We start from the raw sequence: 57,671 nt of genomic DNA on the forward strand, positions 1-57,671 counted from the left end.
GTTTGTGACTCTTTTAAAATATCTGCATCTGAAATTTTACTAGCTCTAGAAATTGTTTCTTTAAAATTCTCTAAAACTAAAATTCCTTCTCCAGCTTCTTCTTTTAAAATGTTTTCTAAAATTACCTCTTCTGCTTGAGGCTTAAATTTTTGTACAAACTCTACATCTTCTTTTGGATAATATCCAATTGATGGTAAAACTTGAGTTAATAAAATAATTACTCCAATTGCAGTCATAAAACCAGAAACAACGGGGTAAGGTATATATCGAATGTACTTACCAAGACCTATTAATCCCAAGCCTATTTGAAATAAACCGGCTAAAAGAAATACTGTTAAAATGGCTGGCAATGCTTTAGAAAGATCACCATCATTTGCAGCAACTATACCAGCAATTACAACCATACTAACAGCTGTCATTGGTGCAGTTGGACCCGAAATCTGTGTACTTGTACCACCAAAAAGAGCAGCGAAAAAACTAATAAAGATAGCACCATATAAACCAGCACTTGGTCCCATACCAGAAGAAACACCAAAGGCAAGAGCTAGTGGTAAAGCTACAATACCTGCTGTAATACCACCAAAGGCATCACCTTTTATATTTGAAAAAAATTTTTCATAAATAAATATTTTTACCTCATTTACTTTAAAAAATAAGGCTTAATGTTAAAATTAAATTTTGTTAATAATAGAAGTAATAATTAAACTATTTCTGGTGGAGGAGAACAGTTTTCTTTAGAAATACTTTTGTATTTTTTTGAATAATATTCAAACCTTATTGTCGATTCCAAAGAATTAAAAAAAGACAAGTTATTTTTAGGTTCAGAAATTTTTAAATCAAAAGTTTTAGAAATTTCTTTTTGATTATTTTCTTCTTCACTCATATTGAACAAAACAGAAACGTCAAAATTCTTTTCTACAACAGAAATTATTGTGGGACTCACAATAAAAAGTGTAAAAATAAATATTAAAACTATTCCTATTTTAGCGTGCATTACTATTATAATTCTTTAATTTCTTCGGCAATAATCCAACCTAGCTTTCCGTCTGCTAATTTAATCTTTTTCCAATTATCTACAGTATCTAAAACTAAAACTTTTGCACCTTCATGTAAGGTAAAAACTTCTTCTGAGTTTAAAGTTGGTGCGTTTCTTATTTCTGTTTTTTCTGCAAATACAACTGCCTCTTTATTTTTTTTAGAAAAAGAATACTGATTGTATGTAACAACAAAGGAAACTATTAAAAATATAAAACTTAAAGAACTAGCTGCAAAATAAAATCGTTTTTTCGAAGAACTAGCTGCAAAATAAAATAACAAAAACAAAAAACTTCCTAAAAAAGAAAAGATTACAACCAGAATTGCCCACTGATTATATGAAAGTTTTTGTAAATAATTTTTATTAAATTTTTGAAAAACGGTTTTAGGTAATTCTTCAATATTATCCAATGCTAATCGTTTTGCAAAAACTAAATTATTTATTACATCTTCATTTAAAGGATCTAACTTTAAAGATTTTTCGTAATAATAAATAGAAGGACCAACCTTATTTAGTTTGTAATAAGAATTCCCTAAATTATAATACAATTCTGATGATTCTAACCCTTGAGACTCAATTTTATGATAAACATTTATTGCTTCTTCAAACTTATTGTTTTTATATAAATCATTAGCAATAGTAAAATTTTCATTTACTGTTTGTGCAGTTATTGAATTGGCTATTATCAGTAATAAAAATACAATTTTCTTCATTTTACAACTGTTTATCTAATTGAACAATTATTTCTTTTGCTTTTTCAAATTCTTGTTTCATCTCTGTATTTGTAACAGGTGTATAACGTGCAAAATCTGAAGCTTTCAATACTTCTATAAATTGATTTATTGTAGCTGAATCTACATTTTTTATTTGTAATGTTTTTGTTATTTTTTCTTTACTAATATCAGCTATTTCAATACCCAATTTTGCTTTTAAATAGTTGTGTAATGCACGTTCTAAAGCCTCGTAAAAAGCTTCTTTTTTACCCAACTGCTTTTGTGCTTCAGATAAATACTTCTTTGCTAGTTTTTCTGCCTTTCTTTGTTTTCTACCTACAATATCACTATTCCTTTTTTCGTTATTCTTGGCAATTGCAATTCCTACTGGAATTGCAACTAGAGGTAATAGCAACAATAAATAGAATAGATTAGAATTGTAAAAATCTGAATTACCTTTAGCTTCTAATTCGCTTTTTGTTTGTATGTATCTAAAGTTTTTTCCTGTTAATACTACAATTTTCTTTTGTGGATTATTTATGTTATTGTCTGTTTTTACAAGTTCTTTACCTTCTAAAACTTCTACAAACAAATCATCTGTAGTTATAGTTTCATATTTTTTAGCATTGGGATTAAAATATGAGAAACCAACATTAGGAATTTTATATTTTCCTTTATACTGTGGCACAATAGTATAAACATCTGTTACAGAACCAATAATACCATCACTTGCAACTCTAACTCTTTCTTTTCTTTCTGGTTGATACTTCTCTAACTCTGCAGGTGTTTCTACGGTTGGTAATTCAAATAACTTCAAGTTTCCTTTACCAGAAACCACTACTTTTATTTGTGACGATTCATTTGCTTTTAAGGCATTTTTACTCAAAGAAACATCAAATTTAAACTTACCTACAGCTCCATTAAAATTATCTGGTTTTCCTTCTAACGGAAGACTTTTAGGGTTAATTACTTTTTTAGCTGAAGAAAATTCTTTTTTAATGTTTTTTGTTATCACATTTCCGAAAAAATCAGCTTTACCTGTAGGCACCCCAATAACTATATCCATCTTCATAGGATCAATAGTTAATTTACCTGTTTTAGTAGGCACCAACAAAGCTTTCTGAAGTACTATATATCTATAATTTTCTCCGTTATATTTCCCCATTTTAACAGGGAATCCGTTTATTTTAATTTCTTGATTCCAGAACCCATTATATTGTGGAGCTTCTGTAACAGAAGTATCATAAACACTTACATTTTCACTAACATACAACCTATATTCTACATAAATACCCTCGCCAACATAAGGTTTGGTCTTAGAAATTTCTGCTACTAAATGAATGTTTTGTTGTGCAATGTAATTAGGATCGTTTGGGTTTTTAGCGACATCTACAGGTTTTAAAACAATAATTTTCATCATTTTAGAATTAAGTGTAGCTCCTTTATATTTAATACTTGCAGGACTAATAATTAATTCACCTCTTCTTCTTGGTTTTATAATGTATGTATAAGATTGAGAAAAACTAACCTTACCGTTTATCCAAGATTGACTAACAGATTGACTTGGTCCTTGAATTACTAAAAAATCTTTAAAATCTGGAGGCGTAAAATTATCCGCACCTTGTTTATTCATAGAAAATTCTATGCGTAAACGCTGATTTAAACCAAGTTTATTTTTACTCACTTTAACCGTTAACTCTGCTTCTTGAGCAAGAATTGAAAGCGATAATAAACTAATAAATACTGTTATGTAAAATTTCAACTTCATCATCTTCATAAAAGTGCAAATTTACCAATCTTTTTCTTGTTTTACTTTTTTACCTTTCGCTTTTTTAGCGTTCATTTTCTTTTGAGTCTTTTTTTCCTCATTATTTAAGCTTTCTAACAGTTGCTTAATTTGTTGAGGAGACATCTTTCCTTGTTGTGGCTTAGGTTTTTGCTTTTGATCTTTCTTATCATCTTTTTTAGGATCTTGTTTTTTATCCTGTTCTTTATCTCCTTTACCATCTTTATCCTTATCTTTTTCGTCTTTCTTTTCTTTGTCATCATCACCTTCTTTCTTCTTCTTGTCATCATCACCTTCCTTCTTATCTTTTTCCTTGTCTTTATTTTTATTGTCTTTGTCTTTTTTATCTTTATTATCCTTGTTCTTGTCGTCTTTATTTTTTTGCTTTTCTTTCTTTAATTTATCTTTTGCAACAGCTAAATTGTATCTAGTCTCATCATCATTAGGATTGTTTCTTAAAGAATTTTTAAATGCATCTACCGCACCTTGATAGTTTTTAGTTTCCATCAAAGAATTTCCTAAATTATGATAAGCTTCTGCTTTTGTAGATTTATCTGTTGCTGTTTTAGCTGATAATTCAAATTGTGGTGCTGCTTCTTTAAAGTTTTTACTCTCGTACAAAGCATTTCCTAAATTATAACTAGCTTTATCATAATAAGAACTTTTATCTAATGCTTTTCTGTAAGATACAGAGGCATCTGCATATTTTTTTTGCTGATATAACTCATTACCTTGTCTCACCATTTTTCTTGCCTTACGTTGCAAAGCGATAGAGTCTTTTTGCGCAAGAGCTGTTGATGATGAAAGTAACATCAAGCATATAATTAATAGGTTTTGTAAAAGTTTCATTTTTTATTTTTTTGCTTTTTCTTCATTAAACAAATCAACTTTTCTTAGCCATTTTGTTTTCTTTTCGAATAAGAAAACATCTAATAATAAAAATAGAATTGCAATTGCCAAAAACCACTGAAATTGATCTTTGTAATCTGAAAATTGCTTAGTTTCAAACTCAGTTTTCTGAGCGTTAGAAATAATTTCAGAAATTTGTTTTACTGGTTTTTTGGTAACATTACCATCAATATATACACCATCTGCTGCATCTGCTATTCCTGCTAAAACTTTAGGTTTAAGCTTTGTTATTACAGTTTCTCCTTTATTATCTTTTTTATAGCCAATCATAGAACCGCTTACACGCATTGGAATAGGCCCACCTTTTTCTGTACCTACACCAATTGTATAAATTTTCACTCCTTCGTTAGCTAAATTTTGAGCTACTTGTTTTGTTTCTTCTTGATGATCTTCTCCATCGGAAATTATTACTAAAAAACGATTTGTTTGCTCATCATTATTGTAATATGTTTTAGCTAACTCTAAAGCTTCATTTATTGCTGTTCCTTGACTAGAAACCATATCTGGATTTGCATTCTGCAAAAACATATTAGCAGCTGCATGATCTGTTGTTATTGGTAAAAGCGGATATGCATTTCCTGCATATATAATTACCCCAACTCTATCGCTGCCTAATTTATCTATAATTTTAGAGATAATTTGCTTTGCTTTTTCTAATCGGTTGGGAGCAATATCTTCTGCAAGCATACTTTTAGAAACATCTAAAGCAAAAACAACATCTACACCTTCTCTTTTTACCGTTTTTAATTTAGAACCCATTTTTGGGTTTACTAAAGAAATTACCAAAAAAGAAACTCCCAACAACAACATAATCAATTTTAAAGTTGATTTAAATGTTGATGAGTTTGGTGCTAATCTTTTTAATAAATCTAGATTAGAAAATTTACGTTGTGCTCTTTTTTTCCACCATAAAACCAATAGAAAAATAACAATCATTGCCGGAACAATGGCAAGTAAATAAAAATAAATTGGTTCTTCTAATTTGTACATTTATATAAAACTCTTAAATAAAGTATTTCTTAATAAAAATTCTAGTAATAATAAACCAAGTGCAAGAAAGACTAAAGGTCTATACATTTCTTGATAATTATAATATTTGAATTCTTCTATTTTTGTTTTTTCTAACTTATCAATTTCATCATAAATTTCTTTTAATGATGTGTTATCTGTGGCTCTAAAATATTTTCCGTTAGTTTCAGATGCTATTTCTTCTAACAGTTTTTCGTCTATTTCTACTTGTTGTTTTCTAAAGTTTAATTGACCCGTTCTTGGATTTTTACTCCACGGAAAATCTGCCATCCCGTTTGTACCAATACCAATTGTATACACTTTTATACCCAATTCTTTAGCCAACTCAGTTGCTGTTCTAGGGTCTATATTACCAGAATTATTTACACCGTCGGTAAGTAAAATAATAACTTTACTTTTTGCTTTACTTTCTTTTAGTCTGTTTACACCAGAACCTAAACCCATACCAATTGCAGTTCCACCTTCTAATTGTCCCCATTTTAATTCAGAAATGGTACGTTTTACAATAGATTTATCACTAGTTATTGGTGTTTGTGTAAAACTTTCTCCTGCATAAACTACAATTCCTATTCTATCATTTGGTCTTCTATCAACAAAATCTACAGCTACTTTTTTTAGTGCTTCTAATCTATTTGGCTTTAAATCTCTAGCCAACATACTTGCAGAAACATCTATAGCCATAACAATATCTATACCTTTATTTGTTTTAGTTCTTTTACTAACAGAAACATTTCTAGGTCTTGCTAAGGCAACTATTATTGCAGCTAAAGCAAGTAATCTTAAAAGATATAATATTGGTTTTATTTTTGATAAAATTGATGCATTTACTTTAAAACCTTTTACACTTGGTATGGTTAAAGCAGCAACATCTTTTTTACGCATAAAAAAATGCCAAATTGCTAATAATGGTATTAAAATTAGCAGCCATAAAAACTCTGGATTTAGAAATTCGAAATTACTCCAATTCATCATCTGCTATTACTTGTTTAGGTTTTAGATTATGAATTACTAATTCAGCATCTTTTCTGTCTTCTTCTATTTCTAAAGCTAATGGTTTAGATTTTGCAAACTTTACTAAATCTGCTTCTTGTAATAGCTTTTTTAATTTTTTAAGGGTTTCTTTAGAAGTATCTATAGATTCTGCATCATTAAAATCATTTAACGTTTCTAGAATTTCGTCTGTAGTTTTTTCTAATGCAGGTACTTTTAACTCACGTTCTATATAACCACGTATAATTTCTGTTAACTCACTATAGTATTCTTTTACTTTATTATTTTGCCATAATAGTTTTTCATCTAACTCATTTAACTTATAAATAGCTTCATCATAAGGTTTTAAAGCAATATACGTTGGTTCTTCTTCTTCAATTTTTCGTTTTCTAATAACAAACCAATAAATCCAGAAACCTATAATTGCCAAAGCAGCGATAAGAATATAAATGTAAATGATAAAATCATCTATAGTGTAAGGTTCTGCTTTAATAGTTTTAATAGGAAACTTCTTTACTTTTGTAGTATCTATAGCTATTGTAGCAACATTTACCAGTAATGAATCTGTTAAATAAGCTTGATTTTTTACAAAAACTTGCTGTCTTGGTATGTAGAATGCTCCACTATCAAAACCTGTTAAAACATACTTTTGAATTAGCATATTATTAACTGTATCTATTCTAGCAGAATCTATCGCTTCTAACCCTTTTAATTCTAACTTAGGCAGAATTACATCGTTAGTTTCATTTACTGAAATTCTTAAACTAAATTGTTCTCCAATTCTAATTTGCGAAGTTTCAATTTGTGCCTTTACCATTGGATTTTGACCAAAAGAAAAAGCTGTTACTAATAAAAAAATATGTAAAATGTATTTTCTCATTTCTAATTATCTCCCTTTATGTTTAAAATATCCTAATAATTTTTTTACGTAGCTTTCATCTACTCTTGTATTTATGGTACCAGCGCCTCCTCTTTTAAACGTATTAAGGTAATAATCTGTTAACCTTAAAGCATTTGCTTTATAATTTCTTCTAATATTTTTTGATGATGTATTTACCAACTGAACCGTTCCTGTTTCTGAGTCTACCATTTGTACCATTCCTAAATTAGGAATTTCCTCATCATGCTTATCATAAATTCTAACACCTGTTAAATCGTGCTTTTTAGCAGCAATTTTTAAGGTTTTTTCATAATCGTCGTCCATAAAATCTGACAACATAAATACAATTGCTCTTTTTTTCATCACACTAGATAAAAATTTTAGAGCCATAGAAATATCTGTTTTTTTACTTTTTGGCTTAAACTCTATTAATTCTCTAATGATTCTTAAAACATGACTTTTTCCTTTTTTAGGAGGAATAAATAACTCTACATCATCAGAAAATAAAATTAAACCAACTTTATCGTTGTTTTGAGTAGCAGAAAAAGCTAAAGTAGCCGCAACTTCTGTAACTGTATCTTTTTTAAATTGTGTAGATGTACCAAATGATTCTGAACCAGAAACATCTACCATTAACATCATGGTAAGCTCACGTTCTTCTTCAAAAACTTTAATATATGGTTCGTTATAACGAGCAGTAACATTCCAATCAATTGCTCTTACATCATCTCCAAACTGGTATTGTCTTACTTCAGAAAAAATCATACCACGTCCTTTAAAGGATGAATGGTATTCACCTCCAAAAATATCATTAGACAACCGTTTTGTCTTAATTTCTATTTTACGAACTTTTTTAAGTATTTCTTTAGTTTCCATCTTTTTAGTAAACAGTATTCAGTCGCAGTTTTCAGTTATAAGCAGACTGTTAATTTTTTAAATTAGTATTCAGTATGAGTAAGCAACTGCCTACTGCTACTGTTTTTACTGCGAACTCATTTAAGGTACTTCAATCTCGTTAATAATAGAATTAATAATATCTACAGATGTTACGTTTTCTGCTTCAGCTTCATAAGTTATACCAATTCTGTGGCGTAAAATATCAAAAACAACTGCTCTAACATCTTCTGGAATTACATAACCTCTACGTTTAATAAAAGCATAACATTTTGCTGCTTTTGCAAGATTTATACTTCCACGTGGCGAAGCTCCAAAACTTATTAAATCTTTTAATTGTGGTAAATTGTATTTTTCTGGGTAACGAGTGGCAAAAATGATATCAAGAATATATTTCTCAATTTTTTCATCCATATAAACCTCGTTTGCAACTTCTCTTGCCTTTATAATTTGATCTACAGAAACAACAGGATTTACTTTTCCGAATCCGCCAGATAAATTCTGACGCATAATAATTTGTTCGTCTTGTAATTTTGGGTAATCAATAACTACCTTTAACATAAATCTATCTACCTGCGCTTCAGGTAAAGGATAGGTTCCTTCTTGCTCTACTGGGTTTTGAGTTGCCATAACTAAAAAAGGCTCATCTAACTTAAAAGTAGTATCACCAATAGTAATTTGGCGTTCTTGCATTGCTTCTAATAAAGCCGATTGAACTTTTGCAGGTGCTCTATTAATCTCATCTGCTAAAACAAAATTTGCAAAAATAGGCCCTTTTTTAATTTCGAAATTGTTTTCTTTCATGTTGTAAATCATGGTTCCAACAACATCTGCAGGTAATAAATCGGGTGTAAACTGAACTCTACTAAAACTTGCTTGCACAGCTTTAGATAACGTGTTAATTGCTAGTGTTTTTGCTAAACCAGGAACACCTTCTAAAAGAATATGACCATTTCCTATTAAGCCAATTAACAAACTTTCTATCATTTGTTTTTGACCAACAATTACTTTATTCATTTCTAAAGTAAGAATATCTATAAAAGCACTCTCCCTTTCAATTTTCTCGTTAATAGCTCTAACATCTACATCCATTATCTGTAATAATTTATTATTAATTTTTCTGAAAACAAAGCTACAATATTAACAAAATTATTGTTGTTAAAAGAAGGTTAAAGATGATTCCTTATTTTTTATTACTTTTAGAGATTATTTTACACCTAATATTTTATATGGAAAAATTAACTGATAGATTTATATGGAAATCTTTAAAGGAGGGTGACCTAAAAGCATTTTCTGTACTTTTTGAAAGTTACTACCCAAAATTACATAGTTATGGTTTAAAAATATCAAAAAACAATGCTGTAACAGAAGATAGTTTACAAGACTTTTTCCTGTATGTTTATGAACATAGAGAGAATTTAAGTGACCTAGACTCCATTGCTCCTTATTTATTTACATCTTACAAACGTTTTTTATTAAGAGTAATGAAAAAAATGAAAAATTGAAACAAACAGATTTTTCAACAGAAAATTTCGTAGACATTCAGTTTTCGGCAGAAGAATTAATGACATATCAAGAAACCGAAAGATTTAAAAATAAAAACCTTTCTAAATTATTAAACAAATTACCCAAAAGACAAAAAGAAGCAATTTATTTAAAATATTACAGCGGATTAAAAGCTAAAGAGATTTCAGAAATAATGGATATTAACTATCAAAGTGTAGTAAACACGTTACACAAGGCCATAAATAATTTAAAAGAAGAAATTTCAATTATAAAATTATTTAACAATTAAGCTTTAACATAATATTAAGAGTATAAAAAACACAAAAAACTCTTATATAAATATATACGAGATATTTATTTAGAATGATTAAGAAAGAATACAACACCATTAACGATTTTTTAGAAGATTCTTCTTTTAAAAATTGGACGCAACAAAATAATGGTACAGACATAAATTTTTGGGAATTTTGGATTGCTAATAATCCCGAAAAAGAAGAATTAGTGTATAAAGCTAAAGATCTTGTTTTAGGTATTTCTTTTAATAAAGAATTTGTTGGTAAAGAAAAAGTTGCCTTCGAATGGAATAAATTAGAAACAAAAATTAAAGCAAAAAAACACTCCAAAAAGAAAGCTTCGACACTTAAAACAAATAAGCGCAGCAGCATCTGTTCTTTTATTGATAACATTAAGCTTTTATTTTATAAATTCCAATACTTTAGTTACTCATAAAACTAGTTATGGAGAAATTTTAAATATAAAGCTACAAGATGGTAGTGATGTTACTTTAAACTCAAACTCTAGTGTATCTTATTATAAAAATGAAAGCAGAAAATTATGGCTAACTGGTGAAGCTTTTTTTGACGTTGATAAAAAAATTGCAACAAATGCAAAGTTTTGGGTAATAACTGATGATTTATCAGTTGAAGTTTATGGTACTTCTTTTAATGTAAACTCAAAAAAGAAAAAAACAGATGTATTCTTAGAAGAAGGAAATATTTGGCTAAAGCTTAAAAATGGAACAGACAAAAAAATGATACCTGGCAACTATATTTCATACTCTGCTGAAAAAAATAAAATCTTAGAAGACATTAATGTTTATAACGCAACTCTTAAAACTTCTTGGAAAAACGGTTCGTTAATATTTGAAAAATTGTCTTTAGAAAAAGCAATGGAAAAAATAGAAGAGTCTTATGGTTATTCTATAATTTTTAATGACGATATTAGTAAAAATACTTTAATTACAGGAGCTGTTCCTACCACTAACATTGATATTTGTATAAAAGCTATTGAGAAATCTGTGGATGTAACTATTACAAAAGAAGAAAATAGTTTAATTATCAGTAAAAAGTAAGTTTAACTTTAAAACAGTAAATGTTTCAAAAATTAGGGTTCATAAAATTTATACTATTACTTGTTTTTGTAACCTATACTTTTCAAACAACTGTAGCTCAAAATCAGATAAAAAAAGAGTTCCTCTTACTACGCTTTTAGATCAAATTAGTAACGAACATAAAATATTTTTCACCTATAGTGCTAATTTACTTTCAAATAAAATAATTGAAAAAGAAGGGTTTATTAATTTAACCCTAAAAGAATCTATCTCTTTATTACAAAAGCTTACTCCATTTAATTTTGATGATTTAGGCAATAACTATTATGTAATTTACTCCAAAAAAAACATTCATAGAAAATCTATTTTAGAAAAAGAACAAAATAGTAAAAAGTACTTAACATATAACGATAGCACTTTTAATAGCAAAAAGATTACTGTAAAAGGAATTGTTTTAAGTTCTGAAAACATTCCATTAAGCAATGCTACTTTACAAGACACCAAATCCTTACTAGGTACAACTACCAATTCTGATGGCACCTTTAACTTCGAAATTGGTTCAGATAATAATATAACATTTAGTTTTATTGGTCATAATTCTAAAATACTGCAACTTTCTCCTAATACTTTTCACACAATTACTCTAACTTCTGGTCAAGAACTAGAAGAAGTACTGGTTTTAGGATCTAGAAATAAAAATAGAGTTGCTAATGATACTCCTGTAGCCATAGATTTTATAGATATTGAAAAAACAGCTTCAAAAAGTAGTCAAGTAGAAATCAATCAATTTTTGCAATACGTAATTCCTTCTTTTAACGCTACTAAACAATCTGGAGCAGATGGAGCAGATCACATAGATCCTGCAACGATTAGAGGCTTAGGTCCAGATCAAACTCTAGTTCTTATCAACGGAAAAAGAAGACATCAGGCCTCCTTAATAAATTTATATGGAACGAGAGGAAGAGGCAACTCTGGTACAGATTTAAATGCCATTCCTATTTCCGCCATAAAAAGAATAGAACTGTTAAGAGATGGTGCCTCTGCACAATATGGGTCTGACGCTATTGCAGGTGTTATAAATATAGTTTTAAAAGATGCAGACGATGAATTAAATGTGAATTCTACCATAGGATTTAACAATGCAAGTCCTAATCGTTTTTTACCAAATAAAATTGATGGTTTTACTTATAAACTAGCATTAAATTATGGTGCAAAAATTGCTAAAAATGGATTTATTAATTTTACGACAGAAGCAATGTCTTCTAATAACACTACTAGACCAGGTACGGTTCATCGAGAAAAATTTGGACAAGCAGCAATAAAGAATGTGAGTTTTTTCTTTAACTCAGAAATTCCAATACACGACAATACAAAAATATATGCTAATGGTGGTTTTAATTACAAAAATACAGAAGCTTATGCTTTTACTAGAGATCCTTTTAGCGAAAGAAATGTATTAGAAATATATGCCAACGGCTTTAACCCACTTATAACATCAAACATTTTAGACAATTCTCTCTCAATAGGTATGATAGCCGAATTTAAAGAATGGAATATTGACATAAATAACACTCTTGGAAGAAACAATTTTCATTATTTTATTAAAAACACGTTAAATGCTACTTTAGAAGAAAAATCCCCAACAGACTTTGATGCAGGCGGACATCAATTAATACAAAATACTACAAGTATCGATTTTTCAAAATACTTTAAAACTAAATCTTATGGCTTTAATATAGCCTTAGGTTTAGAATATCGTTTAGATAAATATAAGATTTTTGCAGGAGAAGAGGCTTCTTATGCAGCTTACGATATAAACGGAAATATAATAACTTCCCAAACACCAATTTCTGATTATAAGACTTATAACGGACAAATAAGACCAGGAGGATCACAAGGTTTTCCTGGGTATTCAAAAGAAAATGAAGTAAATAGAAATAGATCTAATTTAGGAATATATGCAGACACTGAAATAGATTTTACAAAAAAATTTATGATTGGAGCTGCACTACGTTATGAATATTATAGCGATTTTGGAAGTACACTTAATTACAAGTTAGCTTCAAGATACAAAATAAGTCCAAAATTTAACCTTCGTAGTTCTTTTAGTACTGGGTTTAGAGCCCCTTCTTTAGCGCAAATCTATTACAATTTAACTTTTACTAATTTTATAGGCAATACACCTACAGAATCTTTATTAATTGCCAATAATAATCCTATTGCTAGATCTTTTGATATTGACCAATTAAAAGAAGAAAAAGCCAGGAATTTTAGTTTAGGATTTACAGCAAAACTTAGTTCTAACTTTAATGCCACTATAGATACTTATTTTGTATCTGTTATAGATCGTATTATTTTAAGTGGTAATTTCGATGCTTCATCTCTTGGTTTTGGAGTAGATAATGTTCAATTTTTTGCAAATGGTGTAGATACTAAAACAACAGGAATTGATGTGGTTTTAAATTGGAAAAAAGAATTTGAAAACAGTTATCTCTCTTTTGACCTTTCAGGAAATATAAATCACATGAAGATTACAGAAATTAAAAATAAAATGCTAGATAAAGAAACTTTTTTTGGCACTAGAGATCAGCAATTTTTATTAGCTTCTGCTCCTAATAGTAAATTTAATTTTAGTATTAATCATAAAATAAATAAATTAAAATCCTCATTAAGTTTTACTCATTTTAGTAAAATAAAATTAATTGATTGGCAAATTCATAAAGACTTAAACAATTTTAATAATTCTGAATCAGAAAGATTAGAAGCCTCCATAGATAATTATAAACCAAAAATTACTACAGACTTACATTTTAGCTATCAATTTAATAAATCTTTAAATTTTCAAATAGGAGCAAACAACTTATTTAACATTTACCCTACAAAGCAAAATAGTTTTACAGATAGTGGTGGTTTATGGGATGCTACACAAATGGGAACAAATGGCTCATTTTACTACACAAAACTAAACTTAAGCTTGTAATATTTAAAGACTTAATATTATTTTAATTGTTTTATTAAAAATAAATGATTTATTTAGGGTATACTTTTTCTTTTCTTGTCTTATATAATAAATCGGCTTTTGCAAATAGGCAAAAATTAATTTTACGTGTTTTATTTAAAACAAATATTTGAATTGAAAAATGCTACTTTTTCTAGTAGCATTTTTAAACAAAAAAACGAAACTAGTATTACTAATTATTAATAATAAAAACCTTACATAGTTATCATAATCGTATTTTAAAAAGTAAATATTTATGATTTTGATTGATTAATTTGTGTTTTAAGATTAAAACAGTAATATTTGTTTTATTAATAACTAAAACTTGAATCAATATGAAACAAAAAAACATTTTAAAATCATTGATGTTTTCTTTTCTATTTATGCTACCTCTAACAATGGTTGCACAAACTATTAAGGGAAAAGTAAAAGATGCTTCTGGAGAAGCTTTACCTTACATTAACATTTTAGTAAAAGGAACTGCTAATGGAACAACTTCTGATGATAATGGGGAGTTTAACATTACTGTTAAAAGTTTACCTGCAACATTAGTTGTATCTTCTATAGGATACAAAACAAAGCGAGTAAATGTAAAAGACAGTTCTTACTTAAACATTACTTTACAAGAAGGTAGTGAAGCTTTAGACGAGATTGTGGTTACAGGTAACAGAACAAAACCTAGAACTATTCTAGACTCTCCAGTGCCAATTGATAATATTAATGTAGCTGAATTACAAAAAAGTGGAAAACCTACTTTAGATAGAATGTTAACTTTTAAGGTTCCTTCTTTTAACTCACAAAATCAAGCAATTTCTGATGCAACTGCACATTACGATCCAGCAGATTTAAGAGGTTTAGGACCAAGTAGAACGTTAGTATTAATTAACGGTAAACGTAAAAACCAAAGTGCTCAAGTTTATTTAAATAGAACTCCTGGTAAAGGTGAAGTTGGTGTAGATTTAAAAAGTATACCAACAGCAGCAATTGAAAGAGTTGAAGTTTTAAGAGACGGAGCATCTGCAATATATGGTTCTGATGCCATTGCTGGGGTAATGAACATTATCTTAAAAAAGAATGTTGAGTATTCTACTTTTACATCAAAAGCTGGTATAACTTCTGAACATGATGGATTTAACCTTTCTTCTGATTTTAATACTGCTTTTAACTTTGGAGAAGGTGGTTTTGTAAATATTACTTTAGGTTACTACAAACAAGCCACAACTAACAGAGCTGGTTTAGTTCCTGTTTCAGACATAGGAAGCAACCCTTCTACTAGAGATCTTAATTGGTTAGCAGCCAACCCTAGAGCTGGTATGACTGTTGGACAACCAGAAATGGAAAAGAAAGACTTTTTTGTTAACATGGAGCATCCTCTTGGTGAAAATGCAACTATTTACTCTTTTCATGGTTATACAACTAGAAATGGGCAAAGTTTTGCCTATTATAGAGCACCATATTGGAGAGGTGATGTAGCTGGTTCTAACTTTATTACAAGAGATCCAGAAGATTTTATTGGCTACCAACCAACTTTTGAAACTAAAATTAACGACCATATAAATGCTGCAGGAATTAAGTTTCAATTAGCAGATGGATGGAATGCAGATGCAAGTGTTACATACGGTTCTAATGATGTAGATGTAAACGTAAACAACTCTGTAAATAGAGATTATTTAGCAGATCATGGAACTTCTCCTAGATCTTTTAATCCTGGAGGATATAGATTTACTAACGTTGTGTATAATTTTGATGTAAATACACAATTATCTGATCAAGTTGGTTTGGCTTTTGGAACTGAGTTTAAACAAGAGAGTTTTAAAGCAATTGAAGGAAATCCATTATCTTACTATGGTGCAGGTTCAGATTCTTTTGCAGGTATTAAACCAGAAGAAGCTGGAAAATGGAGTAGAAATAACTTTGCATTATTTTCTCAATTAGAATATGATGTAAATGATGCATTATTATTAGGATTAGCTGGTAGATATGAAAACTTTACTGATGCAGGATCTAACTTTTCTTGGAAAGCAAATGGACGTTATAAATTAGGTGAAAATGGAGCTATTAGAGCCTCTTACAGTACTGGTTTTAGAGCACCAACATTACACCAAACTCACATTACATTAAGTCAGTATATTATCGTTGCAGGTTCAAATGAGCCATTGCTACAAGGTACTTTAGCAAACGACAATCCTGCTGTACAAGCTTTAGGAGTTCCTAGCTTAACACATGAAATCTCTAAAAACCTGTCTGCAGGTTTAACATATAAATTTGATAGAAATTTTTCTGCTTCTATAGATTTTTACCAAATTAATGTAGATGATAGAGTATTATTTTCTTCTCAAATTGGTTCTGATTCTGATCCAAATACAACAAATCCTGTAGAGCAGATTTTAGAAGACAATGGAGTTGTTGCAGTACAAGTATTTATTAATGCTGGTGATACTAAAACAACAGGAGCTGATGTAGTTTTAAACTATAGGAATATAGAAATGGGAGAAAGTGGAAAACTACATGCTAGTTTTGCTGCCAACTTTAATAAAACTACTATTGATGCAATTAATACACCTAAGATTATAGCTGATGCAGGTTATGATATTTTTGACAGACAAGAACAAGGTTTAATCACTAACTCTAGACCAAAATCTAAAATGATTTTAGGGTTAAACTATGTAACTGATAAATGGGATGTTTCATTTAACAACACTCGTTTTGGTGAAGTAACTGTTACAGCACCTGAAGGAAGTACAGATCAAGTTTTATCTGCTAAGGTATCTACAGATTTAGGTTTTGGATACAAGTTAACAGATATGATTACATTTAACGCTAACATTAACAATCTATTTGATGTATATCCAGATGTAACTAAAGCTTCTACAGGTACTGCTCAAGCAGGATCTAGATTTTTATACTCTTCAGAAGTACAACAATTAGGACAATTAGGAACTAATTATAGTATTGGAATAAACGTTCAATTCTAATTAAATATTAAAAGTTCGCAAACATTTAAGAGCAGCTATATAGCTGCTCTTTTATATTTCAATTAAATCATGATTACTTATTTACAAGCTACTTCAAATAAAGAATTAGAACAAATAATAGCGCTTCAAAAAAATAATTTACCAGAAAACCTTTCGGATAAAGAAAAAACTGAACAAGGTTTTCTTACCGTAAAACATTCTTTAGTAATGCTTAAAGATATGAATAATGAGTGTCCGCATACAATTGCAATACACAACAACAAAGTCGTTGGTTATGCTTTGTCTATGACTAAAAATTTTGCCTCAGAAATAGAAGTCTTAAAGCCAATGTTTATTGAAATTTCTAAAAGCGTTTCTGAAAAAAAATATATTGTTATGGGGCAAATTTGTATTGATAAAAAATTTAGAAAAAAGGGCATATTTAAAGGACTTTATCAATTTATGAAAACCAATGTATGTAAAGATCATTTTAATATGATAATTACAGAAATTGATGTAAATAATATTCGCTCTTTAGAGGCTCATAAAGCCGTAGGGTTTAAAAAATTACAAGACTATTGTGTAAAAGAAAAAAACTGGCGAATTATAACTTTAAAAACTTAATATTTTTTTAATGAAAATGATTGTTCATTAAATTCTCCAAAAGTAAAATATTGAATCCAATCTCCAAGATTTATGTATATACTATTCTTTTGCAATACAATTTCTAATGGTAAATGTCTATGACCAAATACAAAATAATCATAATGCTTTTCTATAAGTTTCTTTTTACAATATTGAACTAACCATTCATTTTCATCACCTAAATACTTAGCATCTTCATCTCCCGATATCATTTTATTTTTTACAGACATATATTGCCCCAACTTTACTCCTAAATCTGGGTGAAACCATCTAAACATCCATTTAAACAAAGGAAATGTAAACACTTTCTTCATTCGTTTATAACCTTTATCTCCTGGTCCCAAGCCGTCTCCATGGCCAATTAAAAACTTTTTATTATTGATAATAAATTCTTGCGGTTCATGATAAACTGGTATGTTTAATTCTTTTTCAAAATAATCATCCATCCAAAGATCATGATTTCCAACAAAGAAATAAATTGGGATTCCTGAATCTTTAATTTCAGCTAATTTTCCTAAAACCCTAACAAATCCTTTAGGCACAACTGTTTTGTATTCAAACCAAAAATCAAACAGATCTCCCAATAAAAAAATTGCTTCTGCATCTTTTTTTATTTCATCTAACCAAGCAACAAATTTTTTTCTCTTGGAAAACTAGTTTCTTGGGTTGGCGCTCCTAGGTGCTGATCTGAAGCAAAATAAACTTTCTTATTTTGAGTAGTAGTTATCTTAATCATTCTTACAAAGAAAAGCTATTCTTGATTAGTTTCCAATTCTAACACTTTTTGTAGCATTTTATCATCTTTATGAATTATACGATAAAACCCAACATCTCCAAAAAGCACATTAGCTATAGAAGCATATAAATATTTCTTGATACTTTCTTTAGTTTTAAATGATGGTGTAATTCTATCTTTAATCTTAGATAAATAGGAGTCTAAAACAATTTCATCTGTATCAAAATCATTAACAAAATCATTAATATTCCAATTAGATAATTCTTTTCTTTTTCCGTCTACATAATCAAAAGCAAAATTATTTACAGAATTAAAATAAAAACTCGACATATAAGATGTAGTATCTATTGCTACAAAAAAATCAGGAATAATACCACCTCCACCATAAACAATTTTTCCTTTTGGAGTTTTAAATTTTAAAGAATCGATTACTTTAATGCTATCTCTATTTAATAATTCACCATTATTTACTCTATTCTCGTAATCTTTTCTATAATTCTTGTTTCCGTTTTTAGAATAAGGTTTCTGAATAGAACGTCCTGTTGGAGTATAATAACGAGCAGTAGTTAAACGAACGGCAGACCCATCTCCTAAATCCATTTCTATTTGCACTAAACCCTTACCAAATGAACGTCTACCAACTATAATTCCTTTATCGTTATCCTGTAATGCACCTGCTACAATTTCTGAAGCAGAAGCAGAATTTTCGTCTATTAAAACGTATAAGCCTCCTTTTTCAAAAGAACCTATTGAAGTAGCAAAAAACTCATCTACTTGTTCTTTATTATTTTTAGTAAAAACCATTAGTTTTTTATCCTCTAAAAATTCATCGATAATTCTATTTGCAATATCTATAAATCCACCACCGTTTCCACGTAAATCAAGTACTAAATCTGTCATTCCGTCTTCAATTAAATCATTTAGAGATAATTTAAACTCAGAATAGGTATTACGTGCAAAACGATCTAATTTAATATAACCAATAGAATCATTTAACATATATGCTAAATCAACACTTTTAATATTTACTTTTCCACGAGTAATATTTACAGTAAATAAAGAGTCATTACTTTTTCTATAAATTTGTAGTGCAACATTAGTATTTGGCTTACCCTTTAAATACTTAGGTACTGAGCGACTTCTATAATCTTTACCATACAAAGTATCTTTATTTGCCATTAAAATTCTATCTCCAGCTAAAATACCTGCTTTTATACTCGGCCCTCCTTTTATTGGCTGAACTACAGTTATAGAATCTTTTATCATTCTAAATTGTACACCAATACCAACAAAGTTACCTTGCATATTCTCTGTAACTGCTTGTAAGTTTTCTTTTGGTATATATACAGAGTGTGGATCTAGTTTACCAAGCATTTGAGTAATTGCTCCGTCTAGTAAATTATCTGTATTTACATCATCAACATAATCTTTTTCAATAAAATTAATGAGTTTTTTTATTTTTTGTTCTTTTGATCCACCAGTATTAAAAAAGGAAAATAAATTATTAGAATTACCACTAAAGAAAACACCCATGATAATACCTAAAACAACGGCAAAAGAAAAATAAATAGGTAAGTTATTTTTATTCATATGGTAAATGTTTTAATTCTACACCTGCTTTTTCTAAAAAATCGATCCCAGATGTATCTCTATAATTTTTAGCGTAAACTACACGTTTAATACCTGCTTGATGAATTAACTTACTGCATTGAGTACAGGGTGATAAAGTTATGTATAATGTAGCATTTTTTGCAGATTGTGTAGATGATGCTACCTTTAATATTGCATTAGCTTCAGCATGTAAAACCTCCCACTTAGTTACTCCTTCATCATCTTCACAACAATTATCAAAACCTGTTGGTGTTCCGTTAAACCCATCAGAAATTATCATTCTATCCTTTACAATTAAAGCACCAACCTGCTTTCTCTTACAATGTGATAATTTCCCCCATTCTAAAGCCATTTTTAAATAAGCTTTATCATATTTTAACTGTTTTTTCTCTGTCATAAAAACGAATTTAAAAAAGAATTATAAGTTTAACGTCCAATTCATAAGCGAATTTTTATTTATTACCAAAAGATGCGCTCAAACATCATTTTCATAGAAATCAATATAACAATAGATGAGCAAAAAATAATCCAATGTTTTCTAGTAATACTTTTAATATTTAAGAAAATTCTTCCAAGAATTAAAATAGCTAAAACAATAATAACTTGAGCCATTTCTATACCTAAAGCGAACTCCACCAAAGGGTAAAGTTTTTCTTCTTCTTGGCCAATCATCATTTTAAAATAGTTTGAAAAACCTAAGCCATGAATTAAACCAAAAAACAAAGCAAAAATTAAGTTAATATTCTCAGTCTCTTTCGCTTTTTTATTAGAAGTAATAATATTAATTACTCCTGTTATAAAAATAGTTAACGGTATTAAAAATTCGATCAAATCCATTCTTATACTTAAAACGCTATAAGCAGATAAAGCCAAAGTAACAGAATGCCCTATTGTAAATAAGGTTACCAACCATAATACTTTTCTCCATTGTTTAAAATTGAAAACTACCGCAAGAACAATCAAAAATAAAATATGATCATAAGCAGAAAAATCCAAAACATGGTTTAACCCCATTTTAAAATACAATACAAAATCACTCATATTAATCTAATTTAATAACTTTCTAAAAAACAATAAAACGTCAAATTCATGACAAATTTGACGTTTTATTTTAATTTATAAAAAACTTAATTCTTATTTTAACTTCTTTTTAACGGCTACCTCTTTATAAGCCTCAATTACATCACCTTCAGCAATATCATTGTAATTTTTTAACTGAAGACCACAATCATAACCTTTAGCTACTTCTCTTACATCGTCTTTAAAACGTTTTAATGAAGAAAGAACACCATCATGCACAACAATACCTTCTCTAATAATTCTCACTTGAGAATCTCTAAAGATTTTACCAGACATAACCATACAACCTGCAATGTTACCAACTTTAGAAATTTTATAAACTTCTCTAATTTCTACATTACCTGTAACCTCTTCTTTCATTTCTGGAGATAACATACCTTCCATTGCATCTTTAAGGTCATTAATAGCGTCATAAATAATAGAATATGTTCTAATATCTACTTCTTCTCTATCTGCAACTAATCTTGCATTTCCTTGCGGACGTACATTAAACCCTACAATAATAGCATCTGAGGCTGTTGCTAATAACACATCACTTTCTGTAATGGCTCCAACTCCTTTATGTAAAATATTAACTTGAATTTCTTCTGTTGATAATTTTTGGAATGAATCTGTTAATGCTTCTACAGAACCATCTACATCTCCTTTTAAGATAATATTTAATTCTTTAAAGTCTCCTAACGCAATTCTACGTCCAATTTCATCTAACGTTAATGTTTTTTGTGTTCTAACAGATTGCTCACGTTGTAATTGAGAACGTTTAGAAGCAATTTGTTTAGCTTCTCTTTCATCATCAAATACATTAAACTTATCTCCTGCTTGTGGAGCTCCATCTAATCCTAAGATTGATACTGGTGTTGATGGTCCTGCTTTTTTAAGTTTATTTCCTTTATCATCAAACATGGCTTTTACTTTACCACTGTTTTTACCTGCTAGGATATAATCTCCAATTTTTAAAGTTCCTGCTTGTACTAAAATAGTAGTAACATAACCTCTACCTTTATCTAATTGCGCTTCTACAACTGTACCAACTGCATTTTTATTAGGATTTGCTTTTAACTCTAAAATTTCTGCTTCTAATAAAACTTTTTCTAATAATTCTTCAATACCTGTACCGGTTTTTGCAGATATGTCTTGAGATTGAATATTTCCACCCCATTCTTCAATCAATAAATTCATTGAAGATAATTGAGTTTTTACATTATCAGGATTCGCGTTTGGCTTATCAATTTTATTAATTGCAAATATAATTGGAACTCCTGCTGCTTGAGCGTGAGAAATTGCCTCTTTAGTTTGTGGCATTACATCATCATCTGCTGCCGCTACAATAATAACTAAATCTGTTACTTGCGCACCACGTGCACGCATTGCTGTAAAGGCTTCGTGACCTGGTGTATCTAAAAATGCTATTTTTTGTTCACCTACGTTTACAGAATATGCACCAATATGCTGCGTAATTCCTCCACTTTCTCCATCTACAATATTTGCTTTTCTAATATAATCTAGTAAAGATGTTTTACCATGATCTACGTGACCCATTACCGTAATAATTGGCGCACGTAATACTAAATCTTCTGGATTATCTACAACCTCTACAATAGATTCCTCTACCTCAGCACCAATAAACTCTACTTTATAATTAAACTCTTCTGCAACAATAACTAATGTTTCTGCATCTAAACGCTGATTCATTGTTACCATCATACCAAGCATCATACAAGAAGAAATAATATTTGTTACAGGAACATCCATCATTGTTGCAACTTCACTTACTGTAACAAACTCTGTTACTTTTAAGATTTTATTGTCTAATGTTTGTGCTTCTAATTCTGCCTCTGTATGTTCTCTACGAGCATCTCTTTTATTTCTACGATATTTTGCTCCTTTTCCTTTCGAAGATTTCCCTTGTAATTTCTCTAGAGTTTCTCTTACTTGTTTTTGGATATCTGCTTCTGTAGGTTCTTCTTTTTTAACAGCTGCTGGTCTTTGATTACCTCTTCCTCTGTTAAAAGGCGGTCTATTTCCTTGACCTCCTCTATTGTTTCCCGTTCTACTAGAATTATTCCCAGTACTATTACCTGGTTTACTTATACGTTTACGTTTCTTTCTTGGATCTGTACTCGCAGCTTTTTTAACCTCAGGTTTTTTCTTCTTAGGTCTTTCAAACTTTTTTAAATCGATAGTTTTACCTGTAATTTTAGGCCCATCTAATTTCTTATATTGAGTTTTTATTGCCTCTGCATTTTCTGGAGTAACTTCTTCTGATTTTGCATCAGTTTTAGTACTCTCTTTTTTAGAATCTGCTTTTACTTCAACTTTAGAAGCCACTTTTTCTATTTCAGAAATTTTCTTTTTTACTTTAGGCTCTTCAACAACTGGTGTTTTTACCACAGGAGCTTTTACAACTGGTTCTGCAACAACTTCCTTTTCAACAACAGGTTTTTCTACTACTGGTTCTACAACAGAAGGTTTTTCAACAACCGGCTCTACTACCTCTTCTTTAGGAGTTTCTTCTTTTTCATCTGAAGAATTCTTTCCTAAATTATCGATATCAATTTTACCAACAGTTTTAAACTCTAACTTATCTGCTTTGGCTTTTAAAACTTCCTCTTTCTTAAGCTCTTCTGCTCTTTTCTTCTCTAACTTAGCTTCTAGTTCTAAACGAATAGCCTCTTTTTCCTTACGCTTTTCTGCACCAACTTCTTTCGAAGCTGCTTTTTTATTAGCATCAGTTTCAAAGCCATCTAGTAGCACTTGATAGACATTACCAGAAATTTTAGTAGTTGGTCTTGCATCAATTTCATGACCATTCTTTGCTAAATATTCTACTGCTCTATCAAGAGAAATGTTTAATTCTCTTAGAACTTTATTAAGCCTCATTGTTTTGCCTTCAGACATATATTATTTTTTAGCCTTTAATTCTGTAAAAATATGCTTTTTACTTTAATTCTTAATCCTGATTACTCTTCAAATTCTTCTTTAAGAATTCTTTGAACATCTATAATAGTTTCTTCTTCTAAATCAGTTCTTTTTACCAATTCTGCAACACTAGCATCTAACACACCTCTTGCTGTATCTAAACCAATTTTTTTGAATTCTGTAATTACCCAATCTTCAATTTCGTCTATAAACTCTGTTAACTCAACATCTTCTTCTTCTAAGCCTTCTCTCTTAACATCTATTTCATAACCTGTTAATTCACTTGCTAGACGTATGTTAACCCCACCTCTACCAATTGCTTTAGAAACTTCTTCTGGTTTTAAAAGTACACTTACACGACCTTTTTTACCATTTTTCTCTTCTTCATACATTTCAATTTCCATTGAACTAACCTTTGCAGGGCTTAATGCTCTTGAAATAAATAGTTGCTCGTTTTTAGTATAGTTAATAACATCAATATTCTCATTACCTAACTCACGAACAATACCGTGTATTCTAGATCCTTTTACACCAACACAAGCTCCTACAGGATCAATTCTATCATCATAAGAGTCTACAGCTACTTTTGCTTTTTCTCCAGGAATTCTTGCCACACCTTCAACAGTAATTAAACCATCAAAAACTTCAGGAATTTCTTGTTCAAACAATTTATTTAAAAATGCAGGAGACGTTCTAGACAATATAATTGCGGGTTTGTTCCCTCTTAATTCTACAGTTTTAATAACACCTCTTACAGAATCTCCTTTTCTAAAAAAGTCTGATCTAATTTGTTCGCTTTTTGGCAATACTATTTCATTTCCTTCATCATCTAACAAAATAATTGCATTATGACGAATGTGATGAACCTCTGCACTGTAAAGATCACCTTCTAACTCTTTAAACTGTTTAAAGATATTAGTACTATCATGCTCAAAAATTTTAGATATTAAGTTTTGACGTAATGCTAAAATGGCTCTTCTTCCTAAATCTATTAATTTAACTTCTTCAGATACATCTTCGCCTATTTCAAAATCTGGCTCAATTAATCTTGCTTCTGCTAATTCTATTTCTTCGTTATCATCTTCAGAGAAACCATCTGCAACTACCACTCTATTTCTCCAAATTTCTAAATCTCCCTTATCTGGGTTAATGATTATATCAAAATTATCATCAGACCCAAACTTTCGTTTTAAGGCAGCTCTAAAAACCTCTTCTAAAATAGACATTAATGTTACTCTGTCTATACTTTTATTATCTTTAAATTCTGAAAACGAATCAATTAATGCTATATTTTCCATTACATCTTTGCTTAAAATACAATCTTCACTTTTGCTTCTTTAATATCTTTATACGCTAAAGTTGCTGTTTTTTGTACAGTAACTTTTCCTTTACCTATTGGTTTTGGCTCTCTTGCTTTCCATGTTAAAACAATTTTGTCCTCATCCGCCTCTTGTAAAGTACCTTCTAATTCTTCTTCAGAAGTTTTAACTTTTAAAATTCTGTTAATATTTTTTATATACTGTCTTTTCAATTTTAATGGATGAGAAATATCTGGAGTAGATACTTCTAAAGAAAAATCCTCTTCCTCTCTATCAAAATTATTGTCTACACTTCTGCTAATTCTAATACATTCGCTTAATGGAACACCATTATCACCATCTACTACTACCTGAATTTTATTGTTTTCTGAAATAGATAAATCTATTAAATACAATGATTCATTTAGTGCTAAAGCCTCGTCTATTAAATCTTTTACCTTTCTTTGGTCCATTATAAATCTTAAAATAAAGTATAAAAATAGGGGACTTTTAGTCCCCTTCATTCTCTCATTTACTATGATTTCGGTGCAAATATACTAAATGTTTATGATTTACCAAACTGAGTTTCATCCAATTATTTTTTGTAACTTTAAAAACATCAATTTTTTAATTTAAACTTTTTATAGATGAAAAAAATTTTAGTCCCAATCGATTTCTCAAAAAAATCTGAATACGCTTCAAAAATGGCTACAAAAATTGCAAAAAAATCTAACAGTTCTATTTACCTTCTACACTTAATAGAAGTACCTACAGGAGCTGTAGACATGGGTAATGGTAGTAACTTTAGCATTCCAGAAGTTATGCTATATTTAAGAAAAGTGAAAGAAAGGGTCTTAAAATTTAAAGAAACTTTTTTTGATGATACTATTGATGTTCATCATTCTATATGGTTTCAAAAACCATTTGAAGGTATTTTAAAATATGCAGACAAAATTAATGCTAATCTTATAGTAATGGGATCTAAAGGACACTCGGAGTTTGATGAAATTTTAATTGGTTCTAATACCGAAAAAGTAGTTAGACGCTCTAAAAGACCTGTAATTGTTGTAAAAAAAGATGATAAAAAGTTTAAATTGAAAGATATTGTATTTGCCTCTAGTTTTAAAAAAGATAACCACGAGGTGTTTAGTAAGTTTTTAGATTTTGCGAATCAATTTAACAGTAAAATACATTTATTAAAAGTAAATACTCCTACTCAATTTGAAAGCACACAAAACTCTACCGAAAAAATAAAAGATTTTATAGGCGCTTATAAAATGCCCAAACACACAATTAACATCTATAACGATACTTCAATTCAAGGTGGAATTTTAAATTTCTCAAGAGATATTAATTCAGATTTAATTGCTTTAAGCACACATGGTAGGAGTGGATTATCTCACTTATTTTCTGCAAGTGTAACTAAAAAACTATCTAAAAAAGCACTAAAACCTATGTTAACTATAAAAATTTAAAATTAATTAGAACTCTTTTCTTTTAACAATGAAAACAAAATTGATCTAAAAATTGAAAGTAAAATACTAAAAAAGAAAGCTGTAAAAAAGCCTGAAACTGCAAAACCATCTATTAATTTATCTGCTAATAAAATAATAATTGCATTTATAACAAAGAGAAATAAACCTAAAGTAACAATTGTTGCTGGCAATGTAAAGAACACTAAAAGAGGCCTTACAAACATATTTAGCAAAGAAATTACTATGGCAACAATTATAGCTGTTGTATACCCAACAACTGTTACACCAGGTAGAATATTAGCTAAAACAATTACTGCTAAAGCCGTTAATAAAATTTTTAAGAAAGTTTTCATATATTAAATTTAATATAAATACATCTAAAATTATACCAAATTCAAAACACGGAAATTTTGTCATATACTAAAAATGAATCCTAAAATTCATTCGTAAAAAGAAACAAAGACTATTTTTTTTGTAGCTCCGCAGCTTTACGTTCTAATTCCGCTTGAAATTCTTCCATTACTGGTTTTACAGTACTTTCTGGAATATCTGCAACCTTTATATACATTAACCCATCTACTGCATTGTTAAACTTAGGATCAACATTAAAAGCAACTAATCGTGCATTCTGTTTCACATACTTCTTAATTAAAACTGGAATTCTTAACGCACCTGGTTCTATTTCATCAATAATTTTATCAAACTTTTGCATATCTGCTTGGGTAGCATCAAACACAAAATCTTTATCACCATCTTTTAACTTAACTTTAAACTCTTTCTTAGGATAAATGTACTGAGCAATATAAGGATCGTAATAATGAGATTTCATAAATTCTATCATTAACGATTTAGAAAAATCTGAAAATTGATTACTAATAGATACACCTCCCATTAAATATTTATATTCTGGGTAACGCAAAGTAACATGTACAATTCCTTTCCAAAGCAAAAATAAAGGCATTGGTTTTTGTTGATATTCTCCAATAATAAATGCACGTCCCATTTCTATGGTATTACTCATCATTTGATGTAGCTCTGGTTCTATTCTAAACAAAGTTTGAACATAAAAACCGTTAATCCCATATTTTTTGTAAATTTCTTTACCAAGCCCCATTCTATAAGCACCCACTAAACAATTAGCATCTCTATCCCATAAAATTAAATGATGATAATACTTATCATACTTATCTAAGTCTATCGATTTATTTGTTCCTTCACCTACATCTCTAAAAGTTATTTCTCGTAATCTACCTATCTCATGCAATAAATTAGGTACTTGTTTTGCATTTGCAAAAAAAACTTCATAATTTTTACTCTCTAGAAGTCTACCATCTTTTTCTCTTAATGCGTTTACTTCCTTAATAAAAGAGTCTACATTTTTTTGAGCTGTAATTTTTTTTGCAGCCTTTTTAATTTTAATATTCTGTGTAGAAATTAACTTATGTGCTTTTTCAAAAGGATTTGCTAACATGTAAGTTTTCTTCCTTATAAATTCAGAAAAAGCAGGAATCTCTTTGTACTCTTTTTGATCCTTAACAGAAATAGGTTTACCAATTCTAACTTTTATAACCTTACCTTCTTGAGATATTACTTCAGAGGGCAATTTAGCCGTTCTTAAAGTATCGCTAATCTTAGACAAGAAATAGAATAATCGACTATTTTTAGCATGAAAATAAATAGGAATTACAGGAACTTCTGCTTTTTTTATCAACCTAACAGCACCTTCTTCCCATGGTTTATCAACCTTTAATTTACCATCTTTATAAGTAGATACTTCTCCTGCAGGAAAGATTCCCAAAGGCTTACCTTCTCTTAAATGCAGCAATGCACTTTTAATACCTGCAACACTAGATTTTGCATCCTTTCTAGTTTCAAAAGGATTAACAGGCATTACATAAGGTTTTAATGGTTCTATTCTATGTAATAAAAAATTGGCAATTATTTTATAATCTGCTCTTTTCTCTATTAATAATTTTAATAACAAAACACCATCTATACCTCCTAAAGGATGATTAGACACTGTAATAAAAGCACCATCTTTAGGAATTCTTTTTAAATCTTCTTCCGGAATTTCGAATTTGATATTACAATCATCTAAAACTCCATTTAAAAAATTTAAATCAGATTTACCTTTATTATTATTGTAAATTTTATTGATTGCAGAAATACGAAGCACTTTTATAAGCACCCAACCCATAAATGTACCAATAAAACCAAGTTTCTGTAAACCAATTACTTGTGCAATTTCTTTAGAAGTTACTAATGCCATAAATTAAAATTAGACGTAACTGCAAATTTACTAAAAAAACTAAAGCTTTATTTTATTTAATTAGGATTAACAACAATTTGTGAAGTTTCTTTATTTACCTGTGTTAATAAAGGGCTTCCTTTTGCCTCAATATCTTTAATGGCCTGATTATCAAAATGACGAATAGTATACAGATCTACTCCTGTTTGAACATCAATTCTAAATTCTTTTTTAAGTTCATTGTAAAAGGCGTCGAACTTGTTAAATTTATTATCAATACAAACAGAAAAACTGATGGCTGAATTCTGAATTACATTAACTTTTAATTGGTAATCGTGTAGTTTTTGAAAAATGTAACTAATATTATTTTCTACCATAAATGAAAAATCTAAAGCAGAAATAGAGACTAAAATTTGATCTTTTTTTACAATGAAACAAGGGATGTACGGCACCAACCTAGTTCCTTTAGAAACTCTTGTTCCTATTGTTTTTGGATTAATAAATGAACGAACTAATAAAGGAATTTCTTTTCTTTCTAAAGGTTGTAATGTTTTAGGATGAATTACAGACGCACCGTAAAACGCCATTTCTATAGCTTCTTCGTAAGAAATTTGCTCCAACAAAGTAGTTTCTGAAAAAACTCTTGGATCTGCATTTAAAACACCATCTACATCTTTCCAAATAGAAACACTTTCTGCATTTAAACAGTATGCAAAAATTCCTGCAGTATAATCTGATCCTTCTCTACCTAAAGTAGTCGTGTTTTCTGTATCGTTTGCAGCAATAAAACCTTGGGTAATATTTATTTTAGAAGTATCTACTTTTTTTGTAATTAACTCTTCTGTTAACTCCCAATCTACTTTTGCATCTCTATAATTACTATCCGTTTTTATATAGTTTCTTACATCAAACCAAATATTTTCTGTGCCACTTTTCTCTAAATATGCACTAACAATTCTTGTAGACAGAAGTTCTCCAAAACATATAATTTGGTCATAAACATAATTAAATCTTTGCGATGTATTTCTGGCTAAAAACCAACCTAATTCACCAAAAAGAATAGCAACATCTTTATAAATTTCATCTTCTTTATCAAAAAGAGAATCCATAATATTAGTATGAAATTCTTCTATGTAATTTAATTTACTAGGTAAATTTTCTTCTTTATTGTAGTAAGCATCAACAATTTCTTCAAAAGCATTCGTCATTTTACCCATAGCAGATATAACTACTAAAGTATCGTTAGCTCCTTCATTTTTTATAATACTGGCTACATTTTTTACACTTTCTGCATCTTTAACCGATGCTCCACCAAACTTAAAAATCTTCATTTTTAATTATTTTGAATAAATTTTGACAAATTTTCTTTGTTCATCTGCACAACAGACCAATCATTTAAGTAGGTTGCTCCTGTGCTTTTATAAAAGTTAATTGCATTCGTATTCCAATCTATAACTTCCCAAGCAACTCTATTAAAATTGTTTGCATGAGCATATTTTAAAACTGCAGAATACAGAGCTTTACCAGCACCAATTTTGCGTTTACTTTTAGTTACCATTAAATCTTCTAAATGTATTGTTTTACCTTTCCAGGTAGAGTAACGTTCATAAAACAATGCAATACCAATAACTACATTGTTTTCTTCTGCTACAAAAAATTTAAACTTAGGATTATCTGAAAAACCATCTTCTAATAAGTTGTTTACCGTAATCTCAACGGCTTCAGGTTCTTTTTCAAAAACAGCTAATTCTATAATTAAATCTAATAAAGATTGTACATCTTTCTCTTGTCCTATTCTAATATTAAAACTCATATTATAAAATTTTTATCAAAGATAGTTTTTTTGCTTTCGTCTAAAAATAATTTAGCTTTTTGAACATTTATTTTTGATTTGTTTAAATTTTTTACCAAATTAAAATCACTAATTGATTAACAAATAAAGTAACTTAAAATAAAAGTACTAACGAAATCGGTGTAGTACAGTAAATTTTTAGCATCTTTGTAAGACTAAACAATCATTTTTAAAAATGGCAAAGAAAAATCAAACTTTAGGTGAGTTTATTATTGAAAATCAAGATTCATTTAAATACACTTCTGGAGAACTTTCTAGATTAATTAACTCAATAAGATTAGCAGCAAAAGTTGTAAATCACGAAGTAAATAAAGCAGGTTTAGTAGATATTACTGGTGCTGCTGGAGACACAAACATTCAAGGTGAGGATCAACAAAAATTAGATGTTTATGCTAATGAAAAATTTATACAAACCCTTACTAAAAGAAATATTGTTTGCGGTATTGCAAGTGAAGAAGAAGATGATTTTGTTGCCATAAATAGTCAAGACGAAAACAACCAAAATAAATATGTAGTATTAATAGACCCTTTAGATGGTTCTTCTAATATTGATGTAAATGTATCTGTAGGAACTATTTTTTCTATATTTAGACGTGTAACTCCTGCTGGAACTCCTGTTAAAATAGAAGATTTTTTACAGAAAGGTAGCGAACAAGTTGCTGCTGGTTATGTGGTTTATGGAACCTCTACGATGTTAGTTTACACAACAGGTGATGGCGTTAACGGTTTTACATTAAACCCTGCTATTGGTACTTTTTACTTATCGCACCCAAACATGACTTTTCCTGAAGATGGTAGTATTTACTCTGTAAATGAAGGTAATTATATGGATTTCCCTCAAGGAATAAAAAAATATATAAAATACTGTCAGGAAGAAGAAGGAGAGAGACCTTACACAAGTAGATATATAGGTTCATTAGTTTCTGATTTTCATAGAAATATGATAAAAGGAGGTATTTATATGTATCCTAAAGGCTCTAGAAACCCGAATGGAAAACTACGTTTATTATATGAATGTAATCCAATGGCATTTTTAGCAGAACAAGCTAATGGTAAAGCTTCTGATGGCTATATAAGAACTATGGATGTTGAACCTACAGAACTACACCAAAGAGTACCTTTTGTTTGTGGAAGTAAAAACATGGTAGACAAAGTTGAGGAGTTTATGAGTGAGTTTGGAGAATAAATCATTTCTATTCAACTATAAATATTCAAACCACTTACTTCTTGTAAAACTATTTTTTAATGGTTAAATTTGTAAACGAAATTATTTTAATCACACTAAATATAAAAAATTATGGCTTTTGAATTACCTGAATTAGGTTTTGCATATGATGCATTAGAACCAAATATTGATGCAAGAACGATGGAAATACATCATACAAAACATCATAACGGATATACAAGTAAATTAAATGCAGCAATTGCTGGTACTGATTTAGAAGGAAAATCTATCGAAGATATTCTTACTAATTTAGACATGAGTAATGGTGCAGTTAGAAACAATGGAGGTGGTTTTTATAATCACTCTTTATTTTGGACAGTTTTAAACCCAAATGATAGAGGTTATTTATCTGGAGAATTAAAAGATGCTATTGAAGCCGCTTTTGGTTCTAAAGAAGCTTTTATAGAAGCTTTTTCTAAAGCTGCAGCAACTCAATTTGGTTCTGGATGGGCTTGGTTGTGTGTTTTACCTGGAGGAAAAGTAGAAGTTTGTTCTACACCAAACCAAGATAATCCATTAATGCCAGGTGTTACTTGTGGCGGAACTCCAATCTTAGGTTTAGATGTTTGGGAACACGCATATTACTTAAACTACCAAAACAGAAGACCAGATTATATAGATGCATTCTTTAAAGTAGTAAACTGGAATGAAGCTGAAAAGCGTTATGCCGCAGCAAAATAAATTTTCACTGTATCTATAAAGTATAAATGATATACAACACAAAAAGCATCCAAAATATTTTGGATGCTTTTTTATTAAATTTAATTCAAAACAAAGTACTTACTTCTTCTCTTTCTTAATTCATTCTGTCTTTCCAAATTCTATGATAAGCAGGATTTTCTTTTTCTCCTCTTTTTAATTCGTCCATTGCTAATTTAAACGCATTAAAAAGTTCTTTACCCTTAATTATATTATAAACAGCATCTTCTGGTCCGCCTCCTAATGCATTATATTTACCTGCTTCTTCTAATGATTTTGCTTTTGTAGAAAAATCCATTTGAAAATACTGTCCTGCCATTCTATAAGAAACGTTTGGAGCAAATGCAACAATCTTAACTATCGGGTTTAAACCAGAGGTTTTTAAATCGAAATCTAAATCTATAGTTACTGCAATAAGACCATCTAATTTTAATTGCTGAATAATTTTTTCATTTGTATAATCCGCAGGAAAAGTTGTTTTTATATCTTTAATATAATCTAAAGCACCAGTTCTAATTAACCTTTTAGTTCCGTAAGCACCTTTTTCAATAAAAGTACTAGTAACCGTATCTTTAATAGGTTTCATATCCTTATATGCTTTTGCGTTAATTACATCATTTACTGATACTACGTTTACACCAAGTTGGTTTAAATTACTTTTAAACTCATCATACAATTTATCTACAAAAGCTTGCCAAGAATTATCTGTTAACTTTGGAAACCACTTTTTTATAGTAGTTGTGGTAGTCGTGGTTGTTTTTATATTAAAATTTGTTTTTGAACTTGTGCTAACTGTAGTTTTCTCTTTATGTAAATTACCTCTTACTACAAATGATGAAATACCAATATTTTTCATCATTTTTATAGGTGGATTCATATATGGATTTGCTTTTACAATATTCACATTATATTCGCCTTCTATCGTTTTAAATTTACCTGAAGCTTTTGTGTTTTTATCCTTACTAAAAGAGTTTGATATTAAATTTCCGCCAACAATATCTCCTTTTACTAAAATTGGTGTAAAGTCTGAAAAAGTTCCTGTCTTTTGTATAACACCTATATCTGTATTATAAATCATTTGGTGCTTTGTTCTTATTACAGATAACGTATTTTTCTTAACAATTGGTAAAGGTGAGTTTTCAAAATTCTTAAAAGACTCTTTAGGGATTGTAATTGTATTTGTAGCCTTTGAAGGAATTAAATTTGAGTTTACCTTTAAACTCATAGCGCTAATAACAATATCTACATATAATTCAGAATCTAAATCTGTATCTCCTCCTTCTAATTCAATTACTACATCTTCAGTTCCATCAATAATAATATCTCCTCCTTTTTTTACTCCATTAACAGAAATAATTTTAAGTGGAGCAACAGGATCTAAGACAACATTTACTTTATCTCCATTAGAGCTTGTAATTTCTACTACTTGAGTTCCTCTCTTATCTGGACTAAATCCCTGAAAATAAGTTCCCATTCCTGCTTTTTCAAGCTTTGTTCCGTTCAATTTTACATCTCCATCTGTGTCTGCAAAACCAATGCCGTTATAATTAAAAAATACAAGTGATACTCCTTCTCCACAAGTTTCCCAACCAGGAGTTTTAGTAGCATAGTCTAGTTGATTTCTTGGAGCTAAACCAGATGCATAATTAATACCTAAAGCAACATCTTTTAAATTAGATTTTGGCCTTACTTTTAATAAACCTCCTACAGCCTTAGAAATTAGCTTCATCGGTTTTAATTTTCCAAAAACACTTTCTTTATGCACATAGCCACATTTATAAGCTTTCAATTCTTTTTTCTTTAAAAAGGATTGCCCATTTGTAGATAAAAACATAAATAGTAGACCAATTATAATAGTATTTTTTTTCCAATTTTCATTTTGTTGTTTTTTAGGTTTAAAATAATTACAAAAATAGATGCCTTTTCAACTCTAAAAAATAAGGCAAATGCCCTATTTTACTTCTACTAAGTTTTAATAAATTTTCTACTATAACTTCCTATTTTAGTTTTTACTTTAACAACATAAATTCCATTAGTAAGCATTGAAACATTAATACTATTTGCTTTAATCTCTTTATTTGAACACCTAAAAACCTCTTTACCTAATAAATTAAATATCCCTACAGCTTCAATAATTTGGTTTTCTACTTTGATATTTATAATATTTGTAGTTGGATTTGGGTAAATAGATACTTTTTCTAAAGTATTAAAACTCTCTTTATTTATACCCAAAGCACTCTGCTCCAACATAAACAATTCAAACCCATTGTTTCCATTATCAGCAGAAAAATATAAAATATCATTATGTTTAAAAAATATATTGGGATTACTTCCTCCTCGATATTGAATTTGTGATGGATTTATATCTTGAAACATTTTTGTTCCCTCATCAGAACCGTCTGACATCCATAATTCATAATCATATAAAGGGTTATTAGTTGGATCTTGTGGCGCATTAAAAAATACAAAGTCACCAATACTTCCAATATTTGTAATCTGTACACTACCCGAACCACTTACAATATCTTTTACCATTTGCGCACTAGATACTCCATTAGCTTTCCACAACTCTTTTCCATTTATTCCATTATTTGCAACAAAATAAAGTTTTCCGTTTACATCTGTTAAAGCAGAAGGATAACTACTTGCAGTTCCTGAATTTACATCAAATACTTGCTGAATTGTTCCGGAATAAGTGATTGCCCAAAGCTCTGTTCCTTTATTTAAATTTGGAGATTCTGCAGACAAATAGATTTCTGTTTTATAAATTATATTCGCTCCATTTCTATCTCCAATATCTCTAGAACCTCCTATTTTAAAATTAGACGGGTTTTTTAAATTTGTTTTAATCGTATTTGCTTCTGTACCGTCACTTTCCCATAAATAAGTACCACTGCCATCGAAAGCTGAAAAATAAAGTTTATTTAGATAAGAGTGAACAGTAAGATTATTAACATAACTACCTCCGTTTGTATTAATATCTTTTACTAAAACTGTTCCAGAATTTGAACCGTCAGATTTCCAAAGCTCAACACTTGACTCACCATTATTAGCCGCAAAAAATAATTCATTATTTAAAACTACTAATTTAGAATTGTTAATGCTATTTGAATTAGCTCCATTAATATTGGCTACAATTTTAGTGTTTGCTTTCGTACCATCTGTTTCCCAAAGCTCCATACCACTAGTTCCATTACTTCCTACAAAAAACAATTTATTATTAAGTATTGCTAAGTTACTATTTCCTAAACCATTTTCATTTCCTGGGTTTAAATCAAAAACATTAATCGTACCTGTTTCAGTGCCATCCGTTTTCCACAATTCGTTTCCTTTTTCTTTATCAGAAGCCATAAAATAAACTTCACCATTAAATTCTATAAAATTTTGAGGATTACTATACGCTGGCCCAATGTTTATATCTTTTAAAAGAGTTGGGGTTCCAGATTCTAAAAGCCAAAGCTCTCTACCATTTTCTCCATTATCGGCAGAAAACAAAACGTTATCTCCAAACTTAAAAAAATTTTGAACATTAGAAGAATTAGTTCCCTCTTTATTAATATCCTTTAAAATTTTTGTTCCAGATACTGTACCGTCAGATATCCATAATTCTTTTCCAAACCAATTCTTATCTGATGCTGTAAAAATTACATTCCCATTAAAATCAATTATATCTTCAATATTATTATCATCAAATTCTGGATGAATATCTTTTAATAGTTGGGTTCCAGATGCTGTACCATCAGTAACCCAAATTTCATAACCGTTACTATCATTTCCTTGAAAATACAACTTATTACCAGAAATCATATATTGTCCATTATGCCAAAACTCTTTAACATCGGTATTAATTTTTGAGGTACCTTCCTTAGTTCCATCTGAAAACCAAAAACTATTTCCGAAGTTAAAAAAGCACAACTTAGAGTTAAAAATAAAAAAACTTTTTACATTACTTTCTAAATCCATAACTTCTAAGGTACCCGATTCAGATCCATCGGATTTCCACAATTTTGTCCCATAAACAAAGAACAATTCGTTGTTAAAAACCACAATTGGTGTATTTGTAGAAAATGTACTTCCTGAACCCACATTAACATCTTTTACTTGTACAGTACCAGTTTCTGTACCATCAGTTTTCCATAATTCATTCCCTTGATTCGAATTACCTTTTGCTGAAAAATATATTTGATCATTCATTTTTATAAATCTCGAAGTGCCAAAAACAGAGAAATCTTTAATCTTTATAGTTCCAGATTCTGTCCCATCGGTTTTCCATAATTTATTTTCTGCCGTAAAAATCATTTCATCATTAATCGTATCATGAAAAGATTGAATAGAAGTGAATTTTTTTATTTTTCTAGTTCCAGATTCTGTACCATCGGTTTTCCAAAGGAAAAACTCATCATTATCTGCAGCAAAAAAGTACATAAAATTATTAGAAACAAATGGGGACAGAGTAGTCATACCACTTTCTAAACCAGGTATAAAATCTTTAAACAATTCTGTTCCAGATTCTGTTCCGTCGGTTTTCCATAATTCTTGCCCATGAATTCCATCATCTGCTATAAAATAAATAAGACCATTAAATTGAGTTTTACCTGTAGGATTACTTGAATAAGTACCTAAATTAATATCTTTAAGTAATACAGCTTGACAAAAACTATTAAGAAACGATAAGAAGAAAATTAAGAGTAATGATTTTTTCATAACATATTGATTTTAAAATTAATACTCCAAAAATCGAATATATGTCCATCAATTTCAATAAGGCATCTGCCGTATTTTTAAAACAAAAAAAGCATCCAGAATTGGATGCTTTTTAAAATTATAAGTTTTACAACTTAATATGCCCTTTCATCATTTCCTTCATAAAAGTTTATGAAAGCTTGATTTACAACTCTCATTCCACCTGGTGTAGGATAATCTCCTGTAAAATACCAATCTCCTAAATTATCAGGACAAGCTTTATGCAAACCCTCTACAGTTTGGTAAATCACTTCAACATCCGCATCTATATCATCCGTTTTTAACATCTGCGCTATTTTAGCAGAAACCTCTTCGGTTGTAAAAGAACTATAAATATCTTTTACATGATTTATAATTTCTTCATCATTTTTAGATTGTTGTTCTTTACATTTCTTATAAACATCGTCTACTATATGATACTTATTATGATCCTTAAGCAACTCTAAAGCTGCCTTAAAAGCGATAAAAGCCTCAATTCTAGCCATATCAATTCCATAACAATCTGGATATCTAATTTGAGGAGCAGAAGAAACTACAACTATTTTCTTAGGGCTTAACCTGTCTAATATTTTAATAATACTCTTTTTTAATGTTGTACCTCGAACAATACTATCATCAATAATTACTAAATTATCTGTAGGTTTTACAACTCCATAAGTAATATCGTAAACGTGTTCTACTAAATCATCTCTAGAACTATCGTCTGCAATAAAGGTTCTTAATTTAGCATCTTTAATAGCAATTTTCTCAAAACGAGGTCTTTCTGATAAAATTTCCGTTACCCTTTCTGCTGATAATTTTCCATCTCCAGCTAAAATTTTTGCTGTTTTTTGCTGATTTAAAACATCCTCTGCAGCTTCCGTCATTCCATAAAAAGAAGTTTCTGCTGTATTAGGAATGTATGAAAACACTGAATTTGATATATCTGAATCAATTGATTTTAAAATTTTTGGAAACACATATTTTCCTAAATTTTTACGTTCTTCATAAATACCTGCATCACTTCCTCTAGAAAAATAAATACGCTCAAATGAACAAGCTTTATTTTCTCTTGGCTCATTAACCTTCTTTATAGAAACCTTACCACTTTTCTTAATAATTAATGCATGACCTCTCTCTAATTCTTGAACTTTATCTATTTTAACATTAAATACAGTTTGAATAACTGGTCTTTCTGACGCTACAACTACAACCTCATCGTCTTCATAAAAATATGTAGGTCTAATTCCGTTAGGATCTCTTAAAACAAAAGCATCTCCATGCCCAACTAAACCTGCCATTGCGTAACCTCCATCCCAATTTTTAGAAGATCTTTTTAAAACTTTTTTTAAGCTTAAATTTTCTTCTATATAAGGGGATGCATCTCTTTTGCTAAATCCTTTTTTCTTAGCTTGCTGGTACAGTTTTGCTACTTCATCTTCTAAAAAATGCCCAATCTTTTCCATTACAGTTACTGTATCTGTAGCTTCTTTTGGATGCTGACCTAATTCTATAAGCTCTTCTAACATCTGCTTAGAGTTGGTCATATTAAAGTTACCTGCAACAATTAAGTTTTGGTGCCTCCAATTACTTTGACGTAAAAAAGGATGTACGCTTTCTATAGAATTTTTACCAAACGTACCATAACGTACATGACCTAAGAATAAATTTCCAACATAAGGCATATTTTCTTCTTGCCATGCTATATCATCTTTCTTATCTGGATTTTCCTCTAAAACACCATTTAATCGACCATTAATTTGCGCAAAAATATCTTGAATAGGTGTAGGTTTATTAGAACGTACTCTACTTATATATCTTGTACCTGGTTCTACGTTAAATTTTACACTAGCAAAACCAGCTCCATCTTGTCCACGGTTATGCTGTTTTTCCATTAATAAATACATTTTATTAATTCCGTAAAAAGCAGTTCCGTATTTATCCTTATAAAATTGTAATGGTTTTTTTAATCTAACTAATGCAATTCCGCATTCGTGTTTAATTGCGTCACTCATTTTAATGGGTTGTTTTGTTGTGTTTTATGTATAAAAAAATCCGCGTTTTTAGGCGCGGATTTTTATTTATGTTAACTCTATATCGAATTGTGTTAATTCTTTAAACGCTTGCAAGCGTGTTTTAACTTCGTCGGTTGTAAGCTCTTGCATTCGTTCTGTACCAAATTTCTCTACACAGAAAGATGCTAAATTAGAACCGTAAATAATTGCGTTCTTCATGTTTTCAAAAGAAATATCTTCTGTCTTCGCTAAATAACCGCAGAAACCACCTGCAAAAGTATCTCCTGCTCCTGTTGGATCAAAAACCTCTGCTAAAGGTAATGCTGGTGCATAAAACATTTTACCGTTGTTAAACAACAAAGCTCCATGTTCTCCTTTTTTAATAACTACATATTTAGGTCCCATTTTATGAATTTTCTTAGCAGCATTTACCAAAGAATATTCACCAGAAAGCTGACGCGCTTCTTCATCATTAATAGTTATTACATCTACTCTTTTTAAAACAGTATGTAAATCTGCTAAAGCAATGTCCATCCAAAAGTTCATCGTATCTAAAACTACTAACTTTGGTCTTTCATTCATCTGATCTAAAACAGACGCTTGGGTTAAAGGATGTAAATTACCTAACATTACAATACCTGCATCTTTAAAATTTTCAGGAACCACCGGTGTAAAAGTCTCTAAAACATTTAGCTCTGTAATTAAAGTATCTCTAGAGTTCATATCATTATGATATTTTCCACTCCAGAAAAAAGTTTTTCCTTCATTTACAATTTCAATTCCATCAGTATTAATTCCTTTAGAATTCATCATATCTAAATATGACTGTGGAAAATCTCCACCAACTACAGAAACAACTCCTGTTTTAACTCCAAACTGACTTGCGGCTAAACCAACAAAAGTTCCAGATCCTCCAAGAATCTTATCTGTTTTACCAAAAGGTGTTTCAATTGCATCAAATGCTACAGTACCAACTGCTAATAATTTGCTCATTTCTTAAATTTAATCAGTAATTTTGCACAATAAATGTACAAACCTTTTACAAAGGGCAAAAATAAGTTTAAAAAATGACTATCAAAGAAATACAAGAAGAAATTATTGATGAGTTCTCTATGTTTGATGATTGGATGGATCGTTATGAATATATCATAGAACTTGGCAAATCTTTACCAATAATTAGTTCTGAATATAAATTAGATGAAAATTTGATAAAAGGCTGCCAATCGAAAGTTTGGTTGTATTCTGAGCTAGAAGACGAAACTATTAAATTTACTGCGGATAGTGATGCAATTTTAACAAAAGGAATTGTGGCACTCTTATTGAGGGTTTACTCGAATCAAAAACCAGTAGATATATTAACTGCAGAAACTAACTTTATAGATGAAATAGGTTTAAAAGAGCATCTTTCACCTACTAGAGCTAATGGATTAGTTTCTATGGTAAAACAAATAAAAATGTACGCAATTGCGCAACAAGCAAGATTACAAAATTAAGAATTAAACAAATGACAGATAAAGAATTAGAAGAAATTGGAGATAAAATAATTAGAGTTGTAAAAACAATATACGACCCTGAAATTCCGGTAGATATATACGAATTAGGTTTAATTTACGATGTTTTTGTGTCCGATGAAAACAATGCTAAAATATTAATGACATTAACTTCTCCTAATTGTCCGGTTGCAGAATCTTTACCTAAAGAAGTAGAAGACAAAGTAAAAACTTTGAAAGAAATTAACGAATGTGAAGTTGAAATTACATTCGATCCTACTTGGACACAAGAAATGATGAGTGAAGAAGCAAAATTAGAATTAGGAATGCTATAATTTAGTTGGCAGTAGTTAGTAAACAGCAAGCGATTATAATATTTGCAGGTTTCTATTACTACCAGTTCGAGTAATTTTGATTTTTCTTCAAAATTATATCGAAATCAACTACAAAAATTAAACAAAATGGCAGAAGAAATTATAAATAGAGTTGCAAATAGCAAATTAAAAACTTTTGATCTTGAAGAAATTTATCCTAACGGAGAAAGAGTTTTATTTGATATTAAAGATTGGTTATTTGAAGAAATCATTTTAAAAGAAAAAGATTTTAGAGATTTTGTAAAAAACCATGACTGGTCTCAGTATAAAAACTCATTTGTAGCTATTTCCTGTTCGGTAGATGCTATTGTTCCTTCTTGGGCTTTTATGTTGGTTGCAGCAGAATTAATACCTTTTGCAAATAAAGTAGTTATTGGTAATTTAGAGTTATTAGAAACCGTAATTTATCAAGAATTAATTGGCTTCTTAGACTTAAGAGATTTTACTGATAAACCTGTTATTATAAAAGGTTGTGCAGAAAAACCAATACCAAACTCTGCTTTTGCTTTTCTGATTGAAAAATTACAACCGTTAGCAAAAAGCATTATGTTTGGTGAAGCATGCTCTACTGTACCACTTTACAAATCAAAAAAATAAATTATTTTAGAAGCTTAAAAACAAAGAACTTTGAAGAAAATTATTTTCCTTTTTTTCATATTATTCTCAGTAAATTTTTCTGCTCAAGAGCAAAATAAAGACACAATACCTGTTCCTAAATGGAAAATTCATGGAAGATTTGCTTTTGTGTTTAATCAATCTTCATTCTCTAATTGGGCTTCTGGAGGTGAAAATACAATAGCAGGAAATATTGATATTAATTATGATTTTAATTACAAAAAAGACAATATAAACTGGGATAGTAGAATAATAACAGGTTATGGTTTAAGCCATTTAAGTGAAAAAGGTTGGAGAAAAACCAACGACCGTTTTGAGTTTAACTCTTTGTTTGGTTTTAAAACTACTACTTATTGGTTTTTGTCTTTTTTAACCAATTTTAAATCACAATATTCAGATGGTTTTGACTACAAAAAAGAACCTAAGGTACTTGTATCTGAACTTTTATCTCCTGCATATTTAACATTCGGCCCCGGTTTGTTGTGGAAGAAATCTGATAATATAAATTTAAATATTGCTCCAGCCACAGCTAGATATACCTTTGTAAATGAAGCTTTTTCCGGAAAATTTGGTGTAGAAGAAGGTAAAACCACAGCTTTTAGTTTAGGTTTTAACCTTTCTAGTTATTATAAATTTAGCTTAATGGAGAATATTGAAATGGAAAATATCTTAACAATGTACTCAGATTATTTAGCTAATGTTGGAAATATTGATATCGATTACCAAACTAATATTCGTTTTGTAGTAAATAAGCATATTAAAATGCATATGACTTTCCATACCATAATAGATGACAATTCTTCAAGCAAAATTCAATTAAAACAACTTTTTGGCTTAGGAATTAATTATACTTTTCATGAAAAAGTGACTTATTAATATTTTTATTGTCTAATCAATTAAAGTGTATTTTTGCACCCAAATAAAAATGAAAAAAAATGAAAAAATTATCAATCTTAATTTTATTTGCATTTGTTAGCTTATCTGTAAACGCACAAACTGCAGAAGAGTTAAAAAAAGAACAAGCTCCTAAAAAAGCTAAAATAGCTAAATTACAAGGAGAAGTAGATGCCTTACAAGCCAAAATAAATGCTCTTCCTGGATGGAGAAAAGGTGCTTTTGGTACTATTGGAGCTAGTATTTCTGGCTTTAACAATTGGTATTCTAGATCTGCCCCTACAGCTTCTGCTGGTAATATTGGAGTTACAATAAACGCCTTTGCTAACTTAATTGAAGAAGATTATTTCTGGAGAAACTCTGCTGCTGTAAATTTAGGTTGGGTAAAATTAGATGAAAAAGGAGTAGCTGGAGATGAAGGTTTTGATGCTGCAACAGATGTGTTTACAATTAGCTCTTTATACGGTAAAAGATTAAACAAAAAATGGGCACTTTCTGGATTAGCAGAATACAGAACAACCATAATAGATAACTTTAATGACCCTGGATATTTAGATTTAGGTGTTGGTATGACTTGGACTCCAACAAACAACTTAGTAGTTGTTATGCATCCTGGAAACTACAATTTTGTTTTTAGTTCTGGAGATACTGTTTTTGAATCTTCTTTAGGTGCAAAAATTGTAGCTGATTACACTAAAAAATACGGTAAACTAAGTGTTAAATCTAATTTATCTATGTTTCAAAGTTATAAAACATCAGATTTATCAAACTGGACATTTACAAACTCTCTTGGTTACACAATCTGGAACGGAATTGGTGTTGGTTTCGAATTAGGTCTTCGTAAAAATAAACAAGAAGCTTTAAACAATGCTTTAATTACAGATGTAAATTCAACATTTAGTAATGTAGATAATAAATTACAATCTTATTTCTTATTAGGCTTAAGCTATGCCTTTTAATTTTAAAAAAATTCTAACAAAACCTCAAAAAGAAATTTTTGAGGTTTTTTATTTTAACTACTTTTACATTCTAAATTTCTGTTAATGACAATTTTAATAATTTACGCAACAATTTCTATTTTCTTTTCTTTTTTATGCTCTATTTTAGAAGCAGTTTTATTAAGTATAACACCTACTTTTATCAACCTTAAAAAAAGCGAAGGTTTAGATTATGCTAACGAATTAGAAACATTAAAAAAGGATGTAGACAAACCTTTAATAGCCATTCTAACCATTAATACTATTGCCCATACTGTTGGTGCAATTTTAGTAGGTGTACAAGCAAAAGTTGCATATGCAGAAATGTATGGAACTGCAGTAAAATCTATTTTTGGAATTAAAATTACCGAAGATGTTATGGTAGGTGTTGTTTCTACAGTAATGACAATTCTTATTTTGGTTGCATCAGAAATAGTACCAAAAACAATTGGTGCAACTTACTGGAAACAACTTGCAAACTTTACTTCTAAAGCTTTAAAAATAATGATATTCCCATTAAAATGGACTGGTGTTTTATGGGTTTTACAATTAACAACTAAATTAATTGGAGGTAAAGGTCATGGAAGTGTTTTAAGTAGAGAAGGGTTTTTGGTAATGACTGAAATGGCTGAAAAAGATGGCGTTTTCAAAGAGAATGAAAGCAAGGTTATTAGAAATCTACTTGGATTTAAAAACATAAAAGTAAATGATGTAATGACGCCAAGAACAGTTTTAGAAATTGCAGATGAAAGCCTTACCATTAAATCTTTTTATAACGAACATAAGAATTTACCTTTTTCTAGAATTCCTGTTTTTACAGAAAATCCAGATGCTATCTCTGGTTATTTCCTTAAAGACACATTATTAGAAGCTATTATTGATGGTAAAGGAGATGATACACTTGCTACAATTAAAAGAAATATTTTAATAACTGAAAGAGATTTATCTATTCCTGATTTATTTGACAAGCTAATAAAAGAAAAAGAACACATTGCACTAGTTGTAGATGAATATGGATCTGTGAGTGGTATCGTTTCTCAAGAAGATGTTATAGAAACCTTGTTAGGTTTAGAAATTGTTGATGAGAGCGACTCTGTAACAGATTTACAGGCTCATGCAAAAAAATCTTGGAAAAATAGAGCTAAGAAAATGGGCATTACTAAAGAAGGAAATTAAAGAGTAAAAATAATTTAACCCACAAATTTCATAAACCTTGTGGGTTAAATAAATGATTATTCTTCCTCTTTATATTCGTAATATAAAAAATCGTTATAAGGAAAACGTTGTATATGAATTTTCTTTACTTCTTCGTATGTTTTCTCTTTAAAATCTTCTAAATTCTCTTTATTTAACGCAGAAATAAAAATAGATTCTTTGTTCAAATCATTCATCCAAGTTTTTTTCCAGTCTTCTAAAGTATAATGTTCTTTTCCTTTTTCGGTTACTAAATCATCTTCTTCAATAGTTTCATGAGAGTAAGCATCAATCTTGTTAAATACCATTAAAGTAGGCTTATCCGCACATTTAATTTCTCCTAAAATTGTATTTACAGATGCAATATGATCTTCGAAATTTGGATGAGAGATATCAACAACATGTAACAATAAATCGGCTTCACGAACCTCATCTAAAGTAGATTTAAAAGATTCTACTAGTTGTGTTGGTAATTTTCTAATAAACCCAACAGTATCTGTCATTAAAAAAGGAATGTTTTTAATAACCACTTTTCTTACTGTAGTATCTAAGGTTGCAAAAAGTTTATTCTCAGCAAACACATCACTCTTACTAACAACATTCATTAATGTAGATTTCCCAACATTTGTATAACCTACCAAAGCAACTCGCACCATTTTTCCGCGATTCTTACGCTGAACGGCCATTTGCTTATCAATAGTTAATAATTTCTTTTTTAGAATGGTAATTTTATCACGAATAATACGTCTATCTGTTTCTATTTCTGTTTCACCAGGTCCACGCATTCCAATACCACCTTTTTGCTTATCAAGGTGTGTCCATAATCTAGTTAAACGTGGTAGTAAATATTGGCATTGCGCCAATTCTACCTGAGTTTTTGCAGAACTAGTTTGCGCTCTTTGTGCAAAAATATCTAAGATTAAATTGGTTCTATCTAAAATTTTACAATCTAAAACTTTCTCGATATTACGTATTTGAGCTGGTGATAATTCATCATCAAAAATAGCGGTACCAATTTTATTCCCTTCAATATAACCTCTAACTTCTTCTAACTTACCTGCACCTAAAAAAGTTTTAGGATTTGGTTTTTCCATTTTTTGAACAAAACGTTTTACAGTAACTCCTCCTGCAGTTGACGTTAAAAACTCTAACTCGTCTAAATATTCTTCAGATTTTGCTTCGTCTTGTTGTTGCGTTATAACACCTATTAAAACTGCTTTTTCTGATATGGCTTCTTTTTGATCTATCATACAATGCAAAAATACAAACATTCTTATTCTTAAAACCAAAAAAACCTCAATACAAATTGAGGTTCATTTAATTAATTCAAATCATCTTACTTTTTCTCCTACTATTTCTTTCTAAAAGCTAATTATTATTAGTACAAAAATAATTAACTTCTATATAGATTGGGGTTTACTTATGTTATAAAAACATCTCTTCTAAGTTATGTTTTTGCTCTAAAAATTTACTTATTTTTACAATTAAACCTATTTTATGTTTCCTTCTATTTCTTCTTCTAAACAAAAACAAAGTATTACAACTATTGGTTTTTATAATGTTGAAAATCTTTTTGATACTAAAGACGATCCTTCTACTGCAGATGATGATTTTACACCAAAAGGAAAGAAACAATGGACTTACAAAAAATATAAAATAAAGATTAAAAAACTAGGTTCTGTAATTTCGCAACTAGGATTGAAAAGGTCTAAATACCCGCCAGCAATTGTTGGTTTAGTGGAAGTAGAAAATGCTAAAGTTGTTAATGATATTGCAAATTCATCATATTTAAGAAAACATCATTATGGTTATGTTCATCACTGATTCTCCAGACGAACGTGGTATTGATGTTGCTTTGCTATATAACAAAATTGCCTTTGAATTATTATCTTCTAAAACCTATCCTATTTTTTTAAAAGACGATAAAGGAGACAGAGATTACACAAGAGATATCTTAAAAGTTAGTGGAAATTTACATGGCGAATTAATTCATATTTTGGTAAATCATTGGTCTTCTAGAAGAGAAGGTGCTAAAGAAAGCGAACCTAAAAGAATTATAGCAGCAGAAACTTTAAGAGGTCTTATTGATACTATTAAAGAAAAAGAAATGGATGCAAAAATTATAATTATGGGCGATTTTAACGACGACCCTAATAGTAAAAGCGTACAAGAATATTTGGTAAAAGATGATTTTTACAATCCGATGGAAAGCTTATTGGATGTAAAAAAACTAGGAACCACAACTTATGATAAAAAATGGAACCTCTTCGATCAAATTATTTTCAGTAAAAATTTTCTAGAAAAAAAGAAGGTAAATTGTATTTTAAACATGCAGAAATTTTCAATAAAAAATGGCTAAAAATATTTAAAGGAAAATTAAAAGGAAGTCCTTTTAGAACTTATATTGGACCTTGGTATCAAGGTGGATTTTCAGACCATTTTCCTGTATATGCTTTTTTAAAAAAGGACGATAAAGTTTGATTCTTCCTGAAAGAAAACTAATCCTTACCAACATTCTTAAAAGCTTCTCTTAATTTTTCATCATTTAAAATGTATTTTTTGTATTTACCATCTTTATATCTGTAATAAATAAAAAACGGCATAAATAAAAAAGAAAAATAAAAGACACCTAAACCCATTACAATTTGTGCTTTTTCATGTTCTACATTCACCAAATATAAACCTGTTGCCATCCAAATTAGAAAGATAACAAACATTATTTTTAACGCTAATTTCATACTGTAAATTTACAAAAGTTATATTTTTGAAGGATGAAGAAATTAATTCTTTTCTTAATAATTATATTTGGCTGTAAATCCACTCGAAATACATTTAAAAACATGGACAAAAAAATTGTGATTGCACATAGAGGTGCTTCTGGTTATTTACCCGAACATACATTAGAAGCAAAAGCAATGGCACATGCAATGAATGTAGATTTTATTGAACAAGATTTAGTATTAAGTAAAGATGATGTAGCTATAGTAATTCATGATATTTATTTGGATGATGTAACTGATGTTGCTACAAAATTTTCTGATAGAAAAAGAGAAGACAACCGATATTATGTAATCGATTTTACGTTTAAAGAGTTAAAAACACTACAAGTTACAGAACGATTCAATCCAAAAACAGGAGAACAAGTATTTAAAACTCGTTTTCCAATTTGGAAAGGAAATTTTAAACTTCATTCTTTACAAGAAGAAATTGAATTAATACAGGGTTTAAATAAATCTACCGGAAAAAATATTGGTATTTATCCTGAAATTAAAGAACCTGAATTTCATAAAAAAGAAGGAAAAGACTTAACTAAAGTCGTTTTAAAAGTTCTTGCTGATTATGGTTACAAAACAAAAAAAGACAATTGTATTTTACAATGTTTTAATGCTTTAGAATTAGAACGAATTCGAGTAGAATTAAAGTCTGAGTTATTTTTAGTTCAGCTGATGGAATTTTCAGAAGAAACCAAAAAATTGAAACATTTTGCAACTTATGCAGACGGAATTGGACCTTGGTACAAGCAAATTTTAGATAAAAAAGTTGATGGTAAATTTACATTTACTTCTTTAGTTTCTAATGCTCATAAATTAGGCTTAAAAGTACATCCTTATACTTTTAGAGCAGATGCTTTAGCAGAGTTTTCTTCTTTTAAAGAAATGATGCAAACACTTTTAATTGATGTAAATGTTGATGGTGCTTTTACAGATTTTCCTGATTTGGTTGTAGAGTTTCTTAAATAAAAGCAATTCTCATAAACAGACCAATTTACCCCTTTAAAATTAAAGGAGAAAGTATTAAAAAAACTAAAAAACCGGTTAAGAGCAAAGAAATAATTAACGGTTTTGTAATTTCTTTCTTTTTATAAATTAAATCTTTTCCTAAATATTTATTCCAAAAAATTCTGATAAAATGGTATATCCAATTAAGTTTAAAATTAAAGTCGTTAAAAAACTCTTTGGTAAAAAATTTAGAAGAAAATAAACAAAAATAGTATAAATAATACTAAAAAAAAGTACCTGAATCCTTTCTTTTGGCTTTTTCATCACCTTTAAATTGTACATCAACAAAACTGCACCAAAAATTGTACTAAAGAATATTGTAAAACCTCGTATTGCATTTTTAGAATACAATGTTGATTGTTCAAATTCATTAAAAGCGCCTTCGTTAGAAGTAAATTCTTTTTCTAAAGAAGCTGATTTTAATTCTTTTTCTGCAATAACCTCTTCGTTTAATTCAATTTCACCTTCTACTATTAAGTTTCTTTTTTCTAACTCCCAAATAACCGCTTGCAAAGCTTCATTTGTGTAATTCTCTTTTTGATCAATGATTCCTTCTAACTCCACATTAGATTTCAGTTTCATATTTCTCGAAAAACTATTACTCTTCATTTTTTCTTAATTTTAAGCAGTAACTTCAATCAATTTATTTCTATAAGCAGTAAGTAATTTCGATTTAGAGATAAAACCAACATACTTATCATCTTTTACAACAGGTAAATTCCACGCATCACTTTCTTTAAACTTTTGCATAACTTGAGCTACAGAATCATTATAAAAAATAATTTCTGGTGCAGATTTCATAACTGTTTCTACAGTAACTTTATCATACATTTCGGTATCGAACATTATAGATCTAATATCATCTAATAATACAATTCCTAAAAATTGTTTTTCTTTATTGATAACAGGAAAAATATTTCTAGTAGAATGTGCAACTGCCTTTTTTAGCATTTCCCCCAATGTCATCTCTGGATTTACTACTTTAAAATTCTTTTCGATAAGCTTATTAATCTGCATCATCATTAAGACATTTTTATCTTTATTATGTGTAATTAACTCACCTCTTTTTGCTAATTCAACTGTATATATAGAATTGGATATAAAGTATTTTGTAAATGCAAAACTAATAGCTGCAACCAACATTAAAGGCACAAACAAATCATAACCTCCGGTAATTTCTGCTATTAAGAAAATTGCTGTTAAAGGCGCATGTAATACTCCTGCCATTAAACCTGTCATACCAATTAAAGTAAAATTACTTTCAGAAACATTACCTCCCAATGCATTAATAATCTTCGCAAATACATTACCCAATGCAGAACCCATTACTAAAGTTGGGATAAAAATACCACCAACTCCACCAGCAGCAAAAGTTGTTGTCATTGCAATTGCTTTAAAGATGGTAATTAAAAGTAAAAATGTAATTACAATCCAAACATTTGTAAAATCTACTTGATAAGGAATCTCTTTTAAAGCTCCTAAAGTGTTGCCTTGCAAAAGATTATTAATTAATCCGTAACCCTCACCGTATAAAGGCGGAATTAAATACAACATAACGCCAATTGCTAATCCGCCAAAAATTAATCTGTGAATTGGTTTTTTTATCCTTTTAAAAAAATTAGTGATTCGAAAATAGATTTTCGAAAAATAAACAGAAGCAACACCAGTTCCTAATCCCAATAAAACATAATAAAAAATGTCTTTAGATTGAAAAGCATCAACTAATTTAAAACCCAACAAAGCATCTTTTTCAAAAAAGAAATAAGAAGTCATTACAGCAGAAACAGATGCTAATAATAAAGGAACTAAAGATGCAAACGCTAAGTCTAAACTAAAAATTTCTACTGCAAAAATAATGGCTGCAACTGGCGCTTTAAACATAGAAGACATTGCACCAGCAGTTGCACAACCAATAAGTAACATTCTAGTTTTAGTGTTCATATGAAAAACTTGGGCAACATAAGACCCCAAAGCTGCACCTGTGCTCACTGCTGGCCCTTGTAAACCTGCAGAACCACCAAAACCAACGGTTATTGGCGCTGTAATTAAAGAAGCATACATTTTGTACTTTTCTATAATTCCGTTTCTTTTAGAAACTGCATGTAACGTGGTAGAAATACCATGACCAATATCTTTTTTTATGATTTTAGTTTTAATGTAATACACCAAAACCAAACCAATAATCGGAAAAATAAAATACAATGAGTAATGAATGTCTTTAATAAATTTACCTTCTAAAACATCATGAAAAAAGAAGGTTAAATTTTTTAAGATAGCCGTTCCTAAACCTGCTAATAAACCAACCAGAATACTTAAAACATATACAAACTGTCGTTCGGAAATATATTTATATCTCCAAATTAAAATCCTTTTTAAAAACTTGTTTTTTGTTGGCAATTTTATCTTTTTGGTTTCAATAACTACATTGCTTTACTTTAAGTAAAACAGTGTTATTAATATAGTCTTTGGGCTGTTTAATCTACTAAATTTCTTACAATTCTGTTTTTTTAATTCCAGTAACTGTAATTCCGTGTGTTGTTAACGTCTTTACTTTATCAGGATTATTGGTTAACATTTTTACAGATTTAACTTTTAAGAAATCTAAAATTTCTGCAGCAACTGTAAAATCTCTTCCATCTTTTATAAAGCCAACTTTCTCATAAGCTTCCGCTTGCGAAATACCTTTTTTCTTGTGTTCTATACTTTTAATCAATGCAAAATGCCCGTTTCCTTTTCCTTCTTGCTCTAACCAAATTACAATTCCTTTTCCTGCTTTCTGAATTAACTGTTGAGAAATTTCCATTTGTTCTCTACAATCACACTCTATGCTATTAAAATGATGTGCAAAAATACAAGAAGAATGAACTCTACATAACACATCTTCTTCACCATCAACATTGCCCATTACCAAAGCATGCGATTCTTTTTGACCGTTATAAAATAAGGTTTCTTTAAACTCGCCAAACTTTGTTTTAATATTCGTTTCTGCTAATTTTACAATCATCTTATTGTATTAAAAAATCCCGCTCTATAATCTAGAACAGGATTTATATTTTATTCATTTAGAGCCTATTCGAGTAAACTCACTATTAATTATGAGGTTACTTCGTCATACTTTCTCGTAATGACATTTTTATTCTTGAATATTTAATTTCAAACTCAATTCTGTAAGTTGCTCATCATCTATAAAAGCCGGCGCATCAATCATTACATCTCTACCGGAGTTATTTTTCGGGAATGCAATAAAATCTCTAATGGTTTCTTGCCCGCCTAAAATAGCAACTAACCTATCCAAACCGAAAGCCAAACCACCATGAGGAGGCGCTCCGTATTCAAAAGCATCCATTAAGAAACCAAATTGTGCTTTTGCATCTTCTTCAGAAAAACCTAAATGCTTTAACATGGTTGCTTGCATTTGTTTATCGTGAATTCTAATAGAACCACCACCAATTTCGTTACCGTTTAAAACCAAATCGTATGCATTTGCTTTTACTGCACCTGGGTCTGTATCTAATAATTCCATCTGACCAGGTTTTGGCGATGTAAATGGATGGTGCATTGCATGGTAATGCCCAGTTTCTTCGTCTAATTCTAATAATGGGAAATCGATAACCCAAAGCGGTGCAAATACTTTAGGATCTCTCAACCCTAAACGTTCTGCCAATTCCATACGTAAAGCAGACATTTGTGCTCTTACTTTATTAGTTTCACCAGACAAAACACAGACTAAATCACCTGGTTTTGCACCAGTAATTTCTGCCCATTTTGCTAAATCTTCTTGATCGTAGAATTTATCTACAGAAGACTTGAATGTTCCATCTTCGTTTACACGAGCGTAAATCATTCCTAAAGCACCAACTTGCGGGCGTTTAACCCACTTAATAATATTATCTATTTCTTTTCTTGTGTATGCATTTCCGCCAGGAACAGCGATACCAACAACTAATTCAGCAGAATTAAAAACACCAAAATCTTTATGTTGTGTAACGGCGTTTAACTCGCCAAACTCCATTCCAAAACGAATATCTGGTTTGTCGTTTCCATACAAACGCATAGCATCGTCATATAACATTCTTGGAAATTTATCCACCTCAACATTATTCACTTCTTTTAGTAAGTGACGTGTTAAGCCTTCAAAAATATTTAAAATATCTTCTTGCTCTACAAACGCCATTTCACAGTCAATTTGTGTAAATTCTGGCTGTCTGTCTGCACGTAAATCTTCATCTCTAAAGCATTTTACAATCTGAAAATATTTATCCATTCCACCAACCATCAACAATTGTTTAAAGGTTTGTGGAGATTGAGGTAAAGCATAAAACTGACCTTCATTCATTCTACTTGGAACCACAAAATCTCTTGCACCTTCTGGTGTAGATTTAATTAAATACGGTGTTTCAACTTCAATAAATTCTTGGTCAGACAAGTATTTTCTAACTTCCATCGATACTTTATGACGGAAAATCAAACTATCTTTTACCGGATTTCTTCTAATATCAAGATATCTATATTTCATTCTAATATCTTCTCCTCCATCAGTTTCATCTTCAATTGTAAAAGGTGGTGTCACAGATGCGTTTAAGATTTCTAATTTAGAAACCAAAACCTCAACATCTCCGGTAGACATTTTAGAATTTTTAGATTCTCTATCTATTACTGTACCTGTAACTTGTATTACAAACTCTCTACCAAGAGATTTTGCTTTGTCCATCATATCCTTTGGTGTACGTTCTTCGTCAAAAATTAACTGCGTAATTCCATATCTGTCACGTAAATCTACCCAAACCATAAAACCTTTATCTCGGCTTTTTTGTACCCAACCCGCTAAGGTTACTTCTGTATTTATATGCGATGCTCTTAACTCGCCACAAGAATGACTTCTATACATTGTAAATTTCAATTTACAATTCTGAACTTGTTTCAGAATCTTTGTTATGTTTTTGTAATTCTGAACTTATTTCAGAATCTGATGCAAAATTAAACAATTTCATAAGAAAAATGGTTTTTTGGGCGTTCATTTCTAAACAGAAATGCCCCGCTTTTCGCACTCGCTTTTTTTATGCTGAACTCGATTCAGTATCTGTTTATATTTAAAATAAATTTCATTGTTTTTGAAAGATACTGAATCGAGTTCAGCATAAAAAAAGAGCTCAAACAAATGCTTCAATCGGTAACGCAGAATCCGTCAAATTCTTTGTAAATTTGTCTTTATGAGCGTAATTAACATTCAAGATAAATTTAAGTTATTTTCAGATTTATGGTCTCCAAAAAAAGTTGGAGAATTAAATAATCAACAAATATTATTGGCTAAACTAAAAGGTGAATTTGTTTTTCATAAACACGACAATGAAGACGAACTTTTTATGGTAATAAAAGGCTCTTTAGATATTGAGTTACGAGATAAAACCGTAACTTTAAATAAAGGCGAATTTTATATTGTTCCAAGAGGTGTAGATCACAAACCAATTGCTAAAGAAGAAGTACATGTTTTATTATTTGAGCCTCTTTCTATAAAACATACTGGTGATGTTATTGCAGATATAACTGTAGAAACTTACGAAAACATTTAAAAGAATTGTGAGTGTTTAGTTTTGAGTAGTGAGTTAACTCAAAATTAAACACTAATAATTAAAAACTTATTTTATGAGTAAATTATATTTAGTTCCTACACCAATTGGAAATTTAGAAGACATGACTTTTAGAGCGATTAGAATTCTAAAGGAAGTCGATTTTATTTTAGCAGAAGATACACGTACAAGCGGAAAACTCTTAAAACATTTTGAGATTGAAACGCAAATGCACAGTCATCATATGCACAACGAGCATAAATCTGTAAAAGGTGTTGTACAACGAATTTTAAACGGAGAAACTTGCGCTTTAATTTCTGATGCTGGAACGCCAGCAATTTCAGATCCTGGTTTTTTATTAACTAGAGCGTGTGTAGAAAATAATATTGAGGTTGATTGTTTACCTGGTGCAACCGCTTTTGTACCTGCATTAGTAAATTCTGGTTTGCCAAATGATAAGTTTGTTTTTGAAGGTTTTTTACCCGTAAAAAAAGGAAGACAAACTCGTTTAAAATTGTTAGCTGAAGAAACAAGAACTGTTATTTTTTATGAATCTCCACATAAACTTTTAAAAACCTTAGGCAATTTTGTAGAATATTTTGGAGCTGATAGAAAAGTTTCAGTATCAAGAGAATTAACAAAAATGTTTGAAGAAACTAAAAGAGGAACTGCCACTGAAGTTCTAGAATATTACACAAACAAACCTGCTAAAGGGGAAATTGTTATAATTGTAGAGGGGAAAAAATAAATATAGTTTTCTTATTTTTACTTTGATGCAAAACCTTTTATCCCAAATAAAAAACTGTACCATTTGTGAACCTCATTTAGATTTAGGCGCAAATCCTGTTGTTACAGGTCATAAAAATTCTAAAATTGTAATTATTGGTCAAGCTCCAGGAACTAAAGTTCATAAATCTGGAATTCCTTGGGATGATGCTTCTGGAAAACAATTGCGTAAATGGCTAAATGTTTCTGCTGAAGATTTCTATGATGTAGAAAAATTTGCAATTGTACCTATGGGTTTTTGTTATCCTGGAAAAGGAAAAAGTGGAGACAAACCTCCAAGAAAAGAATGTGCTCCAAAATGGCATCAACAATTATTTGATTTCATGCCAAATCTAGAACTCATTATTTTAATTGGGATGTATGCACAAAACTATTACTTAAAAGACAAAGCAAAAAGAACACTGACTGAAACCGTTGATAATTATCCTGAGTATTTACCCAAATATTTTACACTACCTCATCCAAGTCCTAGAAATCGTTTTTGGTTAACAAAAAATCCATGGTTTGAGAAAAATGTAGTTCCAGAATTACAGAAAAGAATTGCTAAAATTATCCTAACTTAATAATACTCTTTAGTTTATTTATCTTTTTATACATTTCATTAAAAAAGATAGTTCTTTCTAGAGCTGAATCTCCAGAAAGTTGTTTTGAAAATTCTAATTGTTTTTTTAAATACTTAAGAGCTTCATCACAAGTATCTGGGTCTGCAATTTTTATATAAGACAATGTTGTATAAGGCACAAAAAACTTTTGTGTTTTTTCTCCTTGCATAAATATAGTATTATTTAAATTCAACAAATCATTGCTATAAAACTTAAATACTTTGTTATTATTACTTCCTCTCTTACCTGTTGTACATTGATGTTCTATTTTTTGAATAGTTTTAAGAAAATCTTCAATAATTAACAATGCATCTTCTTGTTCAAGAATCTTACTTTTAAAAAAATACATAATTTGATTAATACTGCTAGTTAAAGTATCTGAACTCCAAATTTCTGTTGTTGCAACCGATTCATAAATATCTTCTAGCTGTTTTAACTTTGTTGATAAATAATCATTATTATCAAAATCTTTAAAAGCTATTCTTTTAAAATTGAATTGATCTGATAAAACATTTAAAAAAGCAAACATTTTAAATTTTCTGTAACTTTTGTATGAATAATAGACAGGAATATCTTTTGCAGAATATATTATTTCTGAAGATTGAAATTTAGAAATCTCTCTTAGTTCTGTTGATGCCAAACTAAAATATTCTCCTAATTTATCTACACTATTAACACCTTCCTTTTTTGTTACCCTAATAAAATCTTTTTTGTCGGAAAAAACATCTGTAATTGAAAAATCAAAAGCTTCCATTAATTTTAAAACTTCCTGAAGAGAAACTGCTGTTTTTCCAGAAATCCTTCTATAAGCTGCATCATAATTTATCTCTAATACTTGAGCGATTTCGTCAGTAAAAGAAAGTGATTCAGGAACTTTTTTCCTAATAAAATTAAATAATTTTTCTTCGGATTTCATAGGGTGTGAAACTTTTAAAAAAACTGAATGATTGTGTTATTTTAAAAGTACTATTTTAATTTTAATAAAAACAGCTTCTTCCATTATTTATTAATTTTTTCCCATTTTGACAGTATAAAACCCGAAATTTACAAAACAAAAAAATAAGTTTTGTGTTTTTTGCAAATCAACTAACATTCTTAATAAGTATAAATGGTTATTAATTACATGAAATTATTATTGGGGGATAATATATTTTATTAAAAAAGTCTTCTTGTTTTGCAAGAAGGCTTTTTTATTTATAATCATTTCTGTGATATAAAATTATTTTTATCTGTTTTTTGTAAGTTTACATTTCAAAATAAAAAACCATGATTAAAAAATCTATTTTATTCTTCTTTTGCCTAATTATTATTTCTTCTTGTAAAGAACAAAAGACTTTAACTCAGTCTGATTATTCAGATGTAATAAACAAAGAATTTACAGGAGATTTAGCATATAATACTACTTCTTTTGTAGAAAAATATTGGAGAGTTGTAGGTAATACTGGTTTTAATAAAAGTATTTATAAAATAGAGTCAGAACTTGTAAAAGCTGGTTATGTTTTAGAAGATAATGCCACACAAGAAGATATTTTAACCTACAGAATTGAAAAAAGACCTCTAAGAAAACCAACTTGGGAATCTGTTAATGCTTCAATTTTTATTGATGGAGAAAAAGAAGTTTTGTTACAACATGCAACCAACAGAAATATGATTGCATTAAATTCTTACAGCACTCCAAAAGAAGGTATTTCTGCTGAAGTAGTTTACATAAAAGACTTTAAAAATATTTCGAAGCTAGATTTAAAAGGAAAAATTGTTTTTGCAGAAACAAGTCCTTATAGAATTTACAAAGCTGCTATTGTTGATGGTAAAGCAGTAGGAATTATGACCTACAACAATCCCA

General features: G+C 29.5%; 53 protein-coding genes and 2 pseudogenes (2 of these 55 only partly in view). 23 read left to right on the forward strand and 32 right to left on the reverse strand.

The window, feature by feature from the left end; genetic code table 11:
• From N5A56_RS12615 to N5A56_RS12660, 10 genes are all read right to left on the reverse strand, one after another.
• Positions 1 to 623 carry the 5' portion of a SulP family inorganic anion transporter gene (locus N5A56_RS12615; RefSeq protein ID WP_274270587.1) on the reverse strand. It extends 1,243 nt beyond the left edge of the window, so only the first 623 of its 1,866 coding nucleotides appear in the window; its start codon is at positions 621 to 623; its stop codon lies beyond the left edge, outside the window.
• 77 nt (positions 624 to 700) lie between these two features.
• A complete protein-coding gene (locus tag N5A56_RS12620) occupies positions 701 to 943 on the reverse strand; it encodes a hypothetical protein (protein ID WP_265725765.1) in 243 nt (80 codons plus the stop codon).
• Between the two features lie 56 nt (positions 944 to 999).
• Positions 1,000 to 1,749, reverse strand: a complete 750-nt coding sequence (locus tag N5A56_RS12625; protein WP_265725766.1) for an SH3 domain-containing protein — start codon at positions 1,747 to 1,749, stop codon at positions 1,000 to 1,002.
• Position 1,750: 1 nt separating this feature from the next.
• Complete coding sequence (locus N5A56_RS12630; protein WP_265726149.1) at positions 1,751 to 3,517, reverse strand: BatD family protein; 1,767 nt, start codon at positions 3,515 to 3,517, stop codon at positions 1,751 to 1,753.
• 21 nt (positions 3,518 to 3,538) lie between these two features.
• Positions 3,539 to 4,384, reverse strand: a complete 846-nt coding sequence (locus tag N5A56_RS12635; protein WP_265725767.1) for a tetratricopeptide repeat protein — start codon at positions 4,382 to 4,384, stop codon at positions 3,539 to 3,541.
• A 3-nt stretch (positions 4,385 to 4,387) separates the two neighbouring features.
• Positions 4,388 to 5,434, reverse strand: coding sequence for a vWA domain-containing protein (locus N5A56_RS12640; protein ID WP_265725768.1), 1,047 nt, complete (start codon positions 5,432 to 5,434; stop codon positions 4,388 to 4,390).
• Complete coding sequence (locus N5A56_RS12645) at positions 5,435 to 6,442, reverse strand: vWA domain-containing protein (protein WP_265726150.1); 1,008 nt, start codon at positions 6,440 to 6,442, stop codon at positions 5,435 to 5,437. It lies immediately after the preceding gene.
• Complete coding sequence (locus N5A56_RS12650; RefSeq protein WP_265725769.1) at positions 6,429 to 7,343, reverse strand: hypothetical protein; 915 nt, start codon at positions 7,341 to 7,343, stop codon at positions 6,429 to 6,431. The genes N5A56_RS12645 and N5A56_RS12650 overlap by 14 nt, the downstream gene beginning before the upstream one ends.
• 6 nt (positions 7,344 to 7,349) lie before the next feature.
• Positions 7,350 to 8,219, reverse strand: a complete 870-nt coding sequence (locus tag N5A56_RS12655; protein WP_265725770.1) for a DUF58 domain-containing protein — start codon at positions 8,217 to 8,219, stop codon at positions 7,350 to 7,352.
• A 120-nt stretch (positions 8,220 to 8,339) separates the two neighbouring features.
• Positions 8,340 to 9,329: an AAA family ATPase gene (locus N5A56_RS12660; protein ID WP_265725771.1), complete on the reverse strand. Its 990-nt coding sequence runs from the start codon at positions 9,327 to 9,329 to the stop codon at positions 8,340 to 8,342.
• An 83-nt stretch (positions 9,330 to 9,412) separates the two neighbouring features.
• Between N5A56_RS12660 and N5A56_RS12665 the strand changes: the two genes are divergently transcribed.
• From N5A56_RS12665 to N5A56_RS12695, 7 genes are all read left to right on the forward strand, one after another.
• The gene (locus N5A56_RS12665; RefSeq protein WP_274270453.1) at positions 9,413 to 9,742 is read left to right on the forward strand and encodes an RNA polymerase sigma factor; all 330 of its coding nucleotides are present in this window, start codon (positions 9,413 to 9,415) and stop codon (positions 9,740 to 9,742) included.
• Complete coding sequence (locus tag N5A56_RS12670) at positions 9,739 to 10,032, forward strand: RNA polymerase sigma factor (RefSeq protein WP_274270454.1); 294 nt, start codon at positions 9,739 to 9,741, stop codon at positions 10,030 to 10,032. Before N5A56_RS12665 ends, N5A56_RS12670 begins: the two co-directional genes overlap by 4 nt.
• Before the next feature lie 74 nt (positions 10,033 to 10,106).
• Positions 10,107 to 10,472 carry a hypothetical protein gene (locus N5A56_RS12675; RefSeq protein WP_274270455.1) on the forward strand — a complete coding sequence of 122 codons (366 nt, stop codon included), beginning with the start codon at positions 10,107 to 10,109 and terminating at the stop codon, positions 10,470 to 10,472.
• Complete coding sequence (locus N5A56_RS12680) at positions 10,420 to 11,094, forward strand: FecR family protein (RefSeq protein WP_274270456.1); 675 nt, start codon at positions 10,420 to 10,422, stop codon at positions 11,092 to 11,094. Before N5A56_RS12675 ends, N5A56_RS12680 begins: the two co-directional genes overlap by 53 nt.
• Positions 11,095 to 11,506: 412 nt before the next feature.
• Positions 11,507 to 14,053 carry a TonB-dependent receptor gene (locus N5A56_RS12685; RefSeq protein WP_420793208.1) on the forward strand — a complete coding sequence of 849 codons (2,547 nt, stop codon included), beginning with the start codon at positions 11,507 to 11,509 and terminating at the stop codon, positions 14,051 to 14,053.
• A gap of 353 nt (positions 14,054 to 14,406) precedes the next feature.
• Positions 14,407 to 17,046, forward strand: coding sequence for a TonB-dependent receptor (locus tag N5A56_RS12690; RefSeq protein WP_265725774.1), 2,640 nt, complete (start codon positions 14,407 to 14,409; stop codon positions 17,044 to 17,046).
• Positions 17,047 to 17,115: 69 nt separating this feature from the next.
• Complete coding sequence (locus tag N5A56_RS12695; protein ID WP_265725775.1) at positions 17,116 to 17,649, forward strand: GNAT family N-acetyltransferase; 534 nt, start codon at positions 17,116 to 17,118, stop codon at positions 17,647 to 17,649.
• On the opposite strand, the pseudogene N5A56_RS12700 reads toward N5A56_RS12695, so the two are convergent.
• The 7 genes and pseudogenes from N5A56_RS12700 to rimP all read right to left on the reverse strand — a co-directional run bounded on the left by N5A56_RS12700 (position 17,646) and on the right by rimP (position 25,787).
• Positions 17,646 to 18,406 (reverse strand): annotated as a pseudogene (locus N5A56_RS12700) (UDP-2,3-diacylglucosamine diphosphatase). The gene N5A56_RS12695 and the pseudogene N5A56_RS12700 sit on opposite strands and share 4 nt — an antisense overlap.
• A 15-nt stretch (positions 18,407 to 18,421) precedes the next feature.
• Positions 18,422 to 19,996, reverse strand: a complete 1,575-nt coding sequence (locus N5A56_RS12705; RefSeq protein WP_265725777.1) for a S41 family peptidase — start codon at positions 19,994 to 19,996, stop codon at positions 18,422 to 18,424.
• Complete coding sequence (locus tag N5A56_RS12710) at positions 19,989 to 20,414, reverse strand: deoxycytidylate deaminase (protein ID WP_265725778.1); 426 nt, start codon at positions 20,412 to 20,414, stop codon at positions 19,989 to 19,991. Before N5A56_RS12710 ends, N5A56_RS12705 begins: the two co-directional genes overlap by 8 nt.
• A gap of 62 nt (positions 20,415 to 20,476) precedes the next feature.
• Positions 20,477 to 21,058 carry a HupE/UreJ family protein gene (locus tag N5A56_RS12715; protein ID WP_265725779.1) on the reverse strand — a complete coding sequence of 194 codons (582 nt, stop codon included), beginning with the start codon at positions 21,056 to 21,058 and terminating at the stop codon, positions 20,477 to 20,479.
• Positions 21,059 to 21,151: 93 nt separating this feature from the next.
• The gene (infB, locus tag N5A56_RS12720; RefSeq protein WP_265725780.1) at positions 21,152 to 23,995 is read right to left on the reverse strand and encodes a translation initiation factor IF-2; all 2,844 of its coding nucleotides are present in this window, start codon (positions 23,993 to 23,995) and stop codon (positions 21,152 to 21,154) included.
• 62 nt (positions 23,996 to 24,057) lie between these two features.
• Complete coding sequence (gene nusA, locus N5A56_RS12725) at positions 24,058 to 25,314, reverse strand: transcription termination factor NusA (RefSeq protein ID WP_265725781.1); 1,257 nt, start codon at positions 25,312 to 25,314, stop codon at positions 24,058 to 24,060.
• 11 nt (positions 25,315 to 25,325) lie between these two features.
• Positions 25,326 to 25,787 carry a ribosome assembly cofactor RimP gene (rimP, locus tag N5A56_RS12730; protein ID WP_265725782.1) on the reverse strand — a complete coding sequence of 154 codons (462 nt, stop codon included), beginning with the start codon at positions 25,785 to 25,787 and terminating at the stop codon, positions 25,326 to 25,328.
• A 174-nt stretch (positions 25,788 to 25,961) separates the two neighbouring features.
• Here rimP and N5A56_RS12735 point away from each other — a divergent pair, with 174 nt between their 5' ends.
• Positions 25,962 to 26,789, forward strand: coding sequence for a universal stress protein (locus N5A56_RS12735; RefSeq protein WP_265725783.1), 828 nt, complete (start codon positions 25,962 to 25,964; stop codon positions 26,787 to 26,789).
• 2 nt (positions 26,790 to 26,791) lie between these two features.
• Here the strand turns inward: N5A56_RS12735 and N5A56_RS12740 are convergent, their stop codons facing one another.
• From N5A56_RS12740 to N5A56_RS12755, 4 genes are all read right to left on the reverse strand, one after another.
• Positions 26,792 to 27,142, reverse strand: a complete 351-nt coding sequence (locus N5A56_RS12740; RefSeq protein ID WP_265725784.1) for a phage holin family protein — start codon at positions 27,140 to 27,142, stop codon at positions 26,792 to 26,794.
• 110 nt (positions 27,143 to 27,252) lie between these two features.
• On the reverse strand, positions 27,253 to 29,058 hold the full coding sequence (locus N5A56_RS12745; RefSeq protein ID WP_265725785.1) for a GNAT family N-acyltransferase: 1,806 nt from the start codon (positions 29,056 to 29,058) through the stop codon (positions 27,253 to 27,255).
• A 56-nt stretch (positions 29,059 to 29,114) separates the two neighbouring features.
• On the reverse strand, positions 29,115 to 30,368 hold the full coding sequence (locus N5A56_RS12750; RefSeq protein WP_265725786.1) for an aspartate kinase: 1,254 nt from the start codon (positions 30,366 to 30,368) through the stop codon (positions 29,115 to 29,117).
• Positions 30,369 to 30,370: 2 nt separating this feature from the next.
• On the reverse strand, positions 30,371 to 30,850 hold the full coding sequence (locus tag N5A56_RS12755) for a GNAT family N-acetyltransferase (protein ID WP_265725787.1): 480 nt from the start codon (positions 30,848 to 30,850) through the stop codon (positions 30,371 to 30,373).
• 214 nt (positions 30,851 to 31,064) lie between these two features.
• Between N5A56_RS12755 and fbp the strand changes: the two genes are divergently transcribed.
• Positions 31,065 to 32,075, forward strand: a complete 1,011-nt coding sequence (gene fbp, locus N5A56_RS12760) for a class 1 fructose-bisphosphatase (protein ID WP_265725788.1) — start codon at positions 31,065 to 31,067, stop codon at positions 32,073 to 32,075.
• Positions 32,076 to 32,186: 111 nt separating this feature from the next.
• Complete coding sequence (locus N5A56_RS12765; protein WP_265725789.1) at positions 32,187 to 32,795, forward strand: superoxide dismutase; 609 nt, start codon at positions 32,187 to 32,189, stop codon at positions 32,793 to 32,795.
• A gap of 115 nt (positions 32,796 to 32,910) precedes the next feature.
• Here the strand turns inward: N5A56_RS12765 and N5A56_RS12770 are convergent, their stop codons facing one another.
• The 4 genes from N5A56_RS12770 to N5A56_RS12785 form a co-directional block, all read right to left on the reverse strand.
• Positions 32,911 to 34,647, reverse strand: coding sequence for a hypothetical protein (locus N5A56_RS12770; protein WP_274270457.1), 1,737 nt, complete (start codon positions 34,645 to 34,647; stop codon positions 32,911 to 32,913).
• Between the two features lie 131 nt (positions 34,648 to 34,778).
• The gene (locus N5A56_RS12775; protein ID WP_274270458.1) at positions 34,779 to 37,517 is read right to left on the reverse strand and encodes a T9SS type A sorting domain-containing protein; all 2,739 of its coding nucleotides are present in this window, start codon (positions 37,515 to 37,517) and stop codon (positions 34,779 to 34,781) included.
• A 134-nt stretch (positions 37,518 to 37,651) separates the two neighbouring features.
• Complete coding sequence (locus N5A56_RS12780; protein WP_265725792.1) at positions 37,652 to 39,550, reverse strand: amidophosphoribosyltransferase; 1,899 nt, start codon at positions 39,548 to 39,550, stop codon at positions 37,652 to 37,654.
• A gap of 66 nt (positions 39,551 to 39,616) precedes the next feature.
• Entirely contained in the window at positions 39,617 to 40,543 is a 927-nt protein-coding gene (locus tag N5A56_RS12785; RefSeq protein ID WP_265725793.1) for a PfkB family carbohydrate kinase, read from the reverse strand.
• Between the two features lie 74 nt (positions 40,544 to 40,617).
• Here N5A56_RS12785 and N5A56_RS12790 point away from each other — a divergent pair, with 74 nt between their 5' ends.
• From N5A56_RS12790 to N5A56_RS12815, 6 genes are all read left to right on the forward strand, one after another.
• The gene (locus N5A56_RS12790) at positions 40,618 to 41,043 is read left to right on the forward strand and encodes a SufE family protein (RefSeq protein ID WP_265725794.1); all 426 of its coding nucleotides are present in this window, start codon (positions 40,618 to 40,620) and stop codon (positions 41,041 to 41,043) included.
• Positions 41,044 to 41,054: 11 nt separating this feature from the next.
• Positions 41,055 to 41,375, forward strand: coding sequence for an SUF system Fe-S cluster assembly protein (locus N5A56_RS12795; RefSeq protein WP_265725795.1), 321 nt, complete (start codon positions 41,055 to 41,057; stop codon positions 41,373 to 41,375).
• 126 nt (positions 41,376 to 41,501) lie between these two features.
• A complete protein-coding gene (locus tag N5A56_RS12800; protein ID WP_265725796.1) occupies positions 41,502 to 42,011 on the forward strand; it encodes a DUF2480 family protein in 510 nt (169 codons plus the stop codon).
• Positions 42,012 to 42,041: 30 nt separating this feature from the next.
• Positions 42,042 to 42,905, forward strand: coding sequence for a DUF3078 domain-containing protein (locus tag N5A56_RS12805; protein WP_265725797.1), 864 nt, complete (start codon positions 42,042 to 42,044; stop codon positions 42,903 to 42,905).
• Positions 42,906 to 42,964: 59 nt separating this feature from the next.
• The gene (locus tag N5A56_RS12810; RefSeq protein ID WP_265725798.1) at positions 42,965 to 43,882 is read left to right on the forward strand and encodes a DUF3078 domain-containing protein; all 918 of its coding nucleotides are present in this window, start codon (positions 42,965 to 42,967) and stop codon (positions 43,880 to 43,882) included.
• Between the two features lie 84 nt (positions 43,883 to 43,966).
• A complete protein-coding gene (locus N5A56_RS12815; RefSeq protein ID WP_265725799.1) occupies positions 43,967 to 45,076 on the forward strand; it encodes a CNNM domain-containing protein in 1,110 nt (369 codons plus the stop codon).
• 56 nt (positions 45,077 to 45,132) lie between these two features.
• Here N5A56_RS12815 and hflX read toward each other — a convergent pair whose 3' ends face one another.
• On the reverse strand, positions 45,133 to 46,344 hold the full coding sequence (gene hflX / locus N5A56_RS12820) for a GTPase HflX (protein ID WP_265725800.1): 1,212 nt from the start codon (positions 46,342 to 46,344) through the stop codon (positions 45,133 to 45,135).
• 247 nt (positions 46,345 to 46,591) lie between these two features.
• Here hflX and N5A56_RS17505 point away from each other — a divergent pair, with 247 nt between their 5' ends.
• Positions 46,592 to 46,918, forward strand: coding sequence for an endonuclease/exonuclease/phosphatase family protein (locus N5A56_RS17505; RefSeq protein WP_337994804.1), 327 nt, complete (start codon positions 46,592 to 46,594; stop codon positions 46,916 to 46,918).
• Positions 46,905 to 47,575: pseudogene (locus N5A56_RS12825) on the forward strand (endonuclease/exonuclease/phosphatase family protein). Before N5A56_RS17505 ends, N5A56_RS12825 begins: the two are co-directional and overlap by 14 nt.
• Before the next feature lie 17 nt (positions 47,576 to 47,592).
• Here the strand turns inward: N5A56_RS12825 and N5A56_RS12830 are convergent.
• Entirely contained in the window at positions 47,593 to 47,811 is a 219-nt protein-coding gene (locus tag N5A56_RS12830) for a hypothetical protein (RefSeq protein ID WP_274270459.1), read from the reverse strand.
• 54 nt (positions 47,812 to 47,865) lie between these two features.
• Here N5A56_RS12830 and glpQ point away from each other — a divergent pair, with 54 nt between their 5' ends.
• Positions 47,866 to 48,834 (forward strand): glycerophosphodiester phosphodiesterase, encoded by a 969-nt coding sequence (gene glpQ, locus N5A56_RS12835; RefSeq protein WP_265725802.1) that lies wholly within the window; start codon positions 47,866 to 47,868, stop codon positions 48,832 to 48,834.
• Positions 48,835 to 48,972: 138 nt separating this feature from the next.
• Here glpQ and N5A56_RS12840 read toward each other — a convergent pair whose 3' ends face one another.
• From N5A56_RS12840 to aspS, 4 genes are all read right to left on the reverse strand, one after another.
• Positions 48,973 to 49,455 (reverse strand): hypothetical protein, encoded by a 483-nt coding sequence (locus N5A56_RS12840; protein WP_274270460.1) that lies wholly within the window; start codon positions 49,453 to 49,455, stop codon positions 48,973 to 48,975.
• A 39-nt stretch (positions 49,456 to 49,494) separates the two neighbouring features.
• Entirely contained in the window at positions 49,495 to 51,270 is a 1,776-nt protein-coding gene (locus N5A56_RS12845) for a chloride channel protein (RefSeq protein WP_265725804.1), read from the reverse strand.
• A gap of 94 nt (positions 51,271 to 51,364) precedes the next feature.
• Positions 51,365 to 51,877, reverse strand: coding sequence for a GTP cyclohydrolase II (locus N5A56_RS12850; protein WP_265725805.1), 513 nt, complete (start codon positions 51,875 to 51,877; stop codon positions 51,365 to 51,367).
• A 129-nt stretch (positions 51,878 to 52,006) separates the two neighbouring features.
• Entirely contained in the window at positions 52,007 to 53,761 is a 1,755-nt protein-coding gene (aspS, locus tag N5A56_RS12855; protein WP_265726152.1) for an aspartate--tRNA ligase, read from the reverse strand.
• Positions 53,762 to 54,083: 322 nt separating this feature from the next.
• On the opposite strand from aspS, the gene N5A56_RS12860 reads away from it, so the two are divergent.
• The 3 genes from N5A56_RS12860 (at position 54,084) to N5A56_RS12870 (ending at position 55,789) form a co-directional block, all read left to right on the forward strand.
• Positions 54,084 to 54,443 carry a cupin domain-containing protein gene (locus tag N5A56_RS12860; protein WP_265725806.1) on the forward strand — a complete coding sequence of 120 codons (360 nt, stop codon included), beginning with the start codon at positions 54,084 to 54,086 and terminating at the stop codon, positions 54,441 to 54,443.
• 73 nt (positions 54,444 to 54,516) lie between these two features.
• The gene (rsmI, locus tag N5A56_RS12865; protein WP_265725807.1) at positions 54,517 to 55,188 is read left to right on the forward strand and encodes a 16S rRNA (cytidine(1402)-2'-O)-methyltransferase; all 672 of its coding nucleotides are present in this window, start codon (positions 54,517 to 54,519) and stop codon (positions 55,186 to 55,188) included.
• 25 nt (positions 55,189 to 55,213) lie between these two features.
• Positions 55,214 to 55,789 carry a uracil-DNA glycosylase family protein gene (locus N5A56_RS12870; RefSeq protein WP_274270461.1) on the forward strand — a complete coding sequence of 192 codons (576 nt, stop codon included), beginning with the start codon at positions 55,214 to 55,216 and terminating at the stop codon, positions 55,787 to 55,789.
• Here the strand turns inward: N5A56_RS12870 and N5A56_RS12875 are convergent.
• Complete coding sequence (locus tag N5A56_RS12875) at positions 55,776 to 56,744, reverse strand: hypothetical protein (RefSeq protein WP_265725808.1); 969 nt, start codon at positions 56,742 to 56,744, stop codon at positions 55,776 to 55,778. The two genes, N5A56_RS12870 and N5A56_RS12875, sit on opposite strands and share 14 nt — an antisense overlap.
• 350 nt (positions 56,745 to 57,094) lie before the next feature.
• On the opposite strand from N5A56_RS12875, the gene N5A56_RS12880 reads away from it, so the two are divergent.
• Positions 57,095 to 57,671, forward strand: partial view of a M28 family peptidase gene (locus N5A56_RS12880; protein ID WP_265725809.1) — the start only. 1,145 nt of this gene lie beyond the right edge of the window; the window shows 577 of its 1,722 coding nt (coding positions 1–577); it begins with the start codon at positions 57,095 to 57,097; the stop codon falls past the right edge of the window.

It is taken from the genome of Polaribacter ponticola, assembly GCF_026191475.2.
Lineage (GTDB): Bacteria > Bacteroidota > Bacteroidia > Flavobacteriales > Flavobacteriaceae > Polaribacter > Polaribacter ponticola.

Coding starts and splice junctions, on each gene's coding strand:
- N5A56_RS12625 (WP_265725766.1), bottom strand. CDS start 1,749: ATGAAGAAAATTGTATTTTTATTACTGATAATAGCCAATTCAATAACT.
- N5A56_RS12630 (WP_265726149.1), bottom strand. CDS start 3,517: ATGAAGTTGAAATTTTACATAACAGTATTTATTAGTTTATTATCGCTT.
- N5A56_RS12635 (WP_265725767.1), bottom strand. CDS start 4,384: ATGAAACTTTTACAAAACCTATTAATTATATGCTTGATGTTACTTTCA.
- N5A56_RS12640 (WP_265725768.1), bottom strand. CDS start 5,434: ATGTACAAATTAGAAGAACCAATTTATTTTTATTTACTTGCCATTGTT.
- N5A56_RS12645 (WP_265726150.1), bottom strand. CDS start 6,442: ATGAATTGGAGTAATTTCGAATTTCTAAATCCAGAGTTTTTATGGCTG.
- N5A56_RS12650 (WP_265725769.1), bottom strand. CDS start 7,343: ATGAGAAAATACATTTTACATATTTTTTTATTAGTAACAGCTTTTTCT.
- N5A56_RS12655 (WP_265725770.1), bottom strand. CDS start 8,219: ATGGAAACTAAAGAAATACTTAAAAAAGTTCGTAAAATAGAAATTAAG.
- N5A56_RS12660 (WP_265725771.1), bottom strand. CDS start 9,329: ATGGATGTAGATGTTAGAGCTATTAACGAGAAAATTGAAAGGGAGAGT.
- N5A56_RS12665 (WP_274270453.1), top strand. CDS start 9,413: ATGATTCCTTATTTTTTATTACTTTTAGAGATTATTTTACACCTAATA.
- N5A56_RS12675 (WP_274270455.1), top strand. CDS start 10,107: ATGATTAAGAAAGAATACAACACCATTAACGATTTTTTAGAAGATTCT.
- N5A56_RS12690 (WP_265725774.1), top strand. CDS start 14,407: ATGAAACAAAAAAACATTTTAAAATCATTGATGTTTTCTTTTCTATTT.
- N5A56_RS12695 (WP_265725775.1), top strand. CDS start 17,116: ATGATTACTTATTTACAAGCTACTTCAAATAAAGAATTAGAACAAATA.
- N5A56_RS12705 (WP_265725777.1), bottom strand. CDS start 19,996: ATGAATAAAAATAACTTACCTATTTATTTTTCTTTTGCCGTTGTTTTA.
- N5A56_RS12710 (WP_265725778.1), bottom strand. CDS start 20,414: ATGACAGAGAAAAAACAGTTAAAATATGATAAAGCTTATTTAAAAATG.
- N5A56_RS12715 (WP_265725779.1), bottom strand. CDS start 21,058: ATGAGTGATTTTGTATTGTATTTTAAAATGGGGTTAAACCATGTTTTG.
- infB (WP_265725780.1), bottom strand. CDS start 23,995: ATGTCTGAAGGCAAAACAATGAGGCTTAATAAAGTTCTAAGAGAATTA.
- nusA (WP_265725781.1), bottom strand. CDS start 25,314: ATGGAAAATATAGCATTAATTGATTCGTTTTCAGAATTTAAAGATAAT.
- rimP (WP_265725782.1), bottom strand. CDS start 25,787: ATGGACCAAAGAAAGGTAAAAGATTTAATAGACGAGGCTTTAGCACTA.
- N5A56_RS12735 (WP_265725783.1), top strand. CDS start 25,962: ATGAAAAAAATTTTAGTCCCAATCGATTTCTCAAAAAAATCTGAATAC.
- N5A56_RS12740 (WP_265725784.1), bottom strand. CDS start 27,142: ATGAAAACTTTCTTAAAAATTTTATTAACGGCTTTAGCAGTAATTGTT.
- N5A56_RS12745 (WP_265725785.1), bottom strand. CDS start 29,058: ATGGCATTAGTAACTTCTAAAGAAATTGCACAAGTAATTGGTTTACAG.
- N5A56_RS12750 (WP_265725786.1), bottom strand. CDS start 30,368: ATGAAGATTTTTAAGTTTGGTGGAGCATCGGTTAAAGATGCAGAAAGT.
- N5A56_RS12755 (WP_265725787.1), bottom strand. CDS start 30,850: ATGAGTTTTAATATTAGAATAGGACAAGAGAAAGATGTACAATCTTTA.
- fbp (WP_265725788.1), top strand. CDS start 31,065: ATGGCAAAGAAAAATCAAACTTTAGGTGAGTTTATTATTGAAAATCAA.
- N5A56_RS12765 (WP_265725789.1), top strand. CDS start 32,187: ATGGCTTTTGAATTACCTGAATTAGGTTTTGCATATGATGCATTAGAA.
- N5A56_RS12770 (WP_274270457.1), bottom strand. CDS start 34,647: ATGTTTTTATCTACAAATGGGCAATCCTTTTTAAAGAAAAAAGAATTG.
- N5A56_RS12775 (WP_274270458.1), bottom strand. CDS start 37,517: ATGAAAAAATCATTACTCTTAATTTTCTTCTTATCGTTTCTTAATAGT.
- N5A56_RS12780 (WP_265725792.1), bottom strand. CDS start 39,550: ATGAGTGACGCAATTAAACACGAATGCGGAATTGCATTAGTTAGATTA.
- N5A56_RS12785 (WP_265725793.1), bottom strand. CDS start 40,543: ATGAGCAAATTATTAGCAGTTGGTACTGTAGCATTTGATGCAATTGAA.
- N5A56_RS12790 (WP_265725794.1), top strand. CDS start 40,618: ATGACTATCAAAGAAATACAAGAAGAAATTATTGATGAGTTCTCTATG.
- N5A56_RS12795 (WP_265725795.1), top strand. CDS start 41,055: ATGACAGATAAAGAATTAGAAGAAATTGGAGATAAAATAATTAGAGTT.
- N5A56_RS12800 (WP_265725796.1), top strand. CDS start 41,502: ATGGCAGAAGAAATTATAAATAGAGTTGCAAATAGCAAATTAAAAACT.
- N5A56_RS12810 (WP_265725798.1), top strand. CDS start 42,965: ATGAAAAAATTATCAATCTTAATTTTATTTGCATTTGTTAGCTTATCT.
- N5A56_RS12815 (WP_265725799.1), top strand. CDS start 43,967: ATGACAATTTTAATAATTTACGCAACAATTTCTATTTTCTTTTCTTTT.
- hflX (WP_265725800.1), bottom strand. CDS start 46,344: ATGATAGATCAAAAAGAAGCCATATCAGAAAAAGCAGTTTTAATAGGT.
- N5A56_RS17505 (WP_337994804.1), top strand. CDS start 46,592: ATGTTTCCTTCTATTTCTTCTTCTAAACAAAAACAAAGTATTACAACT.
- N5A56_RS12830 (WP_274270459.1), bottom strand. CDS start 47,811: ATGTTTGTTATCTTTCTAATTTGGATGGCAACAGGTTTATATTTGGTG.
- glpQ (WP_265725802.1), top strand. CDS start 47,866: ATGAAGAAATTAATTCTTTTCTTAATAATTATATTTGGCTGTAAATCC.
- N5A56_RS12840 (WP_274270460.1), bottom strand. CDS start 49,455: ATGAAACTGAAATCTAATGTGGAGTTAGAAGGAATCATTGATCAAAAA.
- N5A56_RS12850 (WP_265725805.1), bottom strand. CDS start 51,877: ATGATTGTAAAATTAGCAGAAACGAATATTAAAACAAAGTTTGGCGAG.
- aspS (WP_265726152.1), bottom strand. CDS start 53,761: ATGTATAGAAGTCATTCTTGTGGCGAGTTAAGAGCATCGCATATAAAT.
- N5A56_RS12860 (WP_265725806.1), top strand. CDS start 54,084: ATGAGCGTAATTAACATTCAAGATAAATTTAAGTTATTTTCAGATTTA.
- rsmI (WP_265725807.1), top strand. CDS start 54,517: ATGAGTAAATTATATTTAGTTCCTACACCAATTGGAAATTTAGAAGAC.
- N5A56_RS12870 (WP_274270461.1), top strand. CDS start 55,214: ATGCAAAACCTTTTATCCCAAATAAAAAACTGTACCATTTGTGAACCT.
- N5A56_RS12875 (WP_265725808.1), bottom strand. CDS start 56,744: ATGAAATCCGAAGAAAAATTATTTAATTTTATTAGGAAAAAAGTTCCT.